A 57,671-nucleotide genomic window follows, 5' to 3' on the forward strand; every position below is an offset into this window, starting at 1 on the left:
CATCCACTTCCCGCCGAAAATTATCCAGGGTATCTTCATCGAAACGCCCTTCAAGATAGGAGCGGGCATAAATTCCCGGCGCACTGTGACCCTGAAAATAGATCAGGTCGCCCTGCTCTTCGCCCTCGTTGCCCCGAAAAAAATAATTAAAGCCAATATCATAAAGCGTGGCCGACGAGGCGAAAGAGGCAATATGCCCGCCAATACCCTCATCAGGATTTTTGTTGGCCCTCATTACCATAGCCAGCGCATTCCAACGGATGATCGAGCGAATCCGGCGCTCCATGAACAGGTCACCTGGCATGCGTTTTTCACGAATGACCGGGATCGTATTCCTGTAAGGGGTAACAATGGCAGGCGGCATGCCGACCCCGGTGGCAGTGGCTCGATCCAGCAGCTTCTGAAGCAGATAGGCTGCCCTCTCCGGGCCCTGAAACTTCAATACGGAATCCAGCGATTCGAGCCACTCCCGGGTTTCGACGGGATCCATATCGTCTTGCATGATCGATACCTTTCTTTTTATGGTGACTGGCAACTTGATCAGTCGGGCAACCAAAAACACCGTTAACCTGACGATTCAAGCCATTTCGTGTAGTTTATCTACCAAAAAATACTTATTCAACCGCAAAAATAAAAGGTGCTTATAAATATACTTTTCTGAAAATAGTATAACTACATGAAATCAATAATATTATTAATAGCTTTCCCGAAAAACAATAAATAGTTTTATTACATTTTTTCAGGTAGCCGATAGATGTCCCGCTCTTTAGCCAGCCCAGACCCTGACATAAAATCCCCTGCCGAAGTATCAACCTGCATTGAAAAACCGGCCGCAACCACGACGTCCCTATAGACCTCCAGCATTTGAGCATGCGTCAGACTCTGGACTTCTACAATCAATTGCTGGCGCATATCAAACTGGTAATCCCTCAGGTCAATGCTAGCCCAGAATCGCCCGCTCTGCTCCGCGAGACTTTTCGGTTTCTCTGTCAGACCTGTGAGGATAGAGGCGCGATGACGCTCAAATTCGTCAGCCGGCATTGCCGCCAACTGCTCTGCGTATGAATCGAGAAACTGATCAATAGCCTGCTCAAGCCGTGACAGAGGTGCCGATGGAGACTGCACCAGCAGCCCAAACCCCGGCACCCTCTCCAGGCCCTGATCAACAGCCGCAACAACATAACCCAACTGCTGCTCGGTACGCAGTTCGTGAAAGAACGGGGATTTGATCAGCTGCCGCAGAAACATGAAGCGGGCGGCTTCCGCTACCGAGTCATCGCGACCCTGGTAGTAACGGAGAATCCCTGCATCCTTGTGCGGGATGGACATGGGCGCTTTAATTTTTTCCCCAGGCGCCACCCTGGCAATCCCCCTCGGCAACCAGTCAGCCGGATTGCTGGATGCCAGCTGCTCCGACAGTGACTGCGCCAGCACTTTCACCTCTTCTGCCTGTAGGTTGCCACTGGCCAACAACTCCAGCGAAGCACCGTTAAAAATCGTTTTCACATACTGTCTGAACGTGCTGAAATCAAGTTTCTCCAATTCATCGGCCAGTCGCGCTGGCTGCCATGCAGTGGTATTGAGCAACAGCCCGACTTCGCGCATCAGCTGAATATAGGGCGTATCCTGAGTGCTATTGCGCCACTTCCGAATCAGTTCCTGACGCAGTAATTCAAGCCGCTCATCCGTCAGCTCAGTGGTCAGCAATGCTTCGACAACAGCTGCGGATAACACCGACAGTTTGTCGTCAAAACCACTGATCATGAAGCCCAGCCCGTCTGGTCGGCGATTGATGCCATAGCGCAAACCAGCCAGAGCCGCCTCATAACTGGTTTCATTCAATGAATACTCAACTGCCCGCAAATACAGATCCATCATTGCTGCATGACGCACCCCTTCCACTGCCGGCGTCTTGACTGCCACATAAAGTTGCGCCTTGGGCGCCCGATAATAATGATCGGCGTAGTGCCACAACCGGTAATCAGGCTGCTTGACCAACAGCTCAGCCAATCCTGGCTCAGAGGCCTTATTCGGATGTTTCAGAGAAAAACGCTCTGGAATAAAGGGGTTTTTTCCCGGCAACGCAAGGCCAGTGGCCGCCACAGGCTGTATTTCCGGTAGCGGTTCAACTTTATAGGGCACCTGATAGAGAGCCGTTACTGCATCGGTCTCAACTTCGGGTGCGGCCAATAACACCATGGCATTATCTGCTGTCATACGGGAGGCCATGTCGGCGATCAACCCGGCATCATAAAGATCCATGCGGTAGGGACCACGGAGCACTTCAGTGCAGGGGTATTGATGGAGGCGGTTGGCCAGACGACTCACCCTGTGCACTGGGTCATCCTGCTCCATGTAACGAAACTGCATGTCTGCCAACGCGCCCTGCTCATCAAAACGCCACTGGGCAATCCCCTCATCAGCAACCAGATCGATCTGTCGGAATACCAGCGACAACACCTGTTGCCAGTTTGCGTAACCATCCGGTGTCAAGCCAACCGTCACACTAAAACTGCTGCCGCTGGTATCGGAAATACCCTGACCGGCCCGCAGGTTCTCGGCCCAGCCCCTGTTTTTCAACAGCCAAAGCAGACTACCCTTACCCTCGTGACCGATCAGATTGCCAAGATAGCCGAGCGGTTGTTCGCGTTGATACCGATCCACTGCCGGCAGGGGAAATGTGATAGACAACTCCCTCATCTCACGAACGGGTTGAACAGAGACCAGTTTCGGCGGCTCACCCGGCTCCAACAGTGGCTTGCCATGCTTTGGCTGCTGGCTGGCATGGTTGGGCACATTGGCAAAGCGGTCTCTGACCATGGCTTCAAGCTGCTCCAGAGGCTGTGGCGCCAAAACCACGAGGGCCATCCGGTTGGCTGAATAATGTGCCTTGTAAAAAGAGAACAGGTCCTCGCGTAGCTGGCCCTTTTCATCCGCCAGCGTATCCAGATTACCGACGCTGAATTTGGCTGCAGGGTGTGCTGGATTGACGACCTGGCTGTAGACATCCATCTGGCGACGGTAATCATCTTTGATGCGGGCCTTGTACTCTGAATGCACTGCATTCTTTTCACGCTCTACATAATCTGCATTAAACAGTGGCTCGACAAAAAAACGGGAAAACCGGTCCAGAGCTGGCTCAAAATGCGCCGGATCAATATCAAAGAAATAGTTGGTGTGCTCGAAGGACGTATAGGCATTGTGCTGCCCGCCGTGCTGGCCGATGAATGCCTGATACTCGTCGGGCTCGGGGTATTTGTCCGTACCAAGAAACAGCATATGCTCAAGAAAATGCGCTAACCCCTGACGTCGAACAGGGTCATGCGAACTGCCCACGAAGACATCCAGTGCCGCTGCAGCCTTATCTGCATCGGGGTCGGAGACAAGCAAGACCTGAAGCGAATTGGGCAATGTCAGATGACGATAGACAGACTGATCATTTTCACTGCGGGCAATATCACTATCACTGGAGGACTGAGGTGAAAAAGAGGTCGCCTCACTGTAAGCTCCGGCAACACAAAACAGACAGACAAATACAACAACAAGTCTTTTCATGGAATTCCATCTTATGGGTAAAGTTACTCCGACAACGTGTTCGGCAAATCAGTTCGCGGCCAGGCGTTATAAAGCGCCTTGACCAGCGTGGCGAGGGGGATCGCAAAAAACACCCCCCAGAAGCCCCACAGGCCGCCAAACACCAGAACCGCGAGAATAATTGCAATGGGGTGAAGGTTGACGGCTTCCGAAAACAGTAATGGCACCAACACATTACCATCAAGCGCCTGAATAATCCCGTAACCCACCATCAGCCAGAGCAGTTCCGAGCCAAACCCCCACTGGAAGTAACCCACAGCGGCGATTGGAAAAGTGACGATCATCGCACCGATATAGGGTATCACTACTGACAACCCCACCAGGAGTCCCAGCAGAGCAGCATATTGCAATCCCATGAAAAGAAAAAAGACGTAGCTGACCAGCCCGACCACCAGTATTTCAATGGCCTTACCGCGCACATAATTGGCCATTTGCAGGTTCATTTCATGCCAGATCCGCCACATGACAGGCCGCTCCTGAGGCAGCATAGAGGCGAGCAGGTTCAATAGCTCATCCTTGTCTTTCAGCATAAAAAATACCAGCAGTGGAACCAGTACCAGATAGACCATCATGATGACCAGGCTGGGAAAGGTACTGAAAGAAAAACTCACCAGTCGCTCTGCCATACTCGCCACTTCCTTTGACGCCTGACCCAGCAACTCTTTCAGCTGGGACTCTGAAATGAGGTGTGGATACTCTTCGGGAAGCAACAGCAGGACACTTTGCCAGTGCCGTATCATGTCCGGAATTTCACTGGCAAGATTGGCGGCCTGGCGTCCGATCAGGGGCAGGACGACGATCAGAATCGTGAGAAATATACCGACAAATAGCAGGAATACCAACGCCACGGCAACGAGACGGGGTACTCTCCACCGAACAAGGCGGTTGACACCCCCCTGGAGCAGGAAAGCAAAAATAATGGCTGCAACAAAAGGGGCCAGAATCTGGCCAAAGGTGACCATAACGACCAACGCAATCACCAGCATCAAAGCCAGCAATACCGCTTCTTCTTCACCAAAATAGCGGTCGACCCAAGTGCCAAGCACTTTCCACATAGCATTTTCCTGTCGGAGCAATTAAAAAATTACAAAAATCAGATTACGAAATCATTACCAGTGCATCAAGGACAGCTGAAACATCTGCGATATGGTCGGTTTTTTCAGATGAAAACGCACGAATCCGCATGAATTAGGTCATAGAGTTACGTTACTATCCAGAGAAATTGTCACTCTCTCACGTATCACTTTCACGTATTAATGGATATTCAAGCAGTGTACATACGCTCCATCATGTTTTTTCTGAACCGGCTAATACTGACCGCGCTCCTAACCGCGCCAGCACACAGCGCAAATATTGAACTGCCAGCGCTGGGCGACACTGCCTCGGCCATTATCTCACAGCAACAGGAATATGAACTCGGGCAGGCTTGGCTGCGAGCCTACCGCAGCAGGATCTCCGAGTACAACGACCCCCAGCTCTATGATTACCTGGAGGAACTACTCTACCAACTCGCCGCCCACAGCGAATTAAAAGATCACCGCCTATCACTGGTGACGATCAATAATCCATCAATGAACGCGTTCGCAGTTCCTGGCGGTGTTATTGGCGTGCACACGGGATTGTTCCGCTACGCCAAAACCGAGCACCAGATCGCCTCCGTGCTGGCACATGAGCTGGCTCACCTCAGCCAACGGCATTTTGCCCGGCGAGTTGAACAACAACGAAAGAACGCAACCACCACGATGGCCGCCATGCTGGCCAGTCTTGTGATAGCCGCCACCGTGGGCGGCGATGCCGGGATGGCCGCTATGACCGCCAGCCAGGCGCACAGCATGGAAAGTGCCATGCGATACAGCCGTCAGAATGAACAAGAAGCCGATCGACTCGGCATCCAGACAATTTATGCCGCCGGTATGGATCCGAAAGGGGTCCCCGGCATGTTCGAGCAAATGCTGCGGGCAACCCGCTACACCGGCAGCAAACCGCCAGAATTTCTGCTCACCCACCCACTGACGGAAAACCGCGTTGCGGACGCCAAAAACCGTGTCAGTCAATTTCCGTTAAAACATTATCCCGATAATATTGAATATCACCTGATGCGCGCCCGAGCGTTGATCGCCATCGAAAAAAATGCGGCGGCGTCTCTAAACCGTTTCAACAGCGAATTGGAAGGCGACAGTCTCAACAAGGATGCCTCTCGCTACGGCCTGGTTTTGGCGCACATGGGGCTGGGGAACTTCGATGATGCAAGAAAAAACCTCAGCCAGTTAATCAGCTCATCGCCCGACAGACTCACCTACCTACTGGCTGAGATCGAAATTGACCGCCGGGAAGGGAAATATATTTCAGCCATCGAGAAGGCGCAAAACCTTTTGCGCCACAATTCGAAAAGTTATGCGCTCAGGATGATGCTGGCCGAAGTTTACCTCAAGGCCAACCAGTTCACCGAATCTGAAAAAGTGCTTGAAGAGCTGGCCCAACGCTACCCCGATCGACCCTACGTCTGGTTTCAGCTGGCGGAAGTCAGTGGCCTGGCGGGCGATATCGCTGGAGTACACAAGGCTCGCGCACAATATTTTATTCTCAACGGGGTATTTGACAAAGCCAGAGAACAACTGGGTTATGCCAGAAAACTGCTGGTTCACGATTATCAGGAAACTGCCATTATTGACCAGCAGCTGAGAGATCTGGCCGATTTGCAGGAAAAGATGAAAAACTTCTAGGCTTGGCAGCCGCAAATCAGGCAGTCTGCCCGGCGCTGCAGGGGGTTACGACTCGGCCAACTGCTGCTCGCGAAATGCCAGCATCCGCCGCAGCGACACCATTGCGCGCCGGCCAACCGCTGAATCCACATGAATCTCGTTGGTGCCGCGCTCAAGGGACTCCATCAGATTCTCCAGATGATTCATTGCCATCCAGGGACAATGGGCACAACTACGGCAGGTGGCTCCCTCACCGGCAGTGGGCGCAATAATCAATTCTTTATCCGGCGCCGCCTGCTGCATCTTGTAAAAAATACCGCTATCCGTGGCAACAATCATTTGCTGATTCGGCAGCGTTCTGGCAGCCTCGATCAGCTGCGAAGTAGATCCCACTACATCGGCAATGGCCACCATTGCCTCCGGGGACTCCGGGTGAACCAGAATGGCTGCACCGGGGAAGAGCTGCTTGATGCTGAGCACCCCCCGGGCCTTGAATTCTTCATGAACAATACAACTGCCATCCCACAACAGCATGTCCGCACCGGTTTTTTTCTGCACGTAGCTGCCGAGATACTTGTCGGGTGCCCAAAGAACCTTCTCTCCACAGCTGTCCAGGTAATCCACCACGTCCAGGGCAATACTGGACGTCACCACCCAGTCCGCACGCGCCTTTACCTCCGCCGAGGTGTTCGCATAGACCACCACCGTGCGATCTGGATTTTCGTCACAGAAATCATTGAAATCATCGGCAGGACAGCCAATATCCAGAGAACAGGTTGCTTCCAGGGTAGGCATCAGTACCGTTTTTTCCGGATTCAGAATTTTCGCGGTTTCGCCCATAAACCTGACGCCGGCCACGATCAAAGTGGAAGCCGGGTGATCATGGCCAAAGCGGGCCATTTCCAGAGAGTCCGAGACCAACCCACCCGTCTCTTCGGCTAAAGACTGAATGACCGGATCTGTGTAGTAGTGTGCCACGATAACTGCATTGCGCTCTTTCAACAGCCGCTTGATCGAAGTCCGATATACGGCTTCTTGCTCGGGCGTGTAGCGAGGCTCCTCATGCAGCTTGCCCAGATACTGCTCTACCACTTCACGGTGATCAGAATCGCTGGCAATATGGAGTTTTGGATCTTTCATAAAAAACCGAAATTAAGTACTACGCAAGAATTTTACCATAGATACCAGATCCCTCTGTTGCCAATTTGACTGAGTGTGTCTGATCATTTTGACCCTGACAAATAACCGCCGTTCAGGACCCGAATCCGCAGGTCCGCTTAAAATAATGCAGCATCACCACTCTGCCACCTCGAGACTCGCTATGGCCGGTATTGCGGTTCAAGCATGACTATTCGCCGCCTTACGCACAGACACGAAAAACCGAGGCAGGCAAGCCCGGCATTTTGTATTGGTGGGTCGTGCTGGATTGACTCAGAACAGTTTGTCACTATTTTGACCCTTATAGGGGCCTCGCGGCCTGTGACTGCTCGGTCCAAACTCCTGACGGAGTTTGTCGAACCACGCTTTAACGAACGAGTCCACAACAAATCGCTTACAAATAAAAAGGCCACCCCACTGGGGTGGCCTTTTTATTTGTTTGGTGGGTCGTGCTGGATTCGAACCAGCGACCAATTGGTTAAAAGCCAACTGCTCTACCAACTGAGCTAACGACCCTCAGAAGAGGCGCATATCTTACTTATGGGGAGTCAAAAATCAAGTGTTTATTCTGTACCGATATAACGGGTGGGATCTGGCAACCCGGCTTCCTGAAATCCCGATATTCTCAACCGGCAACTATCACATCGGCCACAGGCAAAGCCTCGCTCGGTCGCCTGATAGCAGGAGACTGTTTCCGCATAATCAACGCCCGCCAACGTTCCCTGAAGGATAATTTCTGCTTTGGTGAGATTAATCAGCGGTTTGTTGATTCGGAGGTAATGTCCTTCAATCCCTGCTTTGGTGGCGAGATTGGCCATTTTTTCAAAAGCTTCGATGTAGTCGGGACGACAATCCGGATAACCGGAATAATCCACCGCGTTGACCCCGATGAAAATATCCTGGGCACCCAGCACCTCTGCCCAACCCAGCGCAATGGAGAGAAATACCGTATTGCGGGCCGGCACGTAAGTCACGGGAATGCCGCTGGTCTGCTCCTCCGGCACATCGATACGGTCATCGGTCAGGGCAGAGCCACCAATGGTCCTCAGATCCAGTTTAATGACCTTGTGTTCCTCGGCACCCAGCTGTTCAGAACAGCGCCGGGCAGCGACCAGTTCTGCCTGGGCACGTTGCCCGTAATCAAAGCTCAGGGTATAGCAGCTGAACCCCTGACTTTTTGCGAGCGCCAGTACCGTCGTTGAGTCCAGGCCGCCGGATACCAGCACCACGGCCCTGTTATTTTCGTTCACAGTCATTCAGTGTCCCGGGGCATCTTTCCACAACAATTTATGCAATTGAAGCTGAAACCTGACCGGCAACCTGTCATTCAGCACCCACTCTGCCAGTTCGGTGGCATCCTGCTGGCCGAAACTCGGAGAAAACAGGATGTCAGTGACACAGTCCGACAGACTGAACTCGTCGAGCTTCATCCGGGCCCATTCGTAGTCCTGCCTGTCACAGATCACAAACTTAATCTGGTCGGAGGGTTTCAGGTAAGCAATGTTTTCATAGAGGTTGCGATTCACCTCACCAGAGGCGGGGGTTTTCAGGTCCATCACTTTTGTCACTCGAGGGTCCACCTCAGCAATGGATAAAGCGCCCGCTGTTTCCAGACTCACCTGGTAACCCTTGTCACAAAGCGCTGTCAACAGAAGCAGGCAGGATTTCTGGGCCAGCGGTTCGCCACCGGTGACACACACCCGCGAAGCTTTAAAGGTACTCACCTCTTCCAGAATCTGCTCGATTGAGCGACGTTCACCACCGTAGAAAGCATATTCAGTGTCGCAGTAATGGCAACGCAAAGGGCAACCGGTCAGTCGCACAAAAACCGTCGGCAAGCCAACCGTGGCCGACTCACCCTGGAGAGAATAGAAAATTTCAGTAATGCGAACAGACGTTGGGGTCATGGGAGGTACTGCATGTCATCAATGCCGCAGTTTAACCGACATTTGCAAAATCAGGAGGCCATCCGATTAAAAGTGTTGGTCCAGATAGCGTTTTGCCAGGGTCGCCGCGTTATCATTGCCCGCGGCGGAGGCTTCCAACAGGGATTTGGCTTTTACTTTATCGCCCATCAGGAAATATACCTGACCGAGCTTGAAAGCGGCGTCAGAAGCTTTACGGTTCGCTGGATACTGTTCTACCACGGCAGAGAAAGCCTGACGGGCAGCATCGAGATCATTTTGTAGCAGATAAATTTCACCTAGCCAGTAATGCGCATTGGCCACCAGCTTGCCATCTGGATAATCGGTGAGATGTTTTTTAAAAAGGGCAATGGCATCTTCAGTTTTACCCGCTTTTAACTGGTCATAGGCATTGCTGTAGTGCTTTGCTTCATCTGTACCGGAATTGACACTTTCGGCAGCGGGACTGTTAGCAGAGGGGCTATCAGCGCGACTTGGGGTGGGGGTCACCGACGAGTCACCAGCTGCAATAGCACTGAGCCGCCGATCAAGGTCCATGTAGTCGTCGAGCTGACGGGATTTCAATTGACGGATTTCATGGCTCAATTCTTCCACCATACCACGCAGGGTTCGAACTTCTTCCTGCAACATTTGCATCTGGTATTGAACTCCCCCATTAAAGGTGGATGTCTGGGCAGGTGGGTCAGGGACAGCCCTGGGAGATGCAACTTGGGGCTGGCTGCCCAGTTCAGAGACGGGCGCAGCGGCAAAACCAAAGATGGGCAGGAGAGAGAAAAGAATAATACCAATTGCAGTCACACGCATGGGGATATCCTCTACCGACGGTACGGAAAAACGCTACACTGGAATGGCAATACGCCCGGTGTTTGAACACCGGACGTTTGCAAAAAACAGCAACAGCGCCTGGGGCGCGATTACTTCATTTCTACGCGACGATTCAACGCCCAAGCAGTTTCATTGCTATCCAGGGAAGCGGGGCTTTCCTCACCATAGCTGATCACTTCCAGCAAATTGCCATTCACACCCTCGGAAATCAGGAAATCGCGAACGGCATTGGCGCGACGCTCACCCAGCGCCATGTTGTATTCGCGTGTCCCGCGCTCGTCAGCATGGCCTTCCAGACGAACATTGACTGGATTGGCACGCAACCATTCTGCATGGAGACGCAACGCAGCGGTGGCTTCAGCATTGAGAACAGCACGATCAAACTCGAAGTAGAAAACCCGCGGCACAGCTGTATCCGTACCCAGTGTCGTGGCAGTAACGCCTTCAGTTGATACTGAACCTGTAGACACTTGACTACTTGGCACCGACGTACCGGCACTCGCTGTATCAGTTGTATCAGTACCGGTTGAGGAACAGCCCGATAACAGCGCCATCACAACGGTAACCAAAGCGCCGTATTTGAGCAGTTGATTATTCATTTCTTTCTCCTGTAATTAAATAATGTAGCTTGTTTATTTTGGTGACCAGGCAGGCTCTCGGACATCGCCGACAGTTGCTGGCAGTAAAAATTTCACACCCGCATCCAGCGAAACAGCTGCCAGTACTCCCTTGCTGCCTTGTTTGGTTGCGTAAATCAACATAGCACCATTCGGGGCAACTGTAGGGGATTCATCCAGATACGTTTGTGTTAAAACTCTCAGGTCGCCCGTAACCAGGTCCTGTGAAGCGATATGAAAATCGCCTTTATCGCGGTGCACCATAACTAAAGTGCGCCCATCAGGAGCAAGTCTTGGTCTGGCATTGTACGACCCTGCGAAGGTTAAGCGTTCTACCTGTCCGCTGGCAATGGTTAACTTATAAATTTGTGGCGCTCCGCCCCTATCTGAGGTAAAAATCAGTGATTTTCCGTCCGGCGTCCAGTTTGGTTCGGTATCAATCGCAAAATGCGTGGTCATGCGGATAAATTTTCGCGTCATCAAATCAAGCGTATAAAGTTCAGGGTTGCCGTCTTTTGATAAGACCAGAGCCAGTTTTCGACCATCGGGTGACCAGGCGGGTGCGCCGTTGAGCCCCCGGAAATTGGTCAACTGCTCGCGGGCAGCCGTGGCAAGATTTTGACGAAAAATGGCCGGCCGTCCTGTTTCAAAAGAGACGTACACCAACTCCTTTGCATCCGGGGACCAGGCCGGCGACATGATCGGCTCGTCTGATGCCAACAGCAAACGTTCTCTGGCACCATCCGCATCAGACACCATCAGGCGAAATGACATTTTTCCGTTCTTGGGAATGGCACTCACGTAGGCAATGCGGGTAGAGAAAGCACCGGGGATACCGGTGATAGTTTCATACACCTGATCGCTGATGTGGTGAGCGATATCTCGCAACTGTGCAGCCTTTCCATCCACCGCCTTGGTAAACAGCTTGCGGCCTCCAGCCACCTCCATAAGGCTGAACGTCACCTTGTAACTGCCCCCCTGATCAGTCACGTCGCCAACCACCAGGTATTCTGCACCCAGAACCCGCCAGTCACGCAAGTAGACATCATTCTCACGGGCGGGAAATGACAACATGTTTTGCCGGGGTATCGAATTGAACAGGCCACTGCGATCCAGATCCGCCGAAACGATGTTACTGATATCTTCAGGCAGCGCCCGACCGCCGAGCGTCATCGGTGAAATGGCGATACGGGTCGGATTGTCAACGCCTTGGGTAATTTCGATGGTGAATTCAGCAAATGCTGACGGCAGCCAGCACGCCATAAACACGCACAAACTTAGTAGAAACCCGGTTTTCCTCACTGTTTATAACCTCAAATCATCTGGTCTGAAAATTAATGGCAATTTACGAAAATAAGTCTCGAACACCTTCGGCGGCAGTTCCTTTAACTTTTCGAACCGGCCCACTTTAAGCACCGCCTGTACGGCAGAACGATCAAACGCCTCATTACCGCTGGATCTGACAATATCAACACGAACTACCTGCCCATTGGGCAACAGTTGCACCAGCAACTCAACCTCCATATCGCGACGGGAATTGAGTGGACGATTCCAGTTGGCGGCCAGACGCTCAAAAATGTAATCCGCGTAACTGCTGGCCAACTCCTCATCGTTCGCGGCCGCCAAAAATGCCTCTTCCTCGGCCAGGGCACTGGCCAGTGCCTGTTCAAGTTGCTGCTTATCTATTTGCGGCTTGGGCTCTGGTTGCGGTTCCGGTTTTGGCGCGGGTTTGGGTTCCGGTTTTGGCGCAGGCTTCGGCGCTGGCTTGGGCTTGGGCTTAGGAGCCGGTTTCGGGGTCGGTTTGGGAGCCGGCTTGGGTGCCGCTTTAGGCACCGGGGGCTTCGGTTTGGGTTTGGCCTTTTCCTCCAGCTTGAGCAACGTTGCCTGAACATATTTCGGCTGGGTAATTTTTCGTTGTTTCCTCTCCGGCTCCCAATGCACTACCATCAGCGCCACCATGCAAGCATGCAACAGCAGGCTCACCAAAACGGCAACGGTAAACGAGGAGACTTTGCCGGAGAACACGGTAGCTAGTTTTTCCCTGGCGGCGGCTCGGTGACCAGCCCGACAGAGGGCGCACCGGCATTCTGCAACTCACTCATCAACCTGACCACAGTGCCATAATCCACTTTTGCATCACCCCAGACCAGCACGGGCGTCTTCGGCTGCACACCCATCACCTTCTGCACTTTTTCAATAATAGAGGTGAGTGGCTCTTCAATATTCTTGCCGTTGCCGAGGTCCAGATAGTAAGTCCCATCGGCTTTCACAGAGACAATGAGGGGTTCCAGATCCTTGTCATCAAGCGGTGCGGACGGGGCCTGTGGCAGCTCCACCTTGACCCCCTGCATCAACATGGGGGCTGTCACCATAAAGACAATCAACAATACCAGCATCACATCAATGTAGGGCACTACATTGATTTCAGCCACCAGCCGCCTTTTATGTTTAGGAGTTCGGATAGCCATTAACCGTGTACCCGACGGTGCAGAATACTGGAAAATTCCTCGGCAAAGGTTTGATAACCGCTGTAGATACTATCCGCCGACGCTGAATAGCGATTGTAGGCCAGCACCGCCGGAATCGCGGCAAACAGGCCCATGGCGGTGGCAATCAAGGCTTCAGAGATACCCGGCGCAACCGTAGCCAGGGTGGCCTGCTGTACCGTTGCCAGTCCGCGAAAGGAGTTCATGATCCCCCAGACGGTGCCAAACAAACCGATGTAGGGACTCACCGACGCAACGCTGGCCAGAAAGGGTAAATTCCGATTGAGTCGCTCCTCCTCCCGGGACAGGGCAATTCGCATGGATCGCTCAGTGCCTTCGATGACCGTATCCGCATCAACATTAGCCTGCTGGGCCAGGCGGTTGAACTCGCGGAAGCCCGCACGGAATACACTCGCCAAGCCCTCGGCGGCACCTCTGCCACCAATATCCGTATAGAGCTGATTAAGGTCTACTCCGGACCAGAAGTTATCCTCGAATTTGCGCAGATTGATCCCCGCATTTCTCAGGTATAGCCCCCGTTGGATGATCATTACCCAGGAGACGATCGAAGCAAAAAATAACAGTGCCATGACAAATTGCACGAGCAGGGAAGCATCGGCAATCAGACTCCAGAGTGATAATTGTTCGGTCACCAGGTAACTCCTGTTTTCTTGTTAAATAGCGGCTTGCAATGTTTGCAACATCTCGGCCGGGATGGCCGTGGGTCGCTTCGTTTGATGATTGATGCAGGCCGCTTTCACGACCCCTTCGACCAGAACCTGCTCATCCCTCAGCACTTTTTGGGCGATGGTGAATGAAGTTCTGCTCACGGCGACCAGTTTTGCCGTGGCAATTACCTGGTCATCCAATACTGCCGGTTGCCGGTACTTCAATTCCACCGAACAGACCACAAACTGCATGCCCTCAAACAGCGCCGGCTTGTCATAACCCAACGACCGCATCAGCTCAGTGCGGGCGCGCTCAAGGTACTTCAGATAATTGGCGTAGTAGACAATCCCGCCCGCGTCGGTGTCTTCCACATACACACGGATCGGTAGACAATATTCGCTGGTCATTTCTCCATGAAATCCAGTTGTTGGTCAATTTTTTGTGGACTTTTCAGACCGAAGTGCTGGTAGGCAAGGTTTGTAACCATTCGACCCCGAGTGGTTCTCATCAAGTATCCCTGCTGGATCAGAAACGGTTCCAGTACGTCCTCGATCGTTCCCCGCTCTTCGCTGATCGCGGCGGCCAGACTGTCCACCCCCACAGGTCCCCCATCAAACTTCTGCATGATGGTTAACATCAGCCGTCGATCCATATGATCAAAACCATTGGCATCCACATTGAGCATATTCAATGCCTGATCGGCCACCTCCGCACTGATCTTTCCATCTGCCTTGATCTCGGCATAGTCCCTGACCCGACGCAACAGGCGATTGGCTATTCTGGGTGTACCCCTCGCTCGGCGGGCAATCTCCATAGCGCCCTGTTGTCCCATGGCCACACCGAGAATATCCGCAGAGCGCGCGACAATCGTGCTCAACTCATCCACTGAGTAAAACTCGAGGCGCTGTACGATACCAAAACGATCGCGCAACGGCGACGTGAGTAACCCCGCCCGGGTCGTTGCACCAACAAGGGTAAAGGGTGGCAAGTCCAGCTTGATGGAACGTGCAGCAGGCCCTTCACCGATCATGATATCCAGCTGGTAGTCTTCCATAGCTGGATAGATAACCTCTTCCACCACGGGACTCAGACGATGAATCTCGTCAATGAACAACACGTCCCCCGGCTCCAGGTTGGTCATCAGAGCCGCCAGATCACCAGCTTTCTCCAGCACCGGGCCAGAGGTGGTTTTCAGATCCACACCCATCTCATTGGCAATGATATGGGCCAGCGTGGTCTTGCCCAGACCCGGGGGGCCAAATACCAGCGTGTGGTCCAGTGGTTCACCGCGCCTGCGTGCGGCACCGATAAATATTTCCATCTGCTCACGAACCGCCTGCTGCCCGACGTAGTCGGCCAGACTCAGAGGACGAATCGCACGATCAAAGCGCTCCTCCTGGACGGAAGCTTCTGGGGAGATAAGACGATCATTCTCAATCATGGGCGCAGTATATCTTGCACGGGCTAGCTTTTAACCATGCTTTTCAGGGCAAGGCGAATCAATTCCTGACTGGATTGCCCTTCGCTGGCTACGGCCGTTATCATCCGAGCCGCCTCCTGGGGCTTGTAACCCAGTGCAATCAGTGCACTCTCGGCCTCCCTGACCGTATCGGTTTGTCGTCCTGCCTGGCCAGTGAGGGAGAAGTCCGCCGAATCGGTGGAAAAATGGTTGAGGCGATCCCGCATTTCCACGATCAGACGCTCGGCTGTTTTTTTGCCGATGCCGGGTAATCGCACCAGGGTCGCGGTATCGTTATGCTGCACTGAATGGGCGAAATCAGCTGCCGTCATTCCGGATAAAATGGCCAGCGCCATTTTCGGCCCCACGCCACTGACTCTGATCAGGCTGCGAAATAACTCGCGCTCGACAGTATCGGCAAAACCGTAAAGTTGCTGTACATCCTCCCGTACCACAAAGTGCGTATGGAGGGTCACCGTCTGGCCCGGTACCGGCAAGTCAAAAAATGTATTGAGCGACACCAATACTTCGTAGCCGACACCCTGCACATCAATCAGCAGTTCCGGCGCCTTGCGCTCCAGTAATGTGCCATGAATTCTTCCGATCACCTCGCAATTCCTCTCTTTATAGGACTCGCCATATTATTTATACCGCCCCCTGGCATAACGAACATCGGGGGGCAATCCAGCCGTGGTACGGATTGTTTGCGCGTGGCAGAGCGCCACTGCAAGCGCGTCTGCGGCATCCTCAGAAGGCACCGAAGGCAACTTCAGCAGTCGTGTGACCATATGCTGCACCTGCTCCTTGCCAGCCGCGCCACTGCCAACCACCGACTGCTTGACTGACCGCGCAGCATACTCAGCCACCGACAACCCCGCGGCAACACCCGCCACAATGGCTGCGCCACGGGCCTGCCCGAGCTTCAGCGCAGCCCTGGGATCACGGGCAAAGAAAACATCCTCAATGGCCATTGTCTCAGGATGGTGCTCTTCGATAATGCAGGAAAGACTCTCAAAGATCACTTTGAGACGCTCCGGAAGCGCGCCATCCGGCAGGCGGATAATGCCACTGGCAACATACTCGGCGCGGGAACCAACGGCGTTGACAAGGCCAAAACCGGTCTTTCTCGAACCCGGGTCTATACCGAGAATCAGTGTCATGTGAATCGCCCGAAATACTGTATATTGTCACAGTATCCTAATCGCTTGAAAAAACAAGAGCCAGCGGCTCCATCGTCACTGCACCCACTAAAAAAGGCGGCTGTTGCCAGCCGCCTTTTTTGCGTTCACACAACAACTTTTATTTGGTTTCCTCATCTGCCGATTCAGCGGGAGCTGCTCCTGCAGGTGTTTCATCAGCAGGCGCTTCCTCTGCCACAGCCTCTTCTACTGGAGCTGCCTCTGCCGGGGCTTCCTCAGCAGGAGCTTCTTCAACAACCGCCTCTTCTACCGGCGCGGGTTTTGCGACTGCCTGCTTGACGACACCCGCGGCGACCAGAATGCTGACTTTTTCGTCACCATTAATGATCTTCTTGTCAGCGCCTTCAACGGCATAGCGACCTGAGCGTTTTTGATAAATGGTGTACTCGTCAGTTTTCTGAAGTACTTTCATCCTGTCTCTCCTGTGATTACTCGTTCTGTTAACAATATCGGGATACACCCGGGTTTACTCTCTGGCCCAACCGATCATCAGCCGAGCTCAGCCATCACCGACGCGGGAATATCCGCATTGGTATACACATTCTGCACATCATCCAGATCTTCCAGATGATCCACCAGCGCCAGCAATTTCTCCGCACCGTCCAGGTCAACCGGCACAGTAATGGATGCCAGCATCGTGACCTCTGCATTTTCCGGCTCAAGGCCAGCTCCCGACAGAGCTTCTTTGACTCCGCTGAAGTCTTCCCACGCGGTGAGCACGTCGATGGAACCATCGTCATTGGTCACCACATCTTCTGCGCCCGCTTCCAGGGCCACTTCGATTAAGCGGTTTTCATCAACCCCGGCGGGATAACTGATTTGACCAGTACGCTTAAACAGGTAGGCGACCGATCCGTCCGTGCCCAGATTGCCACCGCGCTTGGTGAATGCGTGGCGCACATCGGAAACCGTACGATTGCGGTTATCCGTCATACAGTCCACGAGAACGGCAATACCTCCGACACCATAACCCTCGTAGGTCACCTCTTCATAATTGTCGCCTTCACCGGCACCCGCACCCCTGGCGATGGCTTTATCAATGGTGTCTCGCTTCATGTTATTACCGAGCGCCTTGTCCACTGCGGCGCGGAGCCGGGGGTTGTCCTCCGGCAGGGGCCCACCGGATTTTGCAGCCACAACCAGTTCACGAATCAGTTTGGTGAACACCTTGCCGCGCTTGGCATCCTGCGCTGCCTTGCGGTGCTTGATATTGGCCCATTTGCTGTGACCTGCCATAACAAAAATCTCCCATCCTTCCGAGCTGCAGTCGTTTTTTATCGTGTTGCACCGGTCAGCGCACTGCGGGATAGATCAGCCATCCGCCGGTTTTTTCTCCCGCAAACGAATATTCAGTTCACGCAATTGCCGATTATCAACCCCACCCGGCGCATCGGTCATGACGCAGGCCGCTGTCTGGGTTTTCGGGAAAGCGATCACATCGCGAATCGAATGGCTGCCGGTCATCAACATAATCAGCCGATCCAGACCAAACGCCAGCCCGCCATGGGGTGGACAACCAAATTTCAGGGCGTCGATCAGGAAACCGAATTTTTCATCCGCTTCTGCTTCACTGATACCCAGCACCTTAAAGACCGCATGCTGCATATCGGGGTTGTGGATACGGATCGAACCACCACCAAGCTCCGTGCCGTTCAACACCATATCGTAGGCAATCGACAGGGCTTTTTCCGGATCGGCCTCGAGCGTTTCCACCGAGCAGGCCGGTCGGGTAAAGGGATGATGCAGGGATGTCCAACCACCCTCTCCATCTTCTTCAAACATCGGGAAGTCGACCACCCACAACGGCGCCCACTGACAGGTGTAGAGATTCAGGTCTGCACCGAGTTTGCAGCGCAGGGCACCCAAAGCTTCGGTCACAACACGGTGGTTATCTGCACCAAAGAAAATCAGGTCGCCATTCTCCGCGGCGGTGCGATCAAGTATGGCGGCACGCACATCCAACGGCAGAAACTTGACGATCGGGGATTGCAGCCCCTCCTCCAGGTCTTCCCTGTTATTCACCTTGATGTAGGCCAGCCCCCGGGCACCATAAATACCGACAAACCTGGTGTAATCATCTATCTGCTTGCGACTGATCCCGTTGCCACCAGGTACCTTCAACGCCGTGACACGACCCTTTGGATCATTGGCTGGCCCGGAAAACACCTTGAAATCCACCCCCGCCATCAGGTCCTTGATTTCCACTAGTTCAAGGGGAATCCGCAAATCCGGTTTATCGCTGCCATAGCGCATGATGGCTTCGCTGTGAGGCATGGAGGGAAAGTGGCCCAGATCCACCTCGAGCACTTCCTGGAAAACCGTGCGGATCATCTCCTCATTGATGGCCATGATCTCCGCTTCCGAGGTAAACGACATTTCCACATCAACCTGGGTAAATTCAGGCTGGCGGTCCGCCCGGAGATCTTCGTCACGGAAACATTTTGCGATCTGGTAATAACGGTCCACGCCCGACACCATCAGCAACTGCTTGAACAACTGTGGCGACTGCGGCAGCGCAAAAAACTTGCCTTCGTGGGTGCGGCTCGGCACCAGGTAATCGCGGGCGCCCTCCGGCGTGGCCCGGGTCAGGATCGGGGTTTCAATATCCAGAAATCCCCGTTGATCGAGAAAGTTGCGAATAATATTGGTCACCCTGGAGCGGAACCGCATATTGCTGAGCATTTCCGGCCGGCGCAGGTCCAGATAGCGGTACTTGAGCCGCACTTCCTCGCCTACCTTGTTATGCTGATCCAGCGGGAAAGGCGGCGTTTCGGATGCATTCAGTATCTGCACAGCCAGACCATAAACTTCAATCTGGCCGGTGGCCATTTCAGGGTTGACGGTTTCGGGGGTTCTGGCGCGAACCCGACCAGTCACCTGCAGCACATATTCACTGCGAACCCGGTCGGCGAGGGCAAAATGCTCGCCGCAATCCGGATCAAACACGACCTGCACGATACCTTCACGATCGCGCAAATCGACAAAGATCACACCCCCGTGGTCGCGTCGACGATCCACCCAACCGCACAGGGTGACTTCCTGATCAATGTGTTCGGCGCCGAGCACACCACAATAACTTGTCCGCATTATGTCTTCCCGTTGTTAATCGATGGAGGCCGGGCGGGGCTTCCAGTGGTATTGGTTCAGGCAGCGGGGGTGGAACCGGCAGCCTCTTTGGGTTTTGCTTCAGGTTTTGCCTTGCTTTCCAAGGGCTGGTCGCCGGCAATATTCTTTCTTTTCTCTTTTTTGAAGTCCGTTTCATACCAGCCACTGCCACTCAGCCGGAAACCGGCAGCCGTCAACTGTTTTTTCAATTCCGACTGATGACAAACCGGACAATCCGTCAATGGTTTGTCACTGATTTTTTGGAGTGCTTCCAGCACATGACCGCAGGCCTGACATTGATAACTGTAAATCGGCATACTAAATACCCTGATTCTAGAGTGGGCAGAACGCCCCTGATAAAAGCGGCGCATTATACCCCAGTAACCAGGGGGCTAGAAGATTGGATAATGACTGAATCCGGACTACCGCCAACACAATGCGCAAAAATCTGCCGGAAAAGCTATTTGTGCAAGGCGGTGAAGTCATCCCCGACGAGTACATTGACAAGTGGATCGACCCGCGCCGCAAGCAACTCCCCGGTATAACCCTGTGCCGGCAGCCGTCCCCAAATAGGATCGGGCCAGGCACCGTCCGTTTTATAGCGGGCGAGATGATGCACATGCAGTTGGGCCACCCGGTTGCCCAGGGTCGCGATATTGACCTTATCCGGGGAGAACACATCCACCAATGTCTCCGCCAGCAGAGAGGATTCGCGAATCAGCTGATATTGGTCCTGTTCTGACAAATGATAAATTTCCGTCACATCGGCAATCCGTGGCACCAGAATGAACCAGGGATAATTGGCATCGCGGTGGATCAACAACCGGCACAACGGAAAGTCACCAATAATTACCGTGTCAGCCATCAGTGCAGAATCGAGCTCAAACATTTAACAACCTCTTGTCCTGTACCCAAAGCGGGCTCCACCGTAAAATAGCGGTTTTTACACTCACCTCCAAGACAAAGAATCAACTATGCGTGCCAGCCAGTTTTTGATCGCTACCCAAAAAGAAACCCCGGCCGATGCCGAAGTCATCAGCCATCAATTGATGATTCGCGCCGGCATGATCCGCAAGCTGGCCGCCGGGCTCTACAACTGGTTGCCTCTGGGATTGCGGGTGCTGCGCAAAGTGGAGGCCATTGTCCGCGAAGAGATGAACCGGGCCGGCGCCATGGAAGTCCTGATGCCGGTGACCCAGCCGGCGGAACTCTGGCAGGAGTCCGGTCGCTGGGAACAGTACGGGCCGGAACTGCTGAGAATGAAGGATCGTCACGACCGCGCCTTCTGCCTCGGCCCAACCCACGAGGAAGTCATTACCGACCTGGTCCGCAATCAACTGCGCAGTTACAAGCAACTGCCCGCCAATTTCTATCAGATTCAGACCAAATTCCGGGATGAAATCCGCCCCCGCTTTGGCATCATGCGCGCACGGGAGTTTCTGATGAAAGATGCCTACTCCTTTCATGCGGATCAGGCCAGCCTGCAGCAGACCTATGACACCATGCACGCGGCTTACACCACTATTTTCAGCCGTCTCGGCCTCGACTTCAGGCCCGTCCTGGCGGATACCGGCAGCATTGGCGGCAACCACTCCCATGAATTTCATGTGCTGGCGGCCTCCGGCGAGGACGATATCGCCTTCTCCAACGCCAGCGACTATGCCGCCAACGTGGAAATGGCCGAAGCCATGGCACCGACCGGCAGTCGGCCAACTGCATCGACAGACATGCAGGAAGTGGCGACACCGGGCCAGCACAGCATTGAACAGGTCAGCCGGTTTCTCGGAGTAAAACCTGAGCAGGTCGCAAAAACCCTGATCGTGCTGGGAGAACCTGACCAAAACACCACCGCACTGGTGGCACTTGTGCTGCGGGGCGACCACGAACTCAACGCTATCAAGGCCGAGAAACTGCAGGGCGTGGCATCACCACTGACCTTTGCCAGCGAAGCACAGGTAAAAGCCATCCTGGGATGTTCTGTGGGATCCATCGGTCCGGTAGCGCTCAGCATTCCGACCATTGTGGATCGCAGCGCGGCCCATCTGGCAGATTTTGTCTGTGGTGCAAACCGCGATGATTACCACCTCACCGGTGTCAACTGGGAGAGGGACTGCCCGCCGCTGCAAGTCGAGGACATTCGCAATGTGGTCCCCGGCGACGCCAGTCCCGACGGCCAGGGCACACTGGAAATCAAACGCGGCATTGAAGTGGGGCATATTTTTCAATTGGGCACCAAATACAGTGAGGCCATGAACGCCCGGGTACTCAATGAAGAAGGCCGCGAGCAGGTCATGTTGATGGGCTGCTACGGTATCGGCGTAAGCCGCGTTGTGGCCGCTGCCATTGAGCAGAATCATGACGAAAAAGGCATCATCTGGCCCGATGCCCTGGCCCCTTTCCAGGTCGCAGTAGTGCCGATCAATCTGCACAAGTCCGAACCGGTTCGCGATGCATGCGAAACGCTCTATTCCGATCTGCAACAGGCAGGTTTTGACGTATTGTTAATGGATGAAGAGAAAGCCCGGTTAGGGGTCATGCTGGCAGACATCGAATTAATGGGCATTCCTCACCGCATCGTCGTGGGTGACCGAGGGCTTGAACAGGGTCAGGTGGAATATTACAACCGTCGCAGCGGGGAAAGCTGCCAAATCGCGGTAACGGAATTGCCTGAATTTCTGGCACAGGCCCTCGGATGAGCGCTTCGGTCGGCCAGCGAATCGCGCGGTGGCTGACACTGACGACCACCGCTCTCTGGCTGAGCGCTTCTCTCGCGGGCGATGCGCAGGAAGTAGATCAGGCGCTGTTGACCCTCCTGAAAAAGACCGTGGAACAGGCTGACAGCTTTGAGGATCGTTTCGATGCCGAGGTATGGCTGATGGCAAAATCCACCCAGCTTGCCCGGTATATTCCTGACAGCGAAGAGCGACTCGATCTGCTGCGCAAAATCCATCAGGCCGCCACACGGGCAGAACTGTCGCCGGAAGTGGTTCTCGCGGTTATTCAGGTGGAAAGTCACTTTGACTCCTACGCAGTCTCCAGTGCCGGTGCTCAGGGTATGATGCAGGTCATGCCCTTCTGGAAGCACGAAATCGGTCGGGCGGATGACAACCTGATCAATATCGATACCAATCTGCGCTATGGGTGCACCATTCTCAAGTATTATCTGGACAAGGAAAATGGCGATCTCGCGCTAGCGCTCGCCCGCTATAATGGCAGCTATGGCAAAACCTGGTACCCCGAGAGAGTCATGGTGGCCTGGGATAACTGGCGCTAGAAGCAAACAACAAAATGACACTCCGGAGGATTGTTAAACAAAAACCTCCGGATAAAACCTAATAAAGAAAACACAAAAAAATGCCAGCTAACGCTGGCATTTTTATTGGTTAAACTCAGGCATTTGCCTCAGGCAACAACAGTCACGTTTTGTGCCTGCGGGCCTTTCTGACCGTCGGTCACTTCGAAAGTGACCTGCTGCCCTTCATAAAGTGTGCGACGGCCTGTACCGTTAATAGCACTAAAATGTACAAAGACGTCCTTGCCACCTTCCTGCGCAAGAAAGCCATACCCTTTTTCTTCATTGAACCACTTAACGGTACCGGTAACTAAATCTGACATAAAATCCTCGTAAGCACTTAGTGCCAACCTCAGTTGGCGGTGTAAATATACGGGCAGCCAAAAACCCGCAATTCCCACTTTAAAACGGCTTACAAAAACGCGCAAGCAAAAATACCTTGACATATCCCTCAATTGCAGCGCACGTCATCATTAAGAAATCCTATGGCAGCCCATCGAATTCCTCTCCTTCCTTCTCGGGTGGTAACAAATTTTCTCTGGTCATCCGCAGAGCCATAAGCAGATTTGCCGCCACATAGATAGAAGAGTAGGTACCGATTACCACACCAACAATGAGTGCGATTGCAAAGTTGTGAATCAGCTCACCACCAAAAACAAACAGCGCCACCAGCACAAAAATTGTGGTCAGAGAGGTAAGCAATGTGCGCTGCAACGACTGCGTCAGGGATTCATTAATAACCTCTTTTGCCTCCGCCGTTCGCAACAGGCGAAAATTTTCCCGTATTCGGTCAAACACGACAATCGTGTCATTCAGGGAGTAACCGATCACGGCGAGCACCGCCGCCAGCACTGTGAGATCAAACTCCAGGCGGGTAATCGAGAAAAACCCGAGCGTGATAATCACATCGTGAACCAGCGCAACAACAGCACCGATGGAAAATTTGTATTGAAACCGGATAGCCACATAGAGCATCACCACGGCCAGCGCAGCCAGCATCCCCAGACCGCCATCTTCGCGGAGCTCATCGCCCACTTGGGGGCCCACATAGTCCACCCGGCGCATTTCGATTTCGCTGTCGGTGTTATTTTTCAGCGCGGCAAACACCTCATCGGACAAGCCGGCTGCTGGCTCACCCTGCAAACGGATCAGCACATCACTTTCGGAACCGAAGTAGATGACAGTGGGGTTTTCAAAGCCGCTCTCCGTAAGCTGTGCGCGAATCACCGATAAATCGGCTGGTTGTGGATAGCCCACCTCAATCTGGGTACCACCAGTAAAATCGAGACCCAGCACGATGCCTTTCACCGACAGGGATACCAGCGAACCCAGCACCAACAAAATAGACAGGATCGCCGCCAACTTCCGCTGGCCCATGAAATCAATAACACGTAGCGTCGTCATGGTGAGCTCCTAAATCCAGACTTTGTTAATGGTACGGCCACCATAGACCAGATTGACGAGCGCTCTGGTACCCAGAATTGCGGTGAACATCGAGGTCAAAATACCGATCGAGAGGGTAACTGCAAAGCCCTGCACCGGCCCGGAGCCAACGGCGTATAGAATCACCGCCACAATCAGGGTCGTCAGGTTGGCATCCAGAATCGAGACAAAAGCGCGATCATAGCCGGCATTGATGGCGGACTGGGGTGGCAGACCATTGGCCAGCTCCTCCCTGATCCGGGAAAAAATCAGCACATTGGCATCCACGGCCATCCCGACCGTCAGCACGATACCCGCAATACCCGGCAGGGTCAGCGTTGCACTCAACATTGACATGGCAGCAACCATAATGACCAGGTTGAAAGCGAGTGCCACATTGGCAAAGATACCGAACACCCGGTAGTACACCAACATAAAGAGCAACACCATCGCCATACCGATGGTGACCGATTTAACCCCCAGGGCAATGTTCTCGGCACCCAGTGAGGGGCCGATGGTTCTCTCTTCTACAAAATACATGGGTGCCGCCAGACCACCAGCGCGGAGCAGCAGTGCCAGCTCCGAGGACTCACGAGGATTATCCAGGCCGGTAATACGAAAGGTCTTGCCCAGCGCACTGCGAATGGTGGCCAGACTGATAATTTTCTTTTCAACATAGCGCTCGGACGTCGCAACCTGTTCGCCCTTTTCATTGGTGGTATAGGTGGTGCGGGTCTTGTACTCGATAAACAGCACACCCAGACGGCGATCAATATTTTTGCGCGAAACCCGGTGCATACGGGCACCACCATCACTGTCCAGCGTGATATTCACCTGCGGAAAGCCATTTTCATCGAAGGAGGCCGACGCGTTCGACACGTGGTCTCCCGTAATCACCACCGTGCGTTCCAGCCAAGCATCGGGAAAACGTGACTTGTCATTCAGAAATTCAAATTTTTCTGCCGTGACCACATTCTGCTCTTCGGCCTCAAGACGGAACTCAAGGTTGGCTGTCTTGCCGATAATCCGCTTCGCTTCAGCCGTATCCTGAACCCCGGGCAGCTCGACCATTACACGGTTGCGACCCTGACGCTGAACGATGGGCTCGGACACCCCCAGTTCATTAACCCGGTTTCTCAGGGTCACCAGGTTCTGGTTCAGTGCGTAATCCTCAACTTCCCTGATCGCAGATTCCGACATATTGGAGCGGATAGTGAACAAACCGCCGTCCGTGGTGAGCTGGGTGGTCAGATCGCGGAAGTCGCGACGGAGAATCCGGTTCGCCTCATCCCGCTCTTCTTCAGTGCGGAATTTGCTGACAATCGTCCCACCCTCCAGCTTCACTGTATGGTAGCGTAGCTTCTCCTCACGCATGGCACCACGTATCTCCCGAACCGCAGACTCCATACGCTTGCCGACCGCCTCATCAATATTGACTTCCAGCAGGAAATGCACGCCTCCACTGAGGTCGAGCCCGAGCTTCATCGGCTGTGCCCCCAGCGCAGCGAGCCATTCCGGTGTCGTAGGTGCGAGGTTGAGCGCCACCACATAATCGGAACCAAGCGCGCGCTGAATGACCCTTTTTGCCGGTAACTGCTGATCCCGCTCTTTCAGGCGAATCAGGGCATTTTCACCATTGCTCTCTGCACCGAAGTACTCGATACCTTCATCCTTGAGAGCCTGCTCCATCTGATCCAGCAACTGCTGATCAATCACGGTCGCACTACTCTGTCCGGAGACCTGTACGGCCGGATCAGGCACATACAGATTGGGAAGGGCGTAAACCATTCCCAACAAAATAACAAAGAGGATCAGCAGGTATTTCCATAACGGATAACGGTTCATATCACTAGTCTTTTATTGAGTCCTGATCGAAAGGCTGACCATTATAGGGTGGAAGCAGCGCCCTTGTCAGAAACGGCGGAAAATATCGAGCACCCCTCACATATTGGGGCAAATGGGCAAACCTCAAGCAGGCGGCTCCAGCCCCTGCTGGGCATAGAAACGCACAGCGAATTCATCGAGATCACCATCGGCGATTGCCTGACGGATATCAGCCATCAACGTCTGATAATAGCGCAGGTTGTGCAGTGTGTTCAGTTGAGCCCCGAGTATTTCACCACACTTTTCCAGATGATGCAGATAGGCCCGGCTAAAATTCTGGCAGGTATAGCAGTCACAGTTCGCATCGAGCGGGCGGGTATCGTGCCGGTGCACCGCGTTGCGGATCTTCACGACACCGGCACTGGTGAACAAATGCCCATTGCGCGCATTACGGGTAGGCATCACACAGTCAAACATATCGATACCCCGCCGCACGGCTTCGAGAATATCCTGCGGTTTGCCCACACCCATCAGATAACGGGGCTTGTCCCGGGGCATTTTCGGCGGCAGATGATCCAGAATTCGCAACATATCTTCTTTCGGTTCACCCACCGATAAACCACCGATGGCATAGCCGTCAAAACCGATTAACTCGAGACCGGCCAGGGAGGCGTCGCGCAGGTCTTCATACATGCCGCCCTGTACAATACCAAACAGCGCAGAGGGATTGTCGCCGTGGGCATCCTTACTGCGTTTCGCCCAGCGCTGTGAAAGCTCCATTGAGGCACGGGCCTGCTGTTCGGTTGCCGGGTAAGGGGTGCACTCATCAAAGATCATTACCACGTCCGCACCGAGCTGCTGCTGCACCCGAATGGATGTCTCGGGATCAAGAAACACGGCGCTGCCATCGATCGGCGAACGAAAAGCTACGCCCTGCTCGGAAATCTTGCTGATCGCCCCTAGGCTGAACACCTGAAAACCGCCGGAGTCGGTCAGGATTGGTCCCGGCCAGTGCATAAACTCATGTAACCCGCCGTGCTCCATTACCACGTCAGTGCCGGGGCGCAGCATCAGGTGGAAGGTATTGCCGAGCAGAATCTGGGCACCTATGGCCTCAACATCCCTCGGCAACATCCCCTTGACGGTGCCACAGGTGCCCACCGGCATAAATGCCGGCGTTTCAACCGTGCCGCGGGGGAATGTCATTCTGCCACGACGAGCCTCGCCATCGAGGCAAGCCACCTCAAAGGACATAAAACAGCTGTTTCTCATTGGGGAGTGTCCTCTGTGGCGGCGGGATTACGGGTCAAAAACATGGCATCGCCATAACTGAAAAACCGATAGCGCTCCGCCACCGCCTGCCGGTAGGCGTTCATCATGTGTGTGTACCCGGAGAAGGCGCTCACCAGCATCAGCAGCGTCGATTCCGGCAAGTGGAAATTGGTCAGCAGGGCATCCACCAGTTTGAACGAATAACCGGGGTAGATAAAAATATCGGTCTCCCCGGTCATCGGTTGTATCTGGCCACCGGCGGCGGCACTTTCCAGGCATCGTACGCTGGTGGTTCCGACCGCAATAACCCGACCGCCCCGGGCGCGAGTCTCCCGCACCTGCTGACAGACTTCAGCCGAGACCTCGATCACCTCAGAATGCATCCGGTGATCGTGAATGTCGTCAACCCGCACCGGCTGAAAGGTGCCCGCTCCCACATGCAGCGTGACAAAGGCAAAATCCACCCCCTTTGCGCGAAGCTGGTCGAGCAGCGGCTGATCAAAGTGCAGCCCCGCCGTGGGCGCGGCTACTGCACCGGGCTTTTCAGCGTACACCGTCTGATAGCGCTCCCGGTCAGCCGGGTTATCGGCGCGATCAATGTAGGGCGGCAAAGGCATATGGCCGTGGCTCTCAAGGATATCCAGCGCCGTTCTGTCACCGAGAAAAAGCAGCTGGAACAGATCGCCATCGCGACCTTCCACCTCGGCTTCCACACCGCCTTCAAACTGAAGTCGGGTGCCCGCCTTTGGTGATTTGCTGGCCCGCAGATGAGCCAGCAATCGCTGGTCGTCCAGCAGACGTTCCACCAACATTTCCACTTTGCCGCCGGAATCCTTCTGGCCAAACAAGCGGGCCGGAATCACCCGGGTGTCATTGAACACCAGCAGGTCACCGGGATTGACCAGCGAACTGATCGCCGGAAACTGCAGATGCTGCAACGCTCCCGTCACGCCATCCACCACCAGAAGACGGCTGCCGCTCCGTTCAGCCGCAGGCTGACGGGCAATCAGCTCATCGGGCAGAGGGTAATGGAAATGGTCTCGACGCATACGTTTGGGGGAGGCTTGTAAAAGGCCGCAAGGGTAATGGAAATCCACCGCCAGAGCCAGCGTACCCATCAATCAGAACAACACCGCTCTATTGCTTCTCCGGGGACCACTGCTATAATCGCGCCCCTGTGCCAGAGTGGTGAAATTGGTAGACACAGGGGATTCAAAATCCCCCGCCCTTAAAAGCGTGCCGGTTCGAGTCCGGCCTCTGGTACCACTTAAAAATCAATAGGTTGAAAAAACCCAGCAGCGCATTCACCACAGCCACACTTTTTAAAAGTAGACATATAGTAGACGGCTATGCATCCTGCCCATCCTAGGCGCCATTACCAGCACCAACTTCTTTAAAATCCCTTGGAGAGTAATTTTCTTTCTGGTTCACCCCGGCTTGGGCACCATTATGCCAAGTAGTTATACTGCCTTTTCCTACATTCGGAAACGGAGCAGGTTACCTTTTTTTATCTGGGAGAGAGGCGGGGGTTGCCTGGGCCTCTTTCTGCAGCACCGTGGGCAGGTAATCGCGCCACAATTATTGCTGATACTATATCTATGCGAACAACGTCGGGATGGATGGGATAAAGTCGCTGGACATACGAGATCTTTACACGCGCTCAATATGCCGTGAATGTATACAGCTTAACGAGAGGTTACCAGCTCCAATGCACGGTTTATACTCAACCGATGCTCACTTACTACCCAGACTGCTACCCGAAATCTACTATACACGCGACACAACTGAGCGAGACGTTAAATGGAAAAGATCTGGTTATCAATTAGAAGGAACATACTATCAATAGCATTGAGCTTGTTTTCGATTAACTTGAATGCAGAGACGATTCCAGACATAACTAAAGGAAACTTTGATTTCCTTCTATCTAGTAATAAGTGTGTTTCCGTAACAGCATTGACCGAGCCTGACGAACGAGCCATAAGTGTTAATGAAAACATAGATATTGATTTATTTTGCAGCAGAAATAACAATTCCTATAAATGTGCAGAATATATAGATTTTGATGACGAGTCACACAGAAATCAACTCGATTTCAAAATAACAGCAGACTCCCCACCGTATTTGCATTTAGTGCATGAAGCGTCGTTTTCAATTATATACGTGAATTTAAATACTAGAGGTGCTGTCTACGAAAGAAGGAACACTTTAACAAAGGGGCTCGTTACCATTACCTGTAATTCCTTACATGCAACTAAGCATGAGCTAGACAATGCTGAATAAGACGCCACATAAAAATAAAAAGCATGCAACAAGTTTCCCCAAGTTCACCCAAACCGAAAAAGGCTGAGCTTTCGCGAGACATCCTACACTCAAAAAAGCTCGAATCATGAAAGAAAGTAATGCTCCAAAATTTTGCTCTTCATGCGGCGAATCACTTCACCCACTGCCTTACTTGCACGTAGAGCGTAAATGCAACGAATGCGAAAAGGCTATTTTCGTAAGGGAGGCAGGCGAAAACAGGCAGGGAACCACCATACCTTTTAGTATTTCGTTGAAGCCAAAGGCCAACACCCATTTGCACAAGCCAGGTGTCAATTGGCTGGTGCAACAGTTTTTTCTCGATGGCGCCCCCAAGACCCACCGAGATCTAAATGACTTGTTCGATCGCTATGAAGATGTAGCCGAAAAAAAACTGATGCGAAGCGAAAAGCTATCAAGCTTAAATCTAAATCTAGATAGAGAAGCTGATGCGGAAACCATCTATAAGATTCTAGAAAAGGACAAAAGCGCTTGGGAGTGGTGGGCTTACCAAACTGGAATATATTCCTCCATTGGGCGAAATTCTGTTAGGGATGGCGAATTAGAAAAAGCAGCTTATGCATGCTTCATGGCTGGTAAATGTCATTCAATGCTGGTCTTCGTAGCAGAGCTTGAAGACCTTGTCTGGAAAGGGTACTTAGCAGAGAAGGTCGTATATAACGCAGCAGCGGCAGCTGCTGGATCACCTGCGGAAGTAGAGGCAATAGAAAGATTACATCCTTTGTTTGAGAAGCTGAGCAATGCCGTCCTATACGCGTGGGCGAATAGCGAAGACCCTATTGGGCCAAAAATTGGTTTTAATGATTTGTCTGAATCAATTATAAAAGCTCTCGCACAGTTCCATATGGCTTCCAGGGAGCGAAAGAGAGAGGAGGAAAAGACCAACCGAGCTTATACAAGAACTATCCATGATATGCGTATTCGGTGGTTCGGAACCGGTGTTGCAGTATTAGGTGGCTTGATAGGGGCCGCAAAAGCTCTGGGATGGCTGTGATTTGCTCTTCGCCTGACAATCCTTTCAAGTCAGCCATTCGGCCGGGAGGTTCTGCTTATCTGCGCGCTCCTTGATGTGTGGCGTTACCACTCAATGCAACGGCTGTTTATATATACAGTATAAGTATGGTTTGCTAATATGAATAGAACCATATCTCAGAAGGCGAAAAATGTGTCAAATTTATCATGTATAGAAATCTGTGCCGGAGCTGGCGGGCAAGCTTTGGGGCTTGAAAACGCCGGTTTTGATGCGCAAGCACTTGTTGAAATCGATGGTCACTGCTGTGGAACCTTGCGCTATAATCGCCCTAACTGGAACGTCATTGAAGATGATGTAAAGAACTTCAGCGGCAAACCTTTCGAAGGTGTTGATCTGTTGGCAGGTGGTGTGCCATGCCCCCCTTTCTCAAAAGCTGGCAAGCAGCTGGGTAAAAATGATGAGCGTGATTTATTTCCTGAGGCATTACGGCTGGTAGATGAGATCCGCCCCAATGCCGTGATGCTGGAAAATGTGCGCGGCTTCCTTGATGCTGTTTTTGAAGACTATCGCTTAAAGCTAAAACGTAAATTACAACGTATGGGTTATGTGGTGGACTGGCGATTACTCAATGCTTCAGATTTTGGTGTGTCTCAATTGCGCCCCCGTGTGGTGATCGTAGCCATTAAGAAAGAGCTCGCTGAACACTTCCAATGGTGTTCACCGCTTGATCATAACCCACCTAGCGTTGGTGAGCTGTTATTAGACAAAATGAAAGAGAACAAGTGGCGTGGCGCAAACAAGTGGGCGAAACAAGCGGATGATATTGCACCAACAATTGTTGGTGGCTCTAAAAAACATGGCGGCCCAGATTTAGGTCCAACAAGAGCAAAACTAGCTTGGGCTTCATTAGGTGTGAATGGAATGACGATCGCCGATGAAGCCCCACAAAGAGACTTTGTAGGCATGCCGCGTCTGACTGTTGAAATGGTGGCTCGAATTCAAGGTTTCCCCGACGATTGGAAATTTTTAGGGCGCAAAACCCCAGCCTATAGACAAGTTGGTAATGCATTTCCCCCACCAGTTGCAGAAGCCCTGGCAAAGCAAATTCAAAACTGTTTAACAGCCAAGAAAATTTTCTCAGTTGCCGTATAGGAACAATAAAAGATGACAAAAAAGAGGGGGGCACGCGTAAAACTAAGAGAGCATTTCTTAGCTAATGTGGGGCGTATTATGGATTCTGATGAACTCAGAAAAGTTTCAGGGGATATCAGTGAGTGGGCGCGTAGAGTACGAGAATTACGCACTGAGGAAGGCTACCTGATTCTTACCCACAATGATCGCAGTGAATTAAAGCCGGGCCAATATCTGCTAGAAAACCCTAAACCTGAACCAGCATTTGAACGCGGAATTTCTAAGGAAACCCGCGCCTATGTTCTTGACCGTAACGGTTTTACCTGTCAAATGTGTGGAGCTGTAGCTGGTGAACCACACCCCTATGACCCAACAAGAAATACACGCCTTCACATTGGTCATATTGTTGATAAATCTCAAGGTGGTGATGACGACCCAAGCAATTTAAGGGCGCTTTGTTCAATATGCAATGAAGGTGCATCTAATTTAACCCTTGAACGGCCCTCAGTTCAAAAATTAATGATTCAAGTAAGACGCGCTAAAGGCGGAGATCAAGTCGAGTTACTCAAGTGGTTAATAGATAAGTTCCCTAAAAAAGCGAAAGATTTTTTTGATTCTCATTAACATATAATAACGCAAGAATTCAGATAAACCCTCGACGTGCTTTTTTTCCAAATTTTACGAGCATCGAGTCGTTGCACCAGCTTATTTTCAAGTTCCCTGCGTACAGTTATTGACAGAACTCCAAGGCAAGCGCCGGTGGCGCTTGTGCTTCCAAACACCCCCCAATACTATTGATTGACGAACCTTTGCGTCGAATAGTCCATTCAGGTTTGGGGTATGAGATGGCTTTTGGCTGGTCGTGCGACCATAATCCAAAAACTTTTTTTATGGTGTCGCCGTACTGGCCGAGCTTTTCCTTGACTAGATAAGCCAATTGCAAAGGGCGACGCAGTCTCTTGCAGACCGCGCCTCCCATCTTTGCTGTGAAATGGCTCCAATCTCCTTTGTCTGCGGCCTCGATGATTTCCATGACTTCTGGCGTAGGCGCTCCGGTGAGAATATCGAGGTTTCTGGCTGTTTTTCGGCATTCCCGGTAAACAGTGACCGGTGGGCCCCCAATTTGCTGAAATTGACGAATGTTCCAGATCGAAGACCATGCGCGCACACGCAGTGCTGTGATCGCGCTATGGTCTTCCCCCTCGTCATCCGCATCCAGTCCGTGACCATCAATATTTTTGGAAATGTATTTGGCCAGATAGGCGGTAGCCCGTCCCTTTCTGGGATCAATCACCTCAGCCTTAAAACGGTGCTTACGAGCGCCAGGTTCGTGGCCATCTTCGGCCATGATGAAACGCCTTAGGATGTCGGTTAATGCCTTGCGCCGTGCTTTGGGCACAAAAAAGAGCATGTGCCAGTGAGGGGTGCCGTCACGGTGCGGCTCGGCGACTCGAAACCCGTATAAGGGGACTCCTGCCCTTATAAGGGCAGCCCGGGTTTTCTGCCATTGCCCGTTAAACCATGCCTGAGCTTCGACAGGGGTAGCACCGTTGTATTTGGAGTTTGCTTTTCCCTTAGTGATTGCATGGTATTTGCTGGGACAGGTCCAGGTGTAAAACATCGCTACCCACGCAGCTTCGGAGTTCTGCTCCGCATAATTTTCAAAACCGTCTAAGCGGACCATCAGTTCATTGCGCTTGTTTACTGGGTTGGAAATACCCAGGTCAGCTAATTCCGCTAGATTGTATGATTGACCAAAATCATTTTCGGCTTCCATGTCTTCCAAAAGTCGCCGATTTCTCCGATCTTTGGCTAACCAGGATTTGAAACCCCAGTCGGAAACATAAGAGGCAACACCTCTGCGTGTGAATCCCAGCTCCCGGTTAAGTTGTTCAACCCTTTGTGCTGCTACATTTCGTAGTTGTCTACGCCAGAACTTTGCGCAACTTATACGCGGAATATCTGTGTTCGAGGGAAGGGAGAATCCGTATCGTTCTTCAAAGGTGGCAATCATGCGTTTGATGTCGAATGAGCTGTTTATGGCTGCCCGGCAATAGCGCTTTGCAAAGCTCTCTGCCAAGTCGCGAATTTCCTGGTCATCAGCGGCAAAGTGAAAGTCCTCCACCCATAGGCGATCGACAACATGGCGTACCCGTGTATTGGCATCCCTTAAAGGGGTGCCCTTGGCAAGTTCCCGGGTATGCCAACACTTTAGCTTTGGGCCAAAGGTGCGAGCCCGGGTTAGCAGCTTCGATAGCCACACTTCATTCTCTTTAAGGACAAAGGAAGTCGTCATGATGACACCTCCCGTTTCCCGGGTTTTTTCGGGTTATTACCGGGTTTCGTACCGGGTTGCTCGGGTAAATTGCTTGGACTTTTACGGACTGATTCTCCGGATTTTCCGGGTAATGAACCTCGGGCTTCTGGTCCGGCTGATGTTGGTTTTAGCAAAAGCTTCATCAGTTCAAAAAATAGCCAATCTTCAACGATTGGTTCCAGAGTGATATCCAATAATAGGTGGTCACCAGGCCAAGCGTGATGAATATACGTGTTAGGAATAACACCACAGATAGCGAGGCGTTGAATTATCGGCTCAGCGGTGATTTGGTTTCTGTAGGAACATTCACTTTGTTCCTTAAAAGATTCGATGTATTCAAATAGTTCGAAAAGGCTTTTCATGCTGCGTCCTCCTGGCTGGTGGAGAAACGAAGCTGTTGCTGGATAAAGTTGTCCAGATCACCCAATCGATAACGGATTGAGCGGGTCCCTAATCGGATAAAGGGAATTCTCGCTCCGGCCCATCTGTCTCGTTCCAGAAAGGCTGCGCTTACGCCCAGATAATTAGCTGCTTGTTTTGTATTAAGTAAAGTTTGCATTTTCAATCTCCTGCATATGGTTGACAGGAGTGAAAATTAGAGGAGATATGGCGTGGGAAATAGAACTAGTACGCGCACTCGTACTACGAGTGCGCGCATCCGTAGTATTAGCCTCTTAGGTGCCTTCGAAGGGCGTCAGTGAGTTGTCTAACCGCATGATCGGAACTTGTGTATAGCCTTTTTTCTTGGTCGGTCAGGCTGGAATAGAACCGTCTGGCGCTCTCTCTCTTGCTCCATTGATCTTTATTTTTCTTATGGAAACTGAAAAATTGATTGTGTAAATCAGTGTGTTTTGAGTGTGCCTTAGCTGCTGCAGTGCGTTTTTCTTGGCGGTTTTGGATGACTTCTAATTCAGAATCGAAGTACAGAAGTTGCTCATACATCAACCTAATATTTTCAGATATAGCGTCGAGGACTTTCAATCTTTCTTCTACTGGAGTGGCCTTCTTGGTTAGCATTTTTTCCTGTGCGCTCAAGGCGATAATCAGGGAAAAAATGGCTGAGGCAAAAACAGCCTTTGGTGCCTCGTTATCTTCTAGGTCAAGAGCAAGTGTTTGGAGAGGATGATTTTGTGGAAGTAGCGCATCGACTGTTTGTAGGTATTCCTCTGTATTTTTTTGATCTCGGAACAACTGAGACATTGGTTGTACTTTTGAAACCATTTCTCGGATTTGGTCAGAATTAACGGTTTCTGTGGGGATGTCTGAGGCCAATAATGTTATGAATGCATTCGTGTATTTAAAGAAATCCTCTTTCGAGCAATTTTCCAGATTTTTTCGAGCCAGCTCTAAGGCTTTTTCGCATAAGCCGCGAGAGTAGCTGGGTAATATGATGTCAAGTTGATCCTCCCCTGGGTCGATATGGTTAATCACTTAATATGCGTCCTTGTATAAAGTTTGTGATTCTTTGCATAGGTTCGCGTAATCGCTCTGTACTGGGAACAATATACCCCGCCGTTACATCATTTGAAAACTTGTGGTTCAAGAGCCTTTTGAGGGCATAAGCCGGGATGTCCAGGCTTTCGGCTATGGTAATAAAAGTCCGCCGTAGATCATGGAGAGTAAATACAATGCCAGAGTGTTCCGAAATGCGCCCTAGCGCGGTACGGGGTTCCTTTAGAGGCCCATCGGCTAGGGGTGAGGGGAATACCCATATTTTTTCTGTCTGTCTGTAACGACGGATTAACATATCTTCCAAATAATCTGACATTGGCAGACGGTGTGGCTCTTTGTTCTTTGTCTCTGGAATAAGAAAGGTACGCTCATGAAAATCTACATCATTCCAGGTCATCCGGCTGGCCTCCGACCTTCGCAATCCAGTGAACAGGAGAAAATGCAGATAATCCCGCGTTGTCTCCTGGTTCAACCGCAACGTAGCCTCATACCAGGGTTTTAGTTGGGTCGGGGTTAGCAATGTTTGTCGCCGCCTTACCTCGTACCAGGCGCGGTTCTTGCTCAAGCGATTGACCGGGTTTACTGGGATCACCGGTTTGCCGGTTTGATCCTCGTACTGCTCTATGGCGAAATTAAACAGTGCACGCAGCACCCGCATGGTGTTGTTGGCGCGGGCATGGCTGGTTTCGCCCAGTTTTCGGTGCCTCCTCTCCACCATGTCCTTGCTAATTTCAGCTAAAGACTTATCTAGCCAGTCCCCCAAGGAAATTTCAATACAGCGCTTATAGTCATGGAGCGTATTGGGCTTCAGGTTCTTGCGTCCTTGCAAATAGTCTTGGTAGGTCTGGCGTAGCGTGACCGCCCTAGCCCGCCGCTCTCGTTTGTCAGCCAAGGGGTCTTTGTCCTGGGCAATATCCCCCAATAATACCCGGGCCTGCTTACGGGCTTGCTCTACCGTCAGCGCCCCGTGCTTGCCCAAAGTAATGCGCTTTGGCCTACCTTGAACCCGAGCCTCCACGATATAAACCTTAGAACCGGCATTGGTCACCTTCAAACCAAACCCTGTCAGGTCCGTATCACGGTAAAATACCTGGGCCGGTTTCCCTGTCACGGAAGGCTCAGGGGGTTCTAGGCTATCAATGGCTCTTTTGGTCAATTTAAGGTGCGGCATTGCGTTATCCCAGCGTTATTTGTGTCCATTAGTAGACGCATAGTAGACACATTATTTCAAAAACTGGGGTATATAGGCAATAATCCGCAAGGAAGAAAAGGCACATATAACTGATATATAACTGTATTTAAAAGAGTTTCAAAAAACAAAGAAGATAGACACAAATAATTCAAAATCCCCCGCCCTTAAAAGCGTGCCGGTTCGAGTCCGGCCTCTGGTACCACTCAAAAATCAATGGGTTAAAATACCTCAGCCCTGCTTTAATCCCGCCGAAGATTCCCCATACCTACAAAAAACCCTCTTATATACTCAAGGGTAGATATTTCAGCATCCGCAGCTGACCCAAGGCAATATATCGCAAGGTTGCCAAATCCAACGCTCGGCTTATACTCGAGCGACGCTCATGATCCAGACAGTTACCCAGAAAACAATCACAAAAACAGCCAGTTGGTGCCAATTTTACTCGGTCATTACGTCGAACGTGGCGTCGGTGAACTCGACCTCGAAAAACTGCCGCAGTTGATCGAGCTGAAATATCACAGCATCCGCGATGTGGTAAACGAACTGGGCGAGGTAAAAAATATTCGGGATGTGTTTGTGGGATTTCAACGGGATTTATACTGATAACGATTTTTCTCGACCCTTTTTGGGCTGACAAGGCACTCGTTTGTGCCGCACAGCTTCAGCATTGCGCGGACCCGGATGATAAAGAATCGCTATGCGGTGTTTCACAGTAAAGTTGACACCGAGATCAAGTTATTGAAACGGAGACCGCGCAGTGTTTGAAGTTATCACCATCAGTTTCGCTTTCTTCTTTGGTCTGGCCGTCCGTCAGATTGGCCTGCCGCCCCTGGTTGGCTTTCTGGCAGCGGGGTTTGCCATCAACATCTTCGGGCCGCCGCTTGGTCTGCCCGCGTACACCGGGGAAACGCTGCACCATGTGGCGCATCTGGGCGTTCTGATGCTGCTTTTCACTGTCGGGCTCAAGCTCAAGCTGGAACAGATCGCGCAGCCGCAGGTAGTGGGCGGGGCACTGTTGCATTTCGCGATTTCCGTCGCTGTCTTCCTGCCGGGGTTGAAACTATTCATGGGACTGGACTGGAACAGCGCACTTTTGCTGGCGATCGCACTGTCGTTCTCGTCAACCGTGCTGGCCGCAAAACTGCTGGAAACCAAGCGCGAGCTGGGCGCCTTTCACGGTCGCACCGCCATCGGCATCCTGATCGTGCAGGACATTATCGCGCTGGTGGTGCTGGCGGTCTGGTCTGGCCAGACACCGAATATCTGGGCGCTACTGGTTTTTACTTTGCCGCTACTTCGCCCGGTACTGCATCAGTTGCTGGATTTCGCAGGCCATGATGAACTCCTGGTGCTGATGGGCATGATGCTGTCGCTGGTGATCGGCGGCATGGGGTTTGAGGCGATGGGCCTTTCATCGGAAATCGGCGCGCTGGTGATGGGGGTGCTGCTGTCCACCCACAGCCGCGCAAAGGAATTGGGAGAGTCGCTCTGGTCGCTCAAGGAAATTTTCCTTGTCGGGTTTTTCCTGCAAATCGGACTGACCGGTCTACCGGATTGGAACACGATGGTCTTTGCCGTGGCCGTTGGTATCGTGCTTTCGCTCAAGGGGGCGCTGTTCTTCGCGCTGATGGTGGCGTTCAAGCTGCGTGCACGCAGCGCATTCCTGACTGCGCTTAGTCTGACCGCATATTCCGAGTTCGGGTTGATCGTAGCGGCGGGTGTTCTGCCCGAATACCTCGTGCCACTGGCCATTGCCGTATCGATTTCTTTCGTGATATCGGCGCCGCTCAATCGCTTCGCACATCCGCTGTACGAACAGTACGAAGCCAACCTGCGCCGATATGAACGCGACACCATCCACCCTGACGAGCAACCAAAGGAAATGGGCGACGCCGATGTACTGATTTTTGGCATGGGCCGGACCGGTAGCGCCGCTTACCACCAGATCGAACAAGATGGATTCAAGCCACTGGGCCTTGATGCTGACACCTATACCGCCAAAGCGCACCAAGAGGCGGGACGCAACGTGATGTTCGCCGATGCAGAAGACAGCAATTTCTGGCGCAGTTGCCATTTTGGACAGATCAAGGCGGCAATCCTGGCTATGGACGATCTTGAGGCCAAGCTGATCGCCGCCCGATCCCTGCGCCAGCGGGGTTTCAGCGGACCTATCGTCTCGCACGCCCTGCATGACTCGCATCAGGAGCAGATCCGCGAGGCGGGTGCAAACTACACCTATTTGACGATGAATCAAGCGGGGATCAGCCTGGCAGAGCATACAGCAGAGGCAATGCGCAAGGGCGAAACGGGCTGATACGGCAAGAATAAGTAGGACCAGGTAGAACTCCCGAAAGGAACCAGACATGCCAAAACGTCTTATCAAGGCCCCACAAAAGCGAGTCCAGTATTGAATGTCGCGCAACGTATTTACGTGATATAAAACCGTTAACCACTAAATCATATTAAGGAGTTTTTGCTTTATGGAAAATAAGGAATACGCAGGTTTCTGGATTAGATTTGGCGCACTACTCATTGATTTAGTGATCATGGCGATTGTTTTATATGTGCCATTAAGCCTTATTTACGGTGAAGAGTATTGGTTAGGGGATAAGCTGATATACGGCTTCTGGGACGTTATGCTTGGCTATGTTGTACCATTTGTCGCAACAATATGGTTTTGGCTACGCTATCTCGGCACGCCCGGCAAAATGGTCATGAAATTACAAATCGTCGATGCATCCACCGGTGAAAAAATGCGTACCGGCCAGGCTATCGGCAGATACTTTGCGTATATTTTATCCGCTGTTCCACTATGCCTTGGATTTATTTGGGTGGGCATAGACCAGCGCAAACAGGGCTGGCACGACAAGCTGGCGAGCACTGTCGTTATCCGCAATACAGGCAAAGAACCCGTTCAGTTTGAAGACAGTATTTAACGCTGGAACTCGCTGCTGTCCGTCCTGTGTTGGCGCTGTCAACCTATCCTTTTTTCGCTCCTGAGACGGAGAACCCGATGAATCTGTTACGAATTCTACTGGCTGGCTTATTGGCCACAGTTTTTTCTGGCTGTTCGCAACAGGCCGCAAACTCAGCTGCGGAAACAGCCGCCAGGGAAGAGTTGGCCCGCCGGAATATCCCGGTTACTCTCGCAGGCCTGAAACAGTCAACCACGGGCCGGAACCATGATGGAGCTTATCTGTTCGAGGATACAGGATTTTTCGCAGAGATCAGCGATGCCAACTTCCGGGACGCACTGAAACACGCAAGCGCCAGCGGCAACTACGGGCTTTATGTAATGTTATCCCGTTACGGAGCTGACCAGGTCTTTCCGGCTGGCGAACTGGCCAGCTCCCTGAATCAGGCAATCAGGAAAAACTCTGTTCGACTGGCGGCTTTATTGATTACCCATGGGGCAATACCGGGCAATGATTCATTGTTTTTCGCGGCCTACCAGGATAACTACGATCTGGCAGCCCTGCTTCTGGCAAACGGCGGGACCTTTGCGGCAGGCGAAAACAGTGGCGCTTTAAAGATGGCGGCGCGCCTCGGCAATCTGAAAACCCTCGAAGCCTTCGTGGACAGTGGGCAGGCTCAGCAAAGCCAGATTGACCAGGCAATTCTCTACGGAGCGTTGACGGAAAAAATCGACGTTGTGAAATACCTGGTGGATCAGGGCGTCGATATCAACCAGGGTGACAGTGACGGCTGCACAGCGTTGCACTACCTTTCGCAGGACGGGACGGTCGACATGATCAAATACATGGTAAACAACGGCGCCCGGATCAACGCTACCTGCCGGGGAGCTGAAACGCCGCTAAAGTGGGCCCACTACGGTGACAATACACAGGTCATTGAATACCTGGTCAGTGTCGGTGCGACGCAGAACTAGTCCCCGGCCTGAAATAAACGTGCGGCGCACTCAGGCAAAATTTTCATCCAGATATTTAGAGACTTCTGACTCGATCATTCCTTTAAAGGCGCTCATCAATAGGCCGAGCGTCACATCCACTCTGACGGTTTTGTCATCAAAGCTCACTTTGGCATCAATACCGCTGTGTTTGTAATGAACCGTATCGCCCTCCCAGCAATAATCACCACCGTGCTTGGCTTTCAGTTTTTGTCCCAACTCTTCCGTCATGGTGCGAACCTGTGCTTTCTCCATGGTGTGATTGCGTTCCAACTGAATATGACTCATCTCCCTCTCTCTTTTTTGTTGTTTGGCTAAACTTTGTTATTTGTCCGGACCTGGCCAAATGCCGTATTACTGACACTGCTTCTCGCGGAGAGAAAGCTCCGTGCAGGTTTCCATAAACTGCAATTGCTGTTCACCCAGATAAGGTGCCAATAGTGCCATAATCTGCAAAATGGCACCCTGAATGAACTGGTGCTGGTCTAGTGATTTTTTGCGAAGGTTCTGAAATTGAAACCAATGAGTGAAGATCAGCATGATGTTGTCAGCCAGCTGATCTATACGGCTGGCAATCATCGTTCTATCCGCCAGCAACCCTTCCTCCAGCAGGCTATCCAACAACCGGTGTATCCACTGATACTGCTTTTCCACCAACTTGCCGAACCGCTTGTCTATACTGCCATACTTGTGCAACAGGTCTGTGGTGTTACGGAAAAAAAAGCGGTAGTTGAAGATATGTTCCAGCATCACATACAGGTAGAGCCAGTGCTCCTCCAGGCTGGCTTCCGCGCTGCGAGAGTCCTGTAGCAAAGTTTCGATACCGGCCTCAAACTGCTCATAGAGCTCCGTGACCATCTCCTCCTTTCCCTTGAAATGGTAATAGAGGTTGCCGGGGCTGATTTCCAGCTCATTGGCAATATCCACTGCAGTGAGGTTGGTTTCGCCCTCGCGATTAAACAGATCCAGGCTCACCAACAGAATATGATCACGTCTTTTCATCAGCATTCCGACTGCGTTGCAAAATAAATTCCACTATTTCGTAAAAACCTGGTTTTTAGTATGCGTTTTCTAAAAATTATCACTAATGTGGCATGAAATTAAGCGTAAACACACGAATTCAACTGCTTCCGGAGATATTACTATGGCAGAACTTAAAAACACTATCGACAAAACCGAAGAACTGGCACGCAAGATCTGGCTGGCCGGACTCGGCGCCTATGGTCACGGCCTCAACAACATTCATGATGGCTATGAAAAAATGAGCGATCAGACCCGTCGTTATTTCGACGACCTGGTTGCCCGTGGCACAAAAATTGAGTCAGAAGCAAAATCCAGACTGGACAAAACCGGCGACAGATTCAAGGAAGCTGGCGACAAACTGAAAGCCAAAGGTGAAAAGCTCAAAAAACAGGGCAAGGAACTTCGCAAGGGCGGCATCAATATGAATGTCAGCTCCAGAATCGACGAGATTCGTGAAAAAGTCTCATCCAAAATGGTGATGCCGACAATTCCATCTATGCCTTCGTTCTACAACAACGACGACAAGCTGGCCGAGCTGAATGCCAAAGTGGACGAACTGATTCGCACCGTGAACAAGCTAACGGCCAAGTCAACAGCTACGCCAGCGGCAAAGCCTGCTGCCAAAAAGGCACCTGCTAAAAAAGCGGCCGCCAAACCGGTAGCGGCTAAACCGGCTCCCGCGGCCAGCAAACCCGTCAGTGCTGAGACAAAAGCAGCGCCGACCACAACACCGAAAGCGGATAGCCCCACTACTAGCGCTTAATATTGTCTTACCCCCTTGCTCGCAAGAGCAACTAGTGCCCAAGGCCAATCCCATAGGCCTTATTGACAGGCTGCCCTCACCGGCAGCCTTTTTTTTGCGCCAAATCGCAGTCCGATGCCGAAGGCAAAGATCGTGTGCGCAAGGAAGTGGATTACCTGATCAGGTGAGTGGGAAAAATTGATCCCGGTTATCGATGTCGAGTTGATGGTGTTTTGCTAGAATGCGGCCGTTGAACATCAATGGTTAGCCGACCTGAAGTGATCATCATAGACTCGCCAACACCCTAACTGACATAAGTGAAGTGCTCCTTGACCGCTCCCACACTCGCCACTCTCCCCTCCGCAAATCTGGCAAGACGCCTGATGGCAATGCTTTATGACAGTTTTTTGCTGCTGGGCATCAGTTTCGCCTATGGCGTTGTACTGTTACTACTGCGCAGGTTGTTTGGTGACGACACCATGCAGGCGCCACACAGCTCATTGCAATTATTAATCATGCTGGGATGGTGGTTTTTTTGTGCGCTGTTTTTTGTATGGTGCTGGCGTCGTTCAGGCCAAACCCTCGGCATGAAATCCTGGCGAATTCAGCTCATCGCTCAAAATGGGGATACCCCCACCTGGCAAGCCTGCTGGATACGCACGGCGTTAGCACCACTATCCTTTGCCGTGTTCGGCATTGGTTATCTATGGTGCCTGGCGGACCATAACGGCGACTGCCTGCATGATAAATGGAGCCATACCCGAACGGTTGTATTACCGAAACCACCGAAACGGAGCAAAAGGAATGCGGCTGCCAAATGACACTGGGGAAGCACTCGCAATAGTAAGTCAGGCCGCCCTGCGCAGCAGGATCAACCCGATGGCAGCACACACCAGCGCCGGGATCACCACCGCTAGCAGCGGGGGGAAACCGAAGACCACACTCGCGGGCCCCAGCAGATCCTGAGCAGTACTAAACACCAATCCCACCAGAACACCGGCAAAAATCCGGTAGCCCATCGTCACCTGCCTGAGCGGACCAAACACAAAGGAAATGGCAATCAATACCAGGCTGACAATCGTCAACGGCTGTAGTGCCTTGCGCCAGAACTCCAGTTGATATTTCGACGCATCCTGGCCCTGCCCTTCCAGATACTCGGTGTAATCATAAAGACTCCGAATGGCCAGCGACTCCGGTGGGAGGATAATCAGATAGAGCAACTCCGGTGACAACTTGCTATCCCAGAGACGCGTGGTGAATTCACCGGTTTCCACTTTGTCGTCCCGGAAGTGGGTGATGACGCCCCTCTCTTCCAGCCAATGATCACCCTGGTAAGTCGCCCGCTCGGAAAAACTCGCTCTCTGAAGTCGATGCTGATCATCAAATTCATAGCGGGTCACACCGAACAAAACACCGCCGGGATACACTGCATTAAAATGCATGTATTCATTGCCTTCCTTGTTCCAGATACCAATATTGGTTTCCTGAGAACTCTCCCCGCCTTTCAGAACCATACGCCGACTCTCGGCATATTGGTCCATATAGGGCACCACAAATTCACCCAGCAGTGCGCCCAAAAAAATCAGCATCAGGATCGGTCGGCTCACAAACCAGACAATGCGCAGCAGGGAAACCCCGGCCGATCGCATCACCACCAATTCAGAATTATTGGCCAACACACCGAGACCAACCAGGCAGCCGATCAGTGATGCCATCGGAATATGCTCGTAAATGCGGGCTGGCAGGGTCAACGCGACATAGATAACCACCTGAGAAAATGTGTATTTGTTACCAATATCGTCCACCCCATCGATGACAGCACCCACCGCATCCAGCGTCACGATAACCAGCAGCACCATGGCAATCGCCGACAGTACCGATGCCATGACATAAGAGGACAGACGCCTCATCGACTGATAGCCTGTATTAAACTTCATGACTGCACTCCCACCGTCTTTCTGGCAACGCCTGAAAGACGCACAAACAGAGCGCTTACGGTCGACCAATTAAACAGCAACACGGCAATACCCAGAAACAGGATATGGATTCCCCACATCAATACGAGTGCCGCAGCGTTGCCGTCCTCCACCAAGCCTCTGGCACCACTTAGGGAAACCAGGTAAACCATGTATAGAATGACCGCCGGCAGGGTCTTGGCAAATCGGCCCTGCCGGGGATCTGTCTTACTGAGGGGAATTGCCAATAATGCCACCACCAGAACCAGCACCGGCACAGACAGACGCCAGTGAAGGGTGGCAACATGGGACGGAAGCGTCGAACTCATCAAAGCGCCAGTTGCCAGCGTATCCACCTTGTCCCTGCTCCTTGGTTCTTCAGGCTTGCTCAACCGCTGACCATATTCCTCAAACCGGGTGATCTGGTAATCGGCATTGCCCGGCACACCCTCAATCCTGTAACCATCCTCAAGAACCAGGAAATTCGCCTCTTTCGGGTCGGGACTTACACGGACGTGCCCGGTGGGCGCAACCACCAGTACCAGCTGTTTACCCTCCACGGCATCGGGGTTGTTTTCCGCCAGGAACACGTCCCGCATTTCTTTCTGCTTGGTCACCTCTTCGGTGTAGGTAACACCCCGACCACCCTGCAGAGGATGGAAGTGCCCTGCAATCAAACCGTCCAGTTCACCGCGTTCCTTTTGGGCAAGCAACAGGGCTTCGGCTTTTTGCATCCCGGAGGGACTGACATCCAGGCTCAGCCAGGCAACAATCGATGCGACGAACACTGCCGGAATCATGGTGTAAAGCACTAACCTGCGCACGCTCATACCACAGGCTCGCATCACCGTCATTTCACTCTGCACGTAAAGCCGACCGTAACTGAGCAATATGCCAAGGAAGAAAGCCAGCGGCAGAATCAATTCTAGGAACCCCGGCAGGCGGTAACCGATAATGGCCAGCAGCACGCCGGCATCCATTTCACCCGCTGCAGCTCTGGCCAAATACTTCACAAACCGGCCACTGGCAACCAGGATCAACAAAACCCCACTGACAGCAAATGTAGAAATCAGTAGATCCTTGGCAATGTAGCGAAATATCAGCAAGTGTGGGTTCCTGTTATGCTCGGCGGACTAGCATTGGAGTTGTTCATCCAATTATCCAGAATTACACTGCTATTGTCTCGCACTCCCTACCCATCAATGGAGATATCATGGAATTTAATACCTTTGTCGGTCAGCTCACCACCCGCAAAACCGAGTGTTTTGTGGTTGCCTATGGCCCGAAGGGGCTCGACTGCCCTGACCTCCAACAGATTGACCAGGCTATGGAGGGATTGATAGCGCGACTGATCAAAAAAGGCGACATCAAATATGCCGATGGCGCCATGCAGCTGATCAATGAGCCCAAGGGCCTGGCGGCTGAACGCCTGCTCATCTTCAGTGCTGGCAAAGAAGCACTCAATGAGCAAACCTGCCTCAACGCCTTGTCCGCTCTGGCCGGCCAATTGACCAAGTTGCCGATCAAATCTGCTTCTATCTCACTCGATGGTTTCGCCGTAACCGGTCGCGAGCGCCCCTGGCTAGCTCAGCAACTGGCCCGCAAACTGGGGGAAGCGGCCTATCTGTTCAACCCGTTCAAGTCCAGGGAAAAGAAGCCTGCGACCCTGGGCAAGGTGTCCCTGGTATGCCCATCCAGACAGGGAATAGGCCCGGTGAAACAGGCTTTGCTCCTCGGCAGTGCCATCGCCAACGGGGTCAACCGCAGCCGGGAACTGGGTGACTTGCCCGGCAACATCTGCACGCCCAGCTACCTTTCCAGTCACGCCAGGGAGCTGGCGGGGCAATATCCCAACCTTGACTGCAAGGTCCTCAGCGAAAAACAGATGGAAGCACTCGGCATGGGTTCGCTGTTATCGGTGACTGCAGGCACTCAGCAACCAGCGAAAATGATTGTGCTGGAATACAAGGGGGACAAAACCCGCGGCAAACCGATTGTACTGGTGGGCAAGGGGGTAACTTTCGATTCCGGTGGCATCAGCCTAAAACCGGGAGCTGGTATGGATGAAATGAAATACGATATGTGCGGTGCCGCCAGCGTTTTGGGCACGCTGTCGGCAATTGCCGAGTACAAGCTGCCCCTGAATGTCACAGGCATTATCCCGGCGGTCGAAAATATGCCCAGTGGCACTGCCACCAGGCCGGGTGATGTGGTGACCAGCATGTCCGGACAAACCATTGAGGTGCTCAATACCGATGCCGAGGGCCGCCTGATTCTCTGCGATGCACTCACCTACGCCGGGCGCTACAAGCCCTCTTTCGTGATTGATATTGCAACACTTACCGGCGCCTGTGTCATGGCGCTGGGCAGTCATGCCAGCGGCCTGCTGAGCAATGATGACGCCCTGGCACAGGCACTGGAAAGCGCCGGCCAGACCAGCGGTGACCGGGTTTGGCGACTCCCCCTGTGGAATGAATACGACAAACAGCTGAAAAGCAATTTTGCCGATTTGGCGAATATCGGTGGGCGGGAAGCGGGCACCATCACCGCGGCCTGTTTTCTGGGACGGTTTACCAAAAATTATCGTTGGGCGCACCTGGATATTGCCGGTACCGCCTGGAATAGCGGCACCAACAAGGGTGCTACCGGTCGTCCCGTTCCCCTGTTGGTGGAATTTCTGGCTGAACAGGCCAGCCAATGACCAATATCAATTTCTACAAAATTAATGGTGGTTTCAATGAGTCGCTGATGCTGGCCTGCCAGTTGACGGAAAAAGCTTTTCAGCAGGGCCTGCAGGTATTGCTTCACACGGGTGACAAGGATGTTTCCCAACAACTCGACGACCTGCTCTGGTCGTTCCGGCCGACCGCCTTTCTGCCCCACGCCATCGAATCAAAACCGGCTTCAGCCATCGCCATCAATCACAGTGATGACCCGGGGGAACACCACGGATTGCTGATCAACCTGTCGGAAGAGACACCGGGATGGTTTTCACGCTTTGAGAAAGCCATTGAGATCGTCTACGATGACCAGCGGGTGATTGAATCGAAACGCGAGCGTTTCAGCTTTTATAAACACCGCGGGTATCCACTAAACTTTCACGACCTGAGCAACAAAAAATAGTGTTGATCATCAGCAATACCAATCACTTTGCTGGCGGCCAGAGGTAGGCGCCATGAACCATGAGCCCAAAGACCCGCGCAAGACGTTGATCGAAGAACTCGATCAGTTGCGTTACACCCTCCACGACAGTCCTGAGGTTCAGCAGAATATTCCCATGCTGGATGAGACCCTCGACGACCTTGACGACCCGTTCGAGCTGGACATCCCGATTCTCACTGAGCCATTACTAGAAAGTGAACAAAATCCACCTGAAACGTCCAGCCACCCGGCTACTTTTCAAAACCCCCAAACCCCGCTGACATCACCGGCCGAACCTGCCGGTCAACCGAGGCATTCGACCCCGGCAGCAGCCAGCGTGGAGCTGGAGGATTTGCTGGATGAGCTGATTGCAGAATACCTGCCCGTCCTGGAACGCCAGCTACGGGAAAAACTGCGCCTGGCGCTCAGTTCGGATTCCGCAGAAGACGACGAAAACCACGTCGACGCAGGCTAGCTGGCCCTTTATAATCCCCGCCTTTACATTTATTTGCCCCGCTATCCGCCATGGGGTGTCATGTTCTGCCAAAAACCCCTACGAGTGCGCATGGAAAAGACCTACAGTCCCCAAGATATTGAATCCAAGTGGTACCAGACCTGGGAGCAGCAGGGTTATTTCAAACCCGGCTCAGATCCCCAGGCAGATCCCTATTGCATCATGATTCCGCCTCCGAATGTCACTGGCAGCCTGCATATGGGCCACGGCTTTCAGGAAGCCATCATGGATGCCCTGATTCGCTATCATCGCATGCTGGGCAACAACACGCTCTGGCAAGTGGGGACCGATCACGCGGGCATTGCCACCCAAATGGTCGTGGAGCGTCTGCTGGAGGCCGAAGGAGTCTCCCGGCACGACTTGGGCCGCGAAAAATTCATCGAAAAAGTCTGGGAGTGGAAAGCCCAGTCCGGTGGCAACATCACCCGACAGCTTCGCCGCCTGGGCGCATCGCCGGATTGGTCCCGGGAACGTTTCACCATGGACGACGGCTTCTATAAAGCCGTTCAGGAAGTTTTCATTCGTCTCTATGAGGACGGTCTGATCTACCGCGGCAAGCGGCTGGTGAACTGGGACCCGGCACTACACACTGCCATCTCTGACCTGGAAGTGATTGCCGAAGAGGAAAGCGGTCACCTCTGGCACTTCAAATACCCGCTGACCGACGGTAGTGGCTTTATGACTGTCGCCACTACCCGCCCGGAAACCATGCTGGGTGACACTGCCGTGGCAGTGAACCCCAACGATGAACGCTATACCCACCTCCTCGGCAAAACCGTCACCCTGCCCCTAGCGAATCGCGAAATCCCGATTATTGCCGACGACTATGTAGAACGCGAATTCGGCACTGGCTGCGTCAAAATCACCCCGGCCCACGATTTCAATGACTACGCAGTCGGCCAGCGCCACCACCTGCCGATAATCAACATCTTTAACCACGATGCCCAACTCAACGACCAGGTGCCGGAAGCCTATCGCGGCCTGGACCGCTTTGAGGCCCGCAAGCGCATTGTCAATGATCTGGATGCTCTAGGGCTGTTGGAAAAGGTCGACGACCACAAACTGAAAGTACCCCGGGGCGACCGCTCCGGGGTAGTGATCGAGCCCTACCTCACCGACCAGTGGTACGTAAAAGCCGCACCATTGGCGGAGAAGGCCATCGATGCTGTGGAAGACGGCAGCATCCAGTTCGTACCCAAACAGTACGAGAACATGTACTTCTCCTGGATGCGCGATATTCAGGACTGGTGTATATCCCGGCAACTGTGGTGGGGCCACCGCATTCCCGCCTGGTATGACAATCAGGGCAATGTTTACGTGGGCCGCAGCGAGGAAGACGTGCGCGAACGCCACAACCTCGGCGATACCGCTCTGAAACAGGACGAGGACGTGCTGGATACCTGGTTCTCCTCCGGCCTGTGGACCTTTGGCACCCTGGGCTGGCCCAATGCCGATAACGACCCGAATGTCGCCGAACTCCTGAAGACTTTCCACCCCAGCAGCGTGCTGGTCACCGGCTTCGACATTATCTTCTTCTGGGTGGCCAGGATGATCATGATGACCCTGTATTTCATGAAGGAAGTACCGTTTCACACGGTCTATGTGCACGGCCTGGTGCGCGACAGCCATGGCCAGAAAATGTCCAAGTCCAAGGGCAACGTGCTCGACCCTATCGATCTGATCGACGGTATCGACCTTGAATCGCTGGTGAAGAAGCGCACGGCCGGACTGATGCGCCCGAAAGACGCCTCCAAGATCGAAAAACAGACCCGCAAAGAATTCCCGGACGGGATTGCCCCCTATGGCACAGACGCTCTGCGCTACACCTACTACTCGCTGGCCTCCACCGGCCGGGATATCAATTTCGATGTGGGCCGGATTGAAGGATTCCGCAATTTCTGCAATAAAATGTGGAATGCCGCCCGCTATGTACTGATGAATACCGAGGATCAGGACTGCGGTCAGGACAACAGCACTGACTATCAACTGAGCCTGGCGGATCGCTGGATCATCGGTCGCCTGCAACAGGCCGAGAAGGCCGTTACAGAGGCTATCGACCATTACCGGCTCGATCTGGCATCACAGGCTATCTACGAATTTTTCTGGAATGAGTACTGCGACTGGTATCTGGAACTGTCCAAGCCGGTATTGTGGGACGACGACGCCGCTCCAGCCCTTAAAAAGGGCACCCGTCGCACTTTGGTGAGGGTGCTGGAGGCCACCTTGCGGCTGGCCCACCCGCTGATGCCTTTCATCACCGAAGAAATCTGGCAGCAAATCAAGGTGCTTGCCGGTGCCAAGGGCGACACCATCATGCTGCAGCCCTATCCCGAGGCCGACGACAGCCGCATCGACGAAACCGCCATCGCAGATATTGAATGGCTGAAGAGGGTAATCATCGGTATCCGCAACATCCGCGGTGAAATGAATATCACACCGGCAAAACATCTGCCCATTTATTTCAACAATGGTTCTGCCGATGACTTGCGCAAGTTGAACGACAACCGCCAGTTTCTCGCCAAACTGGCGAATCTCGAAGCCATCACCTGGCTGGAGCCGGGTGATGAGGCACCCATGTCGGCCACGGCACTGGTGGGCAATATGGAAATTCTGGTTCCTATGGCAGGGCTGATCGACAAGGATGCGGAACTCGCGAGACTAAACAAGGAAATTGACAAACTGCAGAGAGAGCTGGAAAAAGTACAGAATAAACTTGGCAATGAAAACTTCGTCGGCAAAGCACCGGCCGAGGTCGTTGCCAAAGAGCGGGAAAGAATGGCCGACATGGAGGCTACGCTGGATAAACTCTCACAGCAGTGCACCACCATCAATGCGCTCTGAAGCCCCCTACCCTCTACTGCCGTCTCAGGTATTCACCGGATCAGTGATCGCCACCGGTGAATCCTGACGGGTTCCATTTCCCATGCTCGATGGTAACTGGTTCGTCATGACCACACTGTTTTTACCCCGACGCTTGGCCTCATACATGGCAGCATCGGCAGATTTCAGCGAAGCCGATAAAGGAGCATCCTGTTGCTGGGCAGCAACCCCTAAGCTCATGCTAAGGTCAATCGACTCGCCATCCACCAGAATTTTACTGGTGGCCACACAGTCTCTAACTTTCTCAGCCAGCACTTTCGCACCCTCAGCATCGGTATCTGCGAGCAATAACAAAAACTCCTCACCCCCCCAGCGAGCGGCGAGATCATCTTCCCGGACCAAACTGCTGATAAGTTTACCTACAGTCGACAACACCCGATCCCCAACATCATGGCCGTAGCGGTCATTAATCTGCTTGAAGTCGTCCATATCGCCAAGAATCACGGCATAACTACCCTCTCCCTGGGTACTGCGTTGCTCCTGCTTGCCCAGATACTCCCGCAAACCGCGTCGATTGGCCAGGCCGGTCAATTCATCCGTACAGGCCTGTATATCAAGTTCACGCCAGGTAGCCTGCAATCGTTGTCGGGTCTGGTGACGGATATACTCCACTGAAAAGGAAATCCAGGCTAGGATTAGGTAAGCAGCCCAGAACCGAAACAGAATCTCTGTCGAATGGGGAGATGAATAGAAAGCGGATGGCCAGAACAGCAGCCATGTGGTGCCACTGATTAGCAGCAATACCAGAATTAAACCCCGCTGGTAGCCAAGCAGATGAAAAAACAGCGGCAACATCACCAGGCACCAAAGCAGTCCGGACCATTCCACATCTTCGACCAACAACCAGAAGAAATGTAAAAAGACCATGATAATCAGGGTCAACCGGAGTATGACGACGGTCAGTCGAGCACTGGTGCCGCCCTTGTTGAGCAACAGAATATAGAAGAAGGTGATGATCAATCCGGCTGCCAGGGTAACCAGATTTGTCCATACCGGACCCAGGTCCGCATAGATATCCCAGAGCGACAGGGCCGTCATCACCAGCCCGCCGGTCAGCATCAGAATACCGATGATCACTGACTGCCACTGCGCCTCTGCAAGGGCCGCAGCACGCTGCGGTGCGCGATTGATTTTATCGCACCAGTCCAGCTTTTCTTGATAGCCTGACTTCCCCGCCATAACCCGTTGATCTCCTTGAACATACACCCATTTTGAAAAACGGATGTCACGGTATTATTGATCGTACTCAAAACACTTCCGACTATTGATATGATAGCGGTTTATTCAAAGTGTCATTCACGCTCACCCCCGCAGGCAACATCTCGTGGGGGTCGTACCCTGGCAAGGGCGGCGCAAGGAACCCGAGAAAACTACTCAGGGCGCATATGAGGGAACAGTAACACATCCCTGATCGAAGGCGAGTCCGTGAGCAGCATCACCAGACGATCAATACCGATTCCTTCACCAGCAGTGGGTGGCAGACCGTACTCGAGTGCACGAATATAATCTGCATCATAATGCATTGCCTCGTCATCCCCAGCCTCTTTTTCTGCCACTTGGGCACGAAAACGCGCCGCCTGGTCCTCTGCATCGTTCAGCTCGGAAAAGCCATTGGCGATCTCACGACCTCCGACGAAAAACTCAAAACGCTCGGTGACAAAAGGATTCCGGTCACTGCGACGGGCCAGTGGCGACACCTCAGTGGGATACTCGGTGATAAAGGTCGGCTGATCGAGGCGGTGCTCGACAGTTTTTTCGAAAATTTCGATCTGTACCTTGCCCAGCCCCCAATTGTCCTTGAGGGGAATATCGAGATGCTCAGCGAGTTCCCTGGCGCCTTCCGGGTCGGAGAGTGCCGCTGCACTGACATCCGGATTGAAGTGGAGAATGGCATCGAATACCGACAGGCGACGGAAAGGCTTGGCAAAGTCGTAACGGGTTTCCTGCAACACCTCGCCCTCGGCGTTTTTAACCGTGCTGACAACTTCGGGACTACCGAGCACCTCGACAGCCAGACTGCGCAGCATATCTTCGGTCAGATCCATGAGATCGTGATAATCCGCATAGGCCTGATAGAATTCCAGCATCGTGAATTCGGGGTTGTGACGGGTCGAGAGCCCCTCGTTACGGAAGTTGCGATTGATCTCATAAACCCGCTCAAAACCGCCGACCACCAGCCGCTTAAGATATAATTCGGGGGCGACCCGTAGATACATATCGATGTCGAGCGCATTGTGGTGTGTGACAAACGGCTTAGCCGTAGCACCGCCGGGAATCACCTGCAGCATGGGGGTTTCCACCTCCATAAACGCCCGGTTGTTGAGATAGCGACGAATAAAATCAATCACACTCGAGCGGATGCGGAACAGTTCGCGAATCTCCGGGTTGACGATCAGATCCACATAGCGCTGGCGATAGCGCAGCTCCTGGTCGGCGAGACCATGGTACTTGTCAGGCAGCGGCCGCAACGCCTTCGTCAGCAACTGGAATTGCTCCATATTTACGTAAAGATCGCCCTTGCCCGACTTGTGCAGCACACCGGCGACTCCGACGATATCGCCCAGATCCAGACGCTTGGCAAAACTGCGCGCCTCCTTACTGACGTAAAGCTGGATGGCCCCCGAGGCATCCTGCAACACCATAAAAGCACCGCGATTGCGGATGACACGCCCGGCCACACTAGCCTGGTAATGGCGGGACTCGAGGGATTCCTTGGACTCTTCACCATAGTCGGCCTGTAGCGATGCCGCCTGATTTGCGGGGCGGAAATCATTGGGAAACGGAGTGCCACCGGCAGCCTCGGCCTCAGACCGGATAGCGGCCAGCTTGGCGCGACGCTCGGTGATCAGCCTGTTTTCTTCTGCTTGGTCGGTGGTGTTTTTGGGTGTATCAGTCATGAAATCTACCACATGGGTTGGGCCGGACCGGGACAGGTGCGGTTATCACAGACCGGCTTTGAGTGAGGCTTCAATGAAGCGATCCAGATCACCATCCAGCACGGCCTGGCAATTACTGGTCTGGACGTTAGTGCGCAAATCCTTGATACGCTGGTCATCGAGAACATAGGAGCGAATCTGGCTGCCCCAGCCGATATCCGACTTGCTGTCCTCCAGAGCCTGAGCGGCCTCGCTGCGTTTCAGCATTTCCCGCTCATACAACCTGGCGCGCAACATTTTCCAACACTTGTCCCGGTTCTGGTGTTGGGATCGCTCGCTCTGACAGGACACCACCACACCAGTCGGTTCGTGGGTCAGGCGTACTGCCGAATCGGTCTTGTTAATGTGCTGACCACCGGCGCCGCTGGCCCGATAGGTATCGGTCCGGACATCGGCAGGATTGATATCAATTTCCACATCGTCGTCAATTTCGGGGGAAACAAACACCGAGCTGAACGAGGTATGACGGCGATTGCCTGAATCAAACGGTGACTTACGCACCAACCGATGCACGCCCGTCTCCGTGCGAAGCCAACCGAAAGCGTATTCACCTTCAAAAAGAATCGTTGCACTCTTGATACCGGCCACTTCGCCAGCAGAACATTCCTCGAGGGTGGTTTTAAAGCCCTTTTCATCGCCCCAGCGCAAATACATACGCAACAGCATTTCGGCCCAATCCTGCGCTTCGGTTCCACCGGAACCGGCCTGAATATCCAGAAAGGCATTATTGGGGTCCATTTCACCCGAAAACATCCGGCGAAATTCCAGCTTTTCCAGCTGCGCGGTGAGCTGCTCCACTTCGGATTCAATGTCCGCTACAGCGCCGGCATCGTCCTCCTCCACCGCCATATCGAGCAGGTCTTTGGCATCGGCAATACCGCTGTCCAGTGTTTCGATGGTTGTCACAATAAGTTCCAGTGACGAGCGCTCACGCCCCAGTTGCTGGGCGCGATCCGGATCATTCCATACATCGGCAGCGCCAAGCTCCAGCTCGACCTCGGTCAGGCGATCTTTCTTGTTGGCAAAGTCAAAGATACCCCCTAAGCACGTCTGTGCGTACCTGAAGATCCTCGAGAGCGTGACGAAGTGGACTGATTTCCATGAACAATGGCCAAGAGTGTGAGAAAAAAACGAGGCCGGATTCTAACGGATTCCTGCCCGGTTCTCCAGAGATGCGTCCGTTTGCCTTATCTGGCTGCATCACAGAAGCGATCCACAATCGACTTGCCTGCGTACAAACCGTCAATGATGACAATTTTTCCACTAACCGGATGGCTGTAGGCAACTCTCCGGGGCTGCTGATATGAATAGGTTACTTATAAAAATGCCCATAACAATAAAATGGAGGCGCGCCTTGAAACTCCCGACTCTGACGCTTGTTGTACTAACCGGATTTATCGCATTGCCCGCATTGTCGGACACTCACGGCTGGCAGTACATTAATGCACTGCCACCTATCCAGCGGGAAGTTCATGACACCTGGAAAATCCAGCTAAACCGTGATGAAGGCAACCATAATGCGCCCGACAATAGAGCCATTTCAGAGGATTTCTTCTTCGCCGTGCAGTGGTCAATCCTGTGGGAATTTGCCTCCCTTTGGGCCACCCCCGGCGGCGAGGGGGTACCCCGGCCTGTGCTGTTCATCCAGTACGGTGAAGAACCGTCACTGCACAGGCAGCAGGAGACACAGGCAGGAGAGCACGAAAGTTACCTCGGTGCAAAAATGCTGTTTTAACGGTTTCAGATATCGAGATTCCCCAGTACCTGCAGCGGAGGCAGGCGCACCGCCTTGCGCGTGTAGAGCACGCCGAGCACCCCAATCAACAGCGCCCCAGCCAGGGGACCCCAAAACCACAGTTCGACATGGAGCCCAAAGGGCGCCTCGAACATACGCCGCTGCAACAGGAACAATGCCAATTCTGCACCGACGGCGGCCAGCAACCCGGCCAGCGCGCCCAGCGCACCGAACTCCACCGACTGCACTGTCAATATGCGCCGGGCCGTGCTGCCCAGTGTTCGCAGAATGGCGCTTTCCTGCAGCCGTTCGGCCATCGACAGTTTCACTGCGGCCAGCATGACCAACACCCCACAACCAAGAATCAGCAGCGTCATCAACTCCAGTCCATGAGTCACCTGGCTCACCATGGAGCGAATCCGTTCAATCACCATATCCAGTTCAATTACCAATACCGTGGGATATTGACTGAGCAGTGTATTGACGAACGGTTTCTGTTCCGGCGGCAGGTACAGGCTGGTCATGAAAATTCGCGGATACTTCTCCAGATACCCATCGGGAAACAGCACGTAAAAATTGGGGGTCATGGTGTCCCAGTTGAGGCTGCGGATACTGGTAATCACCCCATCGAAGGTAAGCCCGCCCACACTGAAGGTGAGACGACTGCCCAGCGTCACCCCGATTTCACTGGCCAGATCCTCTTCAATCGATACCGGCGCTACATTCACGCCATGCCGTTCAGCGAAGTGGGTCAGCTCTTCCCACCACTGCCCTTCTTCCACCCTGTTGCCTTCGGGCAACTGATCGGTCCAACTCAGATTCAGTTCACGGCGCAGGGCGTTATTCTGCTCCACCAGCTCATCGGAAGGCGGCTGACCATCAATCAGCGTTATCCGCCCCCGAACCATGGCATACCAGCCCACCGAACTGAGCTGGTTATCTGCCAACAGACGTTTCACACCATCCAGTTCGTGGGGAGCCACATTGACCAGAAAGTGATTGGGCGCATCTTCGGCCAGTTGCCAGCGCCACTGCTCCATCAGGGTGGTACGCACCATCACCAGCGTCATCAGAATCGCCATGGCCCCGGCAAACCCGGTCAGCAACACCAGTGTTTGTCCACGGCGACGCCACAGGTTAGCCAGGGCCAGCCGCCATACACTGCCCGCCCGGTTACCCAGTCGTCGGGCCAGATTCAATAACAGCCAGCCAGGGCCCATCACCGCCAGTGCTGTCACTACCAGCCCCGCCAGAATTGCCAGCGTCAGGGCTATACTCTGGCTGTACCAGAGCAACATCAGCAGAATAACCAGCAAACCAATTACCAGTCGCTTCATCGCGCTTACCGGGTGGACGGGCACATCCCGTCGCAACACCGCCAGCGGCGACAGGGACGGCAGATGCCAGAGAGCCGGCAGGGCAAAACCCACCAGACACAGCATGCCGGTCGCCAAACCTACCAGCCACGGCCGCCAACCGGCCTGAGGCAGATTGACCGGCAGCAATTCGCGCACCAGAAAGACCAGTGATTCATGCACCAGCCAGCCTATCGCCAGCCCCATCAGGGAGCCCGCCAGCGCCAACCAGAAGGTCTGCTGCCAGTAAAGTGATCGCACACGGCGGGCAGACAGCCCCCAGCTTTTCAACAACGCCACAGCCGCTGTTTGCCCGACAGCGTAATGGCGACTGGCCAGGGCCAGGGCAATACCGGCCAGGACAACACCCAGGCTGCCTGCCAGGATCAGGAACCGCCGCCCCTGGATCAGCGTATCGGCAATACCCGCCTGCGCTTCATCGGGCGACAGAAGCCGGTCATGACTGTTAAGTTGCGGCTCGAGCCAGGCGAGATAACTGGCCAGATCGCTGTCTTCACCCGCCAGCAACAAACGGTAATCGACCCGACTG

The 57,671-nt window shown here is 53.0% G+C and carries 55 protein-coding genes, 2 tRNA genes and 1 pseudogene (1 of these 58 running past the window's edge); 18 read left to right on the plus strand and 40 right to left on the minus strand.

The window, feature by feature from the left end; genetic code table 11:
• From aceE to U740_RS00015, 3 genes and pseudogenes are all read right to left on the minus strand, one after another.
• Positions 1-502 (minus strand): annotated as a pseudogene (gene aceE / locus U740_RS00005) (pyruvate dehydrogenase (acetyl-transferring), homodimeric type); the annotation flags it as partial.
• Positions 503-729: 227 nt separating this feature from the next.
• Positions 730-3,555 (minus strand): insulinase family protein, encoded by a 2,826-nt coding sequence (locus U740_RS00010; protein ID WP_051921082.1) that lies wholly within the window; start codon positions 3,553-3,555, stop codon positions 730-732.
• A 23-nt stretch (positions 3,556-3,578) separates the two neighbouring features.
• The gene (locus U740_RS00015; protein ID WP_036858342.1) at positions 3,579-4,649 is read right to left on the minus strand and encodes an AI-2E family transporter; all 1,071 of its coding nucleotides are present in this window, start codon (positions 4,647-4,649) and stop codon (positions 3,579-3,581) included.
• A 216-nt stretch (positions 4,650-4,865) separates the two neighbouring features.
• On the opposite strand from U740_RS00015, the gene U740_RS00020 reads away from it, so the two are divergent.
• A complete protein-coding gene (locus tag U740_RS00020; RefSeq protein ID WP_235189789.1) occupies positions 4,866-6,317 on the plus strand; it encodes a M48 family metalloprotease in 1,452 nt (483 codons plus the stop codon).
• A gap of 45 nt (positions 6,318-6,362) precedes the next feature.
• On the opposite strand, the gene nadA is transcribed toward U740_RS00020, so the two are convergent.
• The 19 genes from nadA to U740_RS00115 all read right to left on the minus strand — a co-directional run bounded on the left by nadA (position 6,363) and on the right by U740_RS00115 (position 20,628).
• Positions 6,363-7,436, minus strand: a complete 1,074-nt coding sequence (gene nadA, locus U740_RS00025) for a quinolinate synthase NadA (protein WP_036858343.1) — start codon at positions 7,434-7,436, stop codon at positions 6,363-6,365.
• Positions 7,437-7,894: 458 nt separating this feature from the next.
• Positions 7,895-7,970 (minus strand) — tRNA-Lys (locus U740_RS00030).
• A 47-nt stretch (positions 7,971-8,017) separates the two neighbouring features.
• Entirely contained in the window at positions 8,018-8,710 is a 693-nt protein-coding gene (gene queC, locus U740_RS00035; RefSeq protein ID WP_036858344.1) for a 7-cyano-7-deazaguanine synthase QueC, read from the minus strand.
• Positions 8,711-9,361: a 7-carboxy-7-deazaguanine synthase QueE gene (queE, locus tag U740_RS00040; protein WP_036858345.1), complete on the minus strand. Its 651-nt coding sequence runs from the start codon at positions 9,359-9,361 to the stop codon at positions 8,711-8,713.
• Positions 9,362-9,427: 66 nt separating this feature from the next.
• Positions 9,428-10,183: a YbgF trimerization domain-containing protein gene (locus U740_RS00045; RefSeq protein WP_051921083.1), complete on the minus strand. Its 756-nt coding sequence runs from the start codon at positions 10,181-10,183 to the stop codon at positions 9,428-9,430.
• A gap of 110 nt (positions 10,184-10,293) precedes the next feature.
• Positions 10,294-10,803 carry a peptidoglycan-associated lipoprotein Pal gene (gene pal / locus U740_RS00050; protein WP_036858346.1) on the minus strand — a complete coding sequence of 170 codons (510 nt, stop codon included), beginning with the start codon at positions 10,801-10,803 and terminating at the stop codon, positions 10,294-10,296.
• 33 nt (positions 10,804-10,836) lie between these two features.
• Positions 10,837-12,084, minus strand: a complete 1,248-nt coding sequence (gene tolB, locus U740_RS00055; RefSeq protein ID WP_036858347.1) for a Tol-Pal system beta propeller repeat protein TolB — start codon at positions 12,082-12,084, stop codon at positions 10,837-10,839.
• Between the two features lie 42 nt (positions 12,085-12,126).
• On the minus strand, positions 12,127-12,846 hold the full coding sequence (locus U740_RS00060; RefSeq protein WP_051921084.1) for an energy transducer TonB: 720 nt from the start codon (positions 12,844-12,846) through the stop codon (positions 12,127-12,129).
• Positions 12,847-12,851: 5 nt separating this feature from the next.
• On the minus strand, positions 12,852-13,289 hold the full coding sequence (gene tolR / locus U740_RS00065; protein ID WP_036858348.1) for a protein TolR: 438 nt from the start codon (positions 13,287-13,289) through the stop codon (positions 12,852-12,854).
• Positions 13,289-13,960, minus strand: a complete 672-nt coding sequence (tolQ, locus tag U740_RS00070; protein WP_407674676.1) for a protein TolQ — start codon at positions 13,958-13,960, stop codon at positions 13,289-13,291. The genes tolR and tolQ overlap by 1 nt, the downstream gene beginning before the upstream one ends.
• Before the next feature lie 21 nt (positions 13,961-13,981).
• On the minus strand, positions 13,982-14,383 hold the full coding sequence (ybgC, locus tag U740_RS00075) for a tol-pal system-associated acyl-CoA thioesterase (protein ID WP_036858350.1): 402 nt from the start codon (positions 14,381-14,383) through the stop codon (positions 13,982-13,984).
• On the minus strand, positions 14,380-15,417 hold the full coding sequence (gene ruvB / locus U740_RS00080) for a Holliday junction branch migration DNA helicase RuvB (RefSeq protein WP_036858351.1): 1,038 nt from the start codon (positions 15,415-15,417) through the stop codon (positions 14,380-14,382). Before ruvB ends, ybgC begins: the two co-directional genes overlap by 4 nt.
• Before the next feature lie 23 nt (positions 15,418-15,440).
• Positions 15,441-16,043: a Holliday junction branch migration protein RuvA gene (gene ruvA, locus U740_RS00085; RefSeq protein WP_036858352.1), complete on the minus strand. Its 603-nt coding sequence runs from the start codon at positions 16,041-16,043 to the stop codon at positions 15,441-15,443.
• Positions 16,044-16,076: 33 nt separating this feature from the next.
• A complete protein-coding gene (ruvC, locus tag U740_RS00090) occupies positions 16,077-16,595 on the minus strand; it encodes a crossover junction endodeoxyribonuclease RuvC (RefSeq protein ID WP_036858353.1) in 519 nt (172 codons plus the stop codon).
• 139 nt (positions 16,596-16,734) lie between these two features.
• Positions 16,735-17,046 (minus strand): hypothetical protein, encoded by a 312-nt coding sequence (locus U740_RS00095; RefSeq protein WP_036858354.1) that lies wholly within the window; start codon positions 17,044-17,046, stop codon positions 16,735-16,737.
• A 77-nt stretch (positions 17,047-17,123) separates the two neighbouring features.
• Complete coding sequence (locus tag U740_RS00100; protein WP_036858355.1) at positions 17,124-17,870, minus strand: YebC/PmpR family DNA-binding transcriptional regulator; 747 nt, start codon at positions 17,868-17,870, stop codon at positions 17,124-17,126.
• Between the two features lie 75 nt (positions 17,871-17,945).
• Positions 17,946-19,721 carry an aspartate--tRNA ligase gene (gene aspS / locus U740_RS00105; protein WP_036858356.1) on the minus strand — a complete coding sequence of 592 codons (1,776 nt, stop codon included), beginning with the start codon at positions 19,719-19,721 and terminating at the stop codon, positions 17,946-17,948.
• A 56-nt stretch (positions 19,722-19,777) separates the two neighbouring features.
• Positions 19,778-20,056 carry an FmdB family zinc ribbon protein gene (locus tag U740_RS00110; protein ID WP_036858357.1) on the minus strand — a complete coding sequence of 93 codons (279 nt, stop codon included), beginning with the start codon at positions 20,054-20,056 and terminating at the stop codon, positions 19,778-19,780.
• Positions 20,057-20,199: 143 nt separating this feature from the next.
• Positions 20,200-20,628, minus strand: coding sequence for an HIT domain-containing protein (locus U740_RS00115; protein WP_036858358.1), 429 nt, complete (start codon positions 20,626-20,628; stop codon positions 20,200-20,202).
• 85 nt (positions 20,629-20,713) lie between these two features.
• On the opposite strand from U740_RS00115, the gene U740_RS00120 reads away from it, so the two are divergent.
• Both U740_RS00120 and U740_RS00125 read left to right on the plus strand, forming a co-directional pair.
• Positions 20,714-22,435, plus strand: a complete 1,722-nt coding sequence (locus U740_RS00120) for a proline--tRNA ligase (RefSeq protein WP_036858359.1) — start codon at positions 20,714-20,716, stop codon at positions 22,433-22,435.
• Positions 22,432-23,013, plus strand: a complete 582-nt coding sequence (locus U740_RS00125; protein WP_051921085.1) for a transglycosylase SLT domain-containing protein — start codon at positions 22,432-22,434, stop codon at positions 23,011-23,013. The genes U740_RS00120 and U740_RS00125 overlap by 4 nt, the downstream gene beginning before the upstream one ends.
• Before the next feature lie 128 nt (positions 23,014-23,141).
• Here U740_RS00125 and U740_RS00130 read toward each other — a convergent pair whose 3' ends face one another.
• The 5 genes from U740_RS00130 to queA all read right to left on the minus strand — a co-directional run bounded on the left by U740_RS00130 (position 23,142) and on the right by queA (position 28,598).
• A complete protein-coding gene (locus U740_RS00130; protein WP_036860928.1) occupies positions 23,142-23,354 on the minus strand; it encodes a cold-shock protein in 213 nt (70 codons plus the stop codon).
• Positions 23,355-23,514: 160 nt separating this feature from the next.
• Complete coding sequence (gene secF, locus U740_RS00135) at positions 23,515-24,435, minus strand: protein translocase subunit SecF (protein ID WP_036858360.1); 921 nt, start codon at positions 24,433-24,435, stop codon at positions 23,515-23,517.
• Positions 24,436-24,444: 9 nt separating this feature from the next.
• Positions 24,445-26,298 (minus strand): protein translocase subunit SecD, encoded by a 1,854-nt coding sequence (gene secD / locus U740_RS00140; protein ID WP_036858361.1) that lies wholly within the window; start codon positions 26,296-26,298, stop codon positions 24,445-24,447.
• A gap of 123 nt (positions 26,299-26,421) precedes the next feature.
• A complete protein-coding gene (tgt, locus tag U740_RS00145; RefSeq protein WP_036860929.1) occupies positions 26,422-27,531 on the minus strand; it encodes a tRNA guanosine(34) transglycosylase Tgt in 1,110 nt (369 codons plus the stop codon).
• Positions 27,532-27,545: 14 nt separating this feature from the next.
• Positions 27,546-28,598, minus strand: a complete 1,053-nt coding sequence (gene queA, locus U740_RS00150; RefSeq protein WP_036860930.1) for a tRNA preQ1(34) S-adenosylmethionine ribosyltransferase-isomerase QueA — start codon at positions 28,596-28,598, stop codon at positions 27,546-27,548.
• Positions 28,599-28,728: 130 nt separating this feature from the next.
• On the opposite strand from queA, the gene U740_RS00155 reads away from it, so the two are divergent.
• The 4 genes from U740_RS00155 to U740_RS00170 all read left to right on the plus strand — a co-directional run bounded on the left by U740_RS00155 (position 28,729) and on the right by U740_RS00170 (position 32,596).
• Positions 28,729-28,815: transfer RNA gene (locus tag U740_RS00155), tRNA-Leu, on the plus strand.
• Positions 28,816-29,935: 1,120 nt separating this feature from the next.
• Positions 29,936-30,862 (plus strand): hypothetical protein, encoded by a 927-nt coding sequence (locus U740_RS00160; protein WP_152556756.1) that lies wholly within the window; start codon positions 29,936-29,938, stop codon positions 30,860-30,862.
• A gap of 138 nt (positions 30,863-31,000) precedes the next feature.
• Positions 31,001-31,993, plus strand: a complete 993-nt coding sequence (locus U740_RS00165; RefSeq protein ID WP_051921086.1) for a DNA cytosine methyltransferase — start codon at positions 31,001-31,003, stop codon at positions 31,991-31,993.
• Between the two features lie 12 nt (positions 31,994-32,005).
• Positions 32,006-32,596 (plus strand): HNH endonuclease, encoded by a 591-nt coding sequence (locus U740_RS00170; RefSeq protein WP_036858363.1) that lies wholly within the window; start codon positions 32,006-32,008, stop codon positions 32,594-32,596.
• A 106-nt stretch (positions 32,597-32,702) separates the two neighbouring features.
• On the opposite strand, the gene U740_RS00175 is transcribed toward U740_RS00170, so the two are convergent.
• From U740_RS00175 to U740_RS00195, 5 genes are all read right to left on the minus strand, one after another.
• On the minus strand, positions 32,703-34,268 hold the full coding sequence (locus tag U740_RS00175) for a replication endonuclease (protein ID WP_051921087.1): 1,566 nt from the start codon (positions 34,266-34,268) through the stop codon (positions 32,703-32,705).
• Positions 34,265-34,651, minus strand: coding sequence for a hypothetical protein (locus U740_RS00180; RefSeq protein WP_036858364.1), 387 nt, complete (start codon positions 34,649-34,651; stop codon positions 34,265-34,267). Before U740_RS00180 ends, U740_RS00175 begins: the two co-directional genes overlap by 4 nt.
• Positions 34,648-34,848, minus strand: a complete 201-nt coding sequence (locus U740_RS00185; protein ID WP_036858365.1) for a helix-turn-helix transcriptional regulator — start codon at positions 34,846-34,848, stop codon at positions 34,648-34,650. Before U740_RS00185 ends, U740_RS00180 begins: the two co-directional genes overlap by 4 nt.
• Positions 34,849-34,955: 107 nt before the next feature.
• Positions 34,956-35,720 (minus strand): hypothetical protein, encoded by a 765-nt coding sequence (locus U740_RS00190; protein WP_036858366.1) that lies wholly within the window; start codon positions 35,718-35,720, stop codon positions 34,956-34,958.
• The gene (locus U740_RS00195; protein ID WP_036858367.1) at positions 35,713-36,912 is read right to left on the minus strand and encodes a tyrosine-type recombinase/integrase; all 1,200 of its coding nucleotides are present in this window, start codon (positions 36,910-36,912) and stop codon (positions 35,713-35,715) included. The genes U740_RS00190 and U740_RS00195 overlap by 8 nt, the downstream gene beginning before the upstream one ends.
• A 450-nt stretch (positions 36,913-37,362) precedes the next feature.
• Here U740_RS00195 and U740_RS00200 point away from each other — a divergent pair, with 450 nt between their 5' ends.
• The 4 genes from U740_RS00200 (at position 37,363) to U740_RS00215 (ending at position 40,822) form a co-directional block, all read left to right on the plus strand.
• Positions 37,363-37,536, plus strand: coding sequence for a hypothetical protein (locus U740_RS00200; protein WP_200877010.1), 174 nt, complete (start codon positions 37,363-37,365; stop codon positions 37,534-37,536).
• A 154-nt stretch (positions 37,537-37,690) separates the two neighbouring features.
• The gene (locus U740_RS00205; protein WP_036858369.1) at positions 37,691-39,247 is read left to right on the plus strand and encodes a cation:proton antiporter family protein; all 1,557 of its coding nucleotides are present in this window, start codon (positions 37,691-37,693) and stop codon (positions 39,245-39,247) included.
• A 166-nt stretch (positions 39,248-39,413) separates the two neighbouring features.
• A complete protein-coding gene (locus U740_RS00210; RefSeq protein WP_036858370.1) occupies positions 39,414-39,869 on the plus strand; it encodes an RDD family protein in 456 nt (151 codons plus the stop codon).
• Between the two features lie 77 nt (positions 39,870-39,946).
• Complete coding sequence (locus U740_RS00215) at positions 39,947-40,822, plus strand: ankyrin repeat domain-containing protein (RefSeq protein ID WP_036858371.1); 876 nt, start codon at positions 39,947-39,949, stop codon at positions 40,820-40,822.
• 30 nt (positions 40,823-40,852) lie between these two features.
• Here the strand turns inward: U740_RS00215 and U740_RS00220 are convergent, their stop codons facing one another.
• Entirely contained in the window at positions 40,853-41,128 is a 276-nt protein-coding gene (locus U740_RS00220; protein WP_036858372.1) for a polyhydroxyalkanoic acid system family protein, read from the minus strand.
• Between the two features lie 66 nt (positions 41,129-41,194).
• A complete protein-coding gene (locus U740_RS00225; RefSeq protein ID WP_160172029.1) occupies positions 41,195-41,842 on the minus strand; it encodes a TetR/AcrR family transcriptional regulator in 648 nt (215 codons plus the stop codon).
• 142 nt (positions 41,843-41,984) lie between these two features.
• Between U740_RS00225 and U740_RS00230 the strand changes: the two genes are divergently transcribed.
• Positions 41,985-42,626: a phasin-related domain-containing protein gene (locus tag U740_RS00230; protein WP_036858374.1), complete on the plus strand. Its 642-nt coding sequence runs from the start codon at positions 41,985-41,987 to the stop codon at positions 42,624-42,626.
• Between the two features lie 308 nt (positions 42,627-42,934).
• Complete coding sequence (locus U740_RS00235) at positions 42,935-43,426, plus strand: RDD family protein (protein WP_160172030.1); 492 nt, start codon at positions 42,935-42,937, stop codon at positions 43,424-43,426.
• Between the two features lie 27 nt (positions 43,427-43,453).
• On the opposite strand, the gene lptG is transcribed toward U740_RS00235, so the two are convergent.
• Together lptG and lptF are read right to left on the minus strand one after the other, a co-directional pair.
• A complete protein-coding gene (lptG, locus tag U740_RS00240) occupies positions 43,454-44,542 on the minus strand; it encodes an LPS export ABC transporter permease LptG (RefSeq protein WP_235189790.1) in 1,089 nt (362 codons plus the stop codon).
• Positions 44,539-45,666, minus strand: a complete 1,128-nt coding sequence (gene lptF, locus U740_RS00245) for an LPS export ABC transporter permease LptF (protein WP_036858375.1) — start codon at positions 45,664-45,666, stop codon at positions 44,539-44,541. Before lptF ends, lptG begins: the two co-directional genes overlap by 4 nt.
• 107 nt (positions 45,667-45,773) lie before the next feature.
• On the opposite strand from lptF, the gene U740_RS00250 reads away from it, so the two are divergent.
• From U740_RS00250 to U740_RS00265, 4 genes are all read left to right on the plus strand, one after another.
• A complete protein-coding gene (locus U740_RS00250) occupies positions 45,774-47,261 on the plus strand; it encodes a leucyl aminopeptidase (protein ID WP_036858376.1) in 1,488 nt (495 codons plus the stop codon).
• Entirely contained in the window at positions 47,258-47,683 is a 426-nt protein-coding gene (locus U740_RS00255) for a DNA polymerase III subunit chi (protein WP_036858377.1), read from the plus strand. The genes U740_RS00250 and U740_RS00255 overlap by 4 nt, the downstream gene beginning before the upstream one ends.
• Positions 47,684-47,735: 52 nt before the next feature.
• Positions 47,736-48,176 carry a hypothetical protein gene (locus tag U740_RS00260; protein WP_036858378.1) on the plus strand — a complete coding sequence of 147 codons (441 nt, stop codon included), beginning with the start codon at positions 47,736-47,738 and terminating at the stop codon, positions 48,174-48,176.
• A gap of 90 nt (positions 48,177-48,266) precedes the next feature.
• Entirely contained in the window at positions 48,267-51,056 is a 2,790-nt protein-coding gene (locus U740_RS00265; RefSeq protein ID WP_036858379.1) for a valine--tRNA ligase, read from the plus strand.
• Between the two features lie 24 nt (positions 51,057-51,080).
• On the opposite strand, the gene U740_RS00270 is transcribed toward U740_RS00265, so the two are convergent.
• The 3 genes from U740_RS00270 to prfB all read right to left on the minus strand — a co-directional run bounded on the left by U740_RS00270 (position 51,081) and on the right by prfB (position 55,133).
• Positions 51,081-52,274 carry a GGDEF domain-containing protein gene (locus tag U740_RS00270; protein ID WP_036858380.1) on the minus strand — a complete coding sequence of 398 codons (1,194 nt, stop codon included), beginning with the start codon at positions 52,272-52,274 and terminating at the stop codon, positions 51,081-51,083.
• Between the two features lie 191 nt (positions 52,275-52,465).
• Positions 52,466-53,992, minus strand: a complete 1,527-nt coding sequence (lysS, locus tag U740_RS00275; protein WP_036858381.1) for a lysine--tRNA ligase — start codon at positions 53,990-53,992, stop codon at positions 52,466-52,468.
• Positions 53,993-54,037: 45 nt separating this feature from the next.
• A protein-coding gene (prfB, locus tag U740_RS00280; protein ID WP_152556757.1) for a peptide chain release factor 2 occupies positions 54,038-55,133 on the minus strand; the annotation gives its coding sequence in 2 pieces (ribosomal slippage) (positions 54,038-55,060 and positions 55,062-55,133; 1,095 coding nt in all).
• A gap of 252 nt (positions 55,134-55,385) precedes the next feature.
• Between prfB and U740_RS00285 the strand changes: the two genes are divergently transcribed.
• Positions 55,386-55,766 carry a hypothetical protein gene (locus U740_RS00285; RefSeq protein WP_152556758.1) on the plus strand — a complete coding sequence of 127 codons (381 nt, stop codon included), beginning with the start codon at positions 55,386-55,388 and terminating at the stop codon, positions 55,764-55,766.
• Positions 55,767-55,771: 5 nt separating this feature from the next.
• Here U740_RS00285 and U740_RS00290 read toward each other — a convergent pair whose 3' ends face one another.
• Positions 55,772-57,671, minus strand: partial view of an ABC transporter permease gene (locus U740_RS00290; RefSeq protein WP_036858384.1) — the 3' portion only. 608 nt of this gene lie beyond the right edge of the window; only the last 1,900 of its 2,508 coding nucleotides appear in the window; the start codon falls outside the window, past its right edge — the gene reads right to left on this strand; the stop codon is at positions 55,772-55,774.

This window comes from Porticoccus hydrocarbonoclasticus MCTG13d (assembly GCF_000744735.1).
In the GTDB taxonomy this organism is placed as follows: Bacteria; Pseudomonadota; Gammaproteobacteria; order Pseudomonadales; family Porticoccaceae; genus Porticoccus; species Porticoccus hydrocarbonoclasticus.

What these genes read in the sequence shown, in the direction of transcription:
- U740_RS00010 (WP_051921082.1), bottom strand. Translation starts at nt 3,555, where the DNA reads ATGAAAAGACTTGTTGTTGTATTTGTCTGTCTGTTTTGTGTTGCCGGA.
- U740_RS00015 (WP_036858342.1), bottom strand. Translation starts at nt 4,649, where the DNA reads ATGTGGAAAGTGCTTGGCACTTGGGTCGACCGCTATTTTGGTGAAGAA.
- nadA (WP_036858343.1), bottom strand. Translation starts at nt 7,436, where the DNA reads ATGAAAGATCCAAAACTCCATATTGCCAGCGATTCTGATCACCGTGAA.
- queC (WP_036858344.1), bottom strand. Translation starts at nt 8,710, where the DNA reads ATGACTGTGAACGAAAATAACAGGGCCGTGGTGCTGGTATCCGGCGGC.
- queE (WP_036858345.1), bottom strand. Translation starts at nt 9,361, where the DNA reads ATGACCCCAACGTCTGTTCGCATTACTGAAATTTTCTATTCTCTCCAG.
- U740_RS00045 (WP_051921083.1), bottom strand. Translation starts at nt 10,183, where the DNA reads ATGCGTGTGACTGCAATTGGTATTATTCTTTTCTCTCTCCTGCCCATC.
- pal (WP_036858346.1), bottom strand. Translation starts at nt 10,803, where the DNA reads ATGAATAATCAACTGCTCAAATACGGCGCTTTGGTTACCGTTGTGATG.
- tolB (WP_036858347.1), bottom strand. Translation starts at nt 12,084, where the DNA reads ATGGCGTGCTGGCTGCCGTCAGCATTTGCTGAATTCACCATCGAAATT.
- tolR (WP_036858348.1), bottom strand. Translation starts at nt 13,289, where the DNA reads ATGGCTATCCGAACTCCTAAACATAAAAGGCGGCTGGTGGCTGAAATC.
- ybgC (WP_036858350.1), bottom strand. Translation starts at nt 14,383, where the DNA reads ATGACCAGCGAATATTGTCTACCGATCCGTGTGTATGTGGAAGACACC.
- ruvB (WP_036858351.1), bottom strand. Translation starts at nt 15,417, where the DNA reads ATGATTGAGAATGATCGTCTTATCTCCCCAGAAGCTTCCGTCCAGGAG.
- ruvC (WP_036858353.1), bottom strand. Translation starts at nt 16,595, where the DNA reads ATGACACTGATTCTCGGTATAGACCCGGGTTCGAGAAAGACCGGTTTT.
- U740_RS00095 (WP_036858354.1), bottom strand. Translation starts at nt 17,046, where the DNA reads ATGAAAGTACTTCAGAAAACTGACGAGTACACCATTTATCAAAAACGC.
- U740_RS00100 (WP_036858355.1), bottom strand. Translation starts at nt 17,870, where the DNA reads ATGGCAGGTCACAGCAAATGGGCCAATATCAAGCACCGCAAGGCAGCG.
- aspS (WP_036858356.1), bottom strand. Translation starts at nt 19,721, where the DNA reads ATGCGGACAAGTTATTGTGGTGTGCTCGGCGCCGAACACATTGATCAG.
- U740_RS00110 (WP_036858357.1), bottom strand. Translation starts at nt 20,056, where the DNA reads ATGCCGATTTACAGTTATCAATGTCAGGCCTGCGGTCATGTGCTGGAA.
- U740_RS00115 (WP_036858358.1), bottom strand. Translation starts at nt 20,628, where the DNA reads ATGTTTGAGCTCGATTCTGCACTGATGGCTGACACGGTAATTATTGGT.
- U740_RS00120 (WP_036858359.1), top strand. Translation starts at nt 20,714, where the DNA reads ATGCGTGCCAGCCAGTTTTTGATCGCTACCCAAAAAGAAACCCCGGCC.
- U740_RS00125 (WP_051921085.1), top strand. Translation starts at nt 22,432, where the DNA reads ATGAGCGCTTCGGTCGGCCAGCGAATCGCGCGGTGGCTGACACTGACG.
- U740_RS00130 (WP_036860928.1), bottom strand. Translation starts at nt 23,354, where the DNA reads ATGTCAGATTTAGTTACCGGTACCGTTAAGTGGTTCAATGAAGAAAAA.
- secF (WP_036858360.1), bottom strand. Translation starts at nt 24,435, where the DNA reads ATGACGACGCTACGTGTTATTGATTTCATGGGCCAGCGGAAGTTGGCG.
- secD (WP_036858361.1), bottom strand. Translation starts at nt 26,298, where the DNA reads ATGAACCGTTATCCGTTATGGAAATACCTGCTGATCCTCTTTGTTATT.
- tgt (WP_036860929.1), bottom strand. Translation starts at nt 27,531, where the DNA reads ATGTCCTTTGAGGTGGCTTGCCTCGATGGCGAGGCTCGTCGTGGCAGA.
- queA (WP_036860930.1), bottom strand. Translation starts at nt 28,598, where the DNA reads ATGCGTCGAGACCATTTCCATTACCCTCTGCCCGATGAGCTGATTGCC.
- U740_RS00160 (WP_152556756.1), top strand. Translation starts at nt 29,936, where the DNA reads ATGAAAGAAAGTAATGCTCCAAAATTTTGCTCTTCATGCGGCGAATCA.
- U740_RS00165 (WP_051921086.1), top strand. Translation starts at nt 31,001, where the DNA reads ATGAATAGAACCATATCTCAGAAGGCGAAAAATGTGTCAAATTTATCA.
- U740_RS00170 (WP_036858363.1), top strand. Translation starts at nt 32,006, where the DNA reads ATGACAAAAAAGAGGGGGGCACGCGTAAAACTAAGAGAGCATTTCTTA.
- U740_RS00175 (WP_051921087.1), bottom strand. Translation starts at nt 34,268, where the DNA reads ATGACGACTTCCTTTGTCCTTAAAGAGAATGAAGTGTGGCTATCGAAG.
- U740_RS00180 (WP_036858364.1), bottom strand. Translation starts at nt 34,651, where the DNA reads ATGAAAAGCCTTTTCGAACTATTTGAATACATCGAATCTTTTAAGGAA.
- U740_RS00185 (WP_036858365.1), bottom strand. Translation starts at nt 34,848, where the DNA reads ATGCAAACTTTACTTAATACAAAACAAGCAGCTAATTATCTGGGCGTA.
- U740_RS00195 (WP_036858367.1), bottom strand. Translation starts at nt 36,912, where the DNA reads ATGCCGCACCTTAAATTGACCAAAAGAGCCATTGATAGCCTAGAACCC.
- U740_RS00210 (WP_036858370.1), top strand. Translation starts at nt 39,414, where the DNA reads ATGGAAAATAAGGAATACGCAGGTTTCTGGATTAGATTTGGCGCACTA.
- U740_RS00215 (WP_036858371.1), top strand. Translation starts at nt 39,947, where the DNA reads ATGAATCTGTTACGAATTCTACTGGCTGGCTTATTGGCCACAGTTTTT.
- U740_RS00220 (WP_036858372.1), bottom strand. Translation starts at nt 41,128, where the DNA reads ATGAGTCATATTCAGTTGGAACGCAATCACACCATGGAGAAAGCACAG.
- U740_RS00225 (WP_160172029.1), bottom strand. Translation starts at nt 41,842, where the DNA reads ATGAAAAGACGTGATCATATTCTGTTGGTGAGCCTGGATCTGTTTAAT.
- U740_RS00230 (WP_036858374.1), top strand. Translation starts at nt 41,985, where the DNA reads ATGGCAGAACTTAAAAACACTATCGACAAAACCGAAGAACTGGCACGC.
- lptG (WP_235189790.1), bottom strand. Translation starts at nt 44,542, where the DNA reads ATGAAGTTTAATACAGGCTATCAGTCGATGAGGCGTCTGTCCTCTTAT.
- U740_RS00250 (WP_036858376.1), top strand. Translation starts at nt 45,774, where the DNA reads ATGGAATTTAATACCTTTGTCGGTCAGCTCACCACCCGCAAAACCGAG.
- U740_RS00255 (WP_036858377.1), top strand. Translation starts at nt 47,258, where the DNA reads ATGACCAATATCAATTTCTACAAAATTAATGGTGGTTTCAATGAGTCG.
- U740_RS00260 (WP_036858378.1), top strand. Translation starts at nt 47,736, where the DNA reads ATGAACCATGAGCCCAAAGACCCGCGCAAGACGTTGATCGAAGAACTC.
- U740_RS00265 (WP_036858379.1), top strand. Translation starts at nt 48,267, where the DNA reads ATGGAAAAGACCTACAGTCCCCAAGATATTGAATCCAAGTGGTACCAG.
- U740_RS00270 (WP_036858380.1), bottom strand. Translation starts at nt 52,274, where the DNA reads ATGGCGGGGAAGTCAGGCTATCAAGAAAAGCTGGACTGGTGCGATAAA.
- lysS (WP_036858381.1), bottom strand. Translation starts at nt 53,992, where the DNA reads ATGACTGATACACCCAAAAACACCACCGACCAAGCAGAAGAAAACAGG.